Source organism: Adhaeribacter swui (genome assembly GCF_014217805.1).
In the GTDB taxonomy this organism is placed as follows: domain Bacteria; phylum Bacteroidota; class Bacteroidia; order Cytophagales; family Hymenobacteraceae; genus Adhaeribacter; species Adhaeribacter swui.
The window spans coordinates 4959743-5017413 of sequence record NZ_CP055156.1 but is presented as its reverse complement, the minus strand read 5'-3'; the positions used below and the strand labels follow the sequence as shown (position 1 = coordinate 5017413).

The following is a 57671-nucleotide window of genomic DNA, read 5'->3' as shown; positions in this document are numbered from 1 at the left end:
TTTAGTGGTAAGTGGCTGTGCCGAAGATAAAAACGGCGACCGCTTAATTTTTTCGATTGAAGATGATATGCGTTTAGGTGCCCAGGTGTCGCAAGAGGTAGATTCTACTTACCGGGCTAAAGGTCAGTTACTCGATCCGGCCAATCCGGCTAACAAAGCCGCCTACGATCATTTAAACCGCATTGTAAACCGTATTTTAAGTTCCGGCAAGGTTAGCTACCGCGATGAGTTTGTCTGGGATACCAAAATTATTAAAGACGACAATGTACTAAATGCATTTGCCACGCCCGGCGGGCATATTTACGTTTTTTCCGGATTAATTAAATACCTGGATAACGAAGACCAGTTTGCCGGCGTGCTGGGCCACGAAATAGCCCATGCCGATCAGCGCCACTCTACCAAGCAATTACAACGGCAGTATGGTTTATCTATACTTTTATCAGTCGCTTTAGGTAATAATCCGGGCACTTTAACCCAAATTGCTACCAGTTTAGCCACTCTTAAATTCGACCGCAACGCCGAAACCGAAGCCGATAAATATTCGGTGGTTTATTTAGGTGGTACCAATTATTACGCGTGCAATGGAGCCGCTGGTTTTTTTGAAAAAATCTTAAAAGAAGAACAACAAGGGCGTACGCCGGAGTTTTTGAGCACGCACCCCGACCCAGGTAACCGGGTACAAGCAATTAATAACAAAGCGGCGGCTGATGGCTGTAAAACGCAACTTTCTGGCGCCACCACTTACCAGGATTTTAAAAATAGCCTGCGGTAAGCAACATAACCCCTTTTACTAGTCATGCGTAAATCCTGAGATAGCTTATTCTCAGGATTTTTTTATACCCATGTCAGACTGGAAAACAACTTTTGTAAATTACCTGGGGCAGGTAGAAGAAAAATTTGATGATCTTACCTACCGCCTCCGGAAAAGGCTGAATTACTTTAACCCAATCCAGATTGTGCCTTACCGCAGCTACGGCACCCCCAATCGCCTATATATTAAAGGCCGTGTGCTAGAAAATAAAGGCATTGCTCAAGCCGGTGATAAAGACACGATCTTAAATAACCTCTTGAATATGTACAAGCGGTTCGAGAGCGACGAAGTAATGGATGCCCGCTTGCAAGTAAAGTTTCAAGGCCAGACGCACGAAATTATTTCGGACCGCGAAGGTTATTTTGTTATTAATCTGGAGCCACCCACTCCGTTGCCCTTAGATAATGTTTGGCACGAGATTGAAGTGGAATTAGTAGAAGCGCAAATACCCTATACTCCCGGAATTAAGGCTACCGCTGAAGTACTAGTGCCCCCACCGGATGCCGAATATGGAATAATTAGTGACATTGATGATACGATTATTCATACCAGTGCGTACAGCGCATTGAGTATGTCGCGCGTGGTTTTTTTAAATAATGCACGCACACGCTTGCCTTTTGCTGGGGTTTCGGAGTTTTACCGGTCGTTGCAGTTGGGCCGCAACGGCAAGCGCAATAATCCTTTTTTTTACGTTTCCAGCAGCCCTTGGAATTTATACGACTTGCTCAAAGATTTCCTGGATTTAAACCAAATACCAGCCGGCCCTTTGTTGCTCCGCGACTTTGGCTTAATGCAAAATAAGTTTATGGGAGGTAGCCACATGGGCCACAAGTTTAAAGAGATTCAAAATATATTGCTTACCTATCCGGAGTTAAACTTTGTATTAATCGGCGACAGCGGCCAGGAAGATGCCAATATTTACCGCGAAGTAGTAAAACAATTTCCGACGCGCATACTGGCTATTTACATCCGCGATGTGCAGTTGCCCGACCGGGAAAAAATGGCCGTAGCGGTTTCGGAAGAACTAAAAGGCCACAGCGTACCCATGTTGGTAGTGGATAACTCGGTAGAAGCTGCTGAACATGCTGCTCAACTCGGTTTAATTTATCAGGAAGCCTTACCCGAGATAGAACACGAAAAAGACAAAGATAAAGGCCTGAAACCTGGCAAAGAAACTGCTGATTTGTTCGGTAGTTGATTGGTTGAAAAGTTGGAAGATTGGAAAGTTGAAAGGTTGAAAGTTGTAAGACTATAGCGATGTACTAATGCATCGTATACCTTAATATTAACTGAGATTTAAGAGAATTATCACATAACAATTTAAGAAAATTTAAAAAAATCAACTTTCCAACCTTCTAACCTTTCAACTTTCCAACCTTTCAACCTTCTAACCAAAAAACTATATCGCCCCTTGCATTAGTAGCTTAACACTGGTGGTGCCGCCCATTTGGCGCATGTTGCGTAGTATTACCCGCCGCTTTTTTAAAGTAAAAGCCGACGGATTTTTTACAGAAAAACGGATGGGGTTGGGCAACACCGAGGCAATTAAAGCCGCTTGCGAAGCCGTTAAGTTTTTGGCCGAAGTATTAAAATATTTTTGGGCCGCCGCTTCTACCCCAAATACCTGATCGCCGGTTTCAGCAATATTAATGTACACTTCCATTATCCGGTGCTTGCTCCAGAAAATTTCAATCAACATGGTAAAGTAAGCTTCCACCAACTTCCGGATGTAGCTGCGGCCGTGCCATAAAAAAACATTTTTCGCTACTTGCTGACTAATGGTACTGCCGCCCACAATTTTCTTGCTTTTCTGGTTTTTCTGAAAAGCCCCTTTCATAGCTTTATAGTCAAAGCCGTCGTGAGTCATAAATAACTGATCTTCGGCTGCCATAATGGCTAAAGGCACGTTTGGGGCTACGTCTTCCAGGTTTACAAAATTGTAGCGAATACGCGGGTTAGCTTTTTTTGCCTGGGCGGCTTTGGCGCGCCGCTCAATCATGTGCAGGGTAACGGGCGGCGTAAACCATTTGTATACCAAAACCCACAAAATGCTTAATGCAAATAAAATCAGGATTAGCTTGAAAACTAAATCGCGAAAAATTTTAAAATTTAAGGCCATTACTCAAAATTACAAAGTCTATTTTATCCTTGTTACTTATAGCTGCAACTTGTTTTCTGTTTAACAAAATAAATTAAGCTTAACTTTTAAAAGCAAAATTAGTTAAAACTAAAACAGCACACTCCCTTATCCCTATTATGACACAATTTCTACCTTTGTTTCCTTTAAATATAGTAGTATATCCCGGCGAAAAGTTAAACCTGCACATTTTTGAACCGCGTTATAAACAACTCGTACACGATTGTTTTGATGCGGGTAAACCCTTTGGCATTCCGCCATTTCTTAAAAAAGGTGTAAGCGAGATTGGCACCGAATTAATTATTAGCGCCATTGATAAAACTTATCCGGGAGGCGAAATGGATATTAAATGTAAAGGAGGCAACTTGTTCCGGATAGTAAATTTTTATCGGGCAATGCCCGGTAAACTATACGCCGGCGGCGAAATAGAATATTTAACCGACGTAGACGATGAAGACCCGATTCTTAAAATTCAGATTAAAGAAAAGATACAGCACCTGTACGAAATTTTAGGTTTGGCAACTTTATACCTGAATTTACCGGATAATTTTAAAATTTATGACATAGCGCACCAATTGGGGTTATCTGTGGAACAAGAATTTTTGTTACTGCAACGCCGACGCGAAAGCGAACGGCAAGCTATTGTTCTGGCGCATTTAATTGCTATTCTGCCGGTTGTGGAAGAAACCGAGCGCTTAAAAGATCGGGTTAAGTTAAACGGACATTTTAAAAACTTAACTCCACCCAATTTTTAAATTTTTAGGCTATGCCGTTTAAAGTTTAACCTACGCACATGCACCCACCTGAATATTGGCTACCAGCTTTACTACTGATTGTTTTAACATTAGGCATTTACACTTGGTACCGCGAACGTAAATTGCGCTACAAACCTTATTATAAAGTTAAAAACAATACAAACAGCACCGAATCCTATCCGCAGGTAAAACCCAAACATAGTATTTGCCTGGTAGGCGATACTGGCAATATAACCGATCCGGTGCATGATCCGGTAGCTAATTTGATAAATACCTGGCTAAACGAAAACGCTACCAACGGTACTTTAATCTTTTTAGGCGATAACGTTTACCCGATTGGTTTGCCGCCGGTGGGCCATAAAACCCGGGCTATTGCCGAAAAACGATTAAAAGCGCAGTTAGATTTAGTGCGGGAATATACCGGGCAAGTTTTTTTTATCAGTGGTAATCACGATTGGAACAAAGGCCGGAGTAATGGTTTAGAGTACGTGCTCCGCCAGGAAGAATACATCACTAAATATTTAAACCGGCCCCATTGTTATTTGCCATCCGGAGGCTGCCCGGGTCCGGTGGTGCGGCATTTATCCGAAGGGGTAATGCTAATTTTTATAAATACGCAATGGTGGGTGCAAAAAGGAATCCGGCCAATTGGTAAAACCTATAATTGCAGCACCGAATCCGAAGCTGATTTTTTCCGGCAGTTAGAAGATCTTTTGCAATTATACCCCCACAAACAAATTGTTATTGCGGCACATCATCCTTTGTACAGTAATGCCATGCACGGGGGAAAATTTACATTAAAGCAACATGTTTTTCCGTTAACGGCAGCCCATAAAAAGTTTTACGTACCCTTGCCATTAGCCGGATCTATTTACCCGGTTTACCGCAAATTGTACGGTCCGGAAGAAGATATGTCGAACCCGCGGTACCGACGGTTGCGCAAAAGGCTGCTCCGGCTATTCCATCAGCATAAAAATATTGTTTACGCCTCAGGCCACGACCATAACCTGCAGTATTTTGCCATTAAAAACAACCATTATTTAGTAAGCGGCTCGGGTTCTAAAACAGCATTCGTACAAAGCGGCGGCAGGGCTACTTTTGTTCACGAAAATAAAGGCTTTTTTGTGCTGGATTATTTCGAGCCAGATAATATTTGGTTGAGTGCCCTGGAACCGGCGCCAGCTAATGCCGCAGATAAGTACATTATTGCTTTCCGGAGAAAAATAAATGCTATATAATGGTTTATTCGGCTGGCACTACTACCCGCAAGCTTTTAGGAAGTTGTTTGATGGTAATTTTTTTACCTAGCTCCACTACTTCCCCATCAATCTGGGCCAGCGTATCGGTGTAGTTGTAAATGGTGGCTTCGCGGCACGATAAAATACGGGTGAACTCTGAATTTTCCGGCGTTTCGGCGTACAAGTTGTACATGATTTTAAAGGCGGCCATTTTGGGGAAGGACTCAATCAAACAAATTTCAAATATGCCATCGTCGATTACGCCATTAGGATTTATTTTTACGTTGCTGCCAAATGCGTTCGAATTGGTAATGGTAATCATAAAAGCTGCTCCTTCAAAAACTTCCTGGTCGGTTTCTACACGATATTCGTGACATTCGTAATCTAAATATTCCTGTAGCGCAATAAAGGCATAGGTTTGTGGTCCGCGGCTTTCGGCCTCGCTGTACCGGGCTACTACTAAGGCATTAAAACCTAAATCGCTGATATGAAAACATGGATGGCCGTTTAACTCTAAGGTATCAATAGCTTTAATGGCGTGGTTTGTAATTAAAGTTAAAGCTTCTTCTATGGTTTGCGGAATACCTAAATCCTTAGATAAACCATTACCTGAACCAACCGGAATAATTCCCAGAGGTACATCTGAATTTTTAACTACCCGGGCCGTTAAACTTACGGTACCATCTCCGCCCGCCGCAAATACAGCATCGGGTCCATATTCCGATAATAAATTTTTTAATTTTTTAAAATCGTCTTCGCCGGAAGTTTTATAAATTTTAAATTCTAGTTGGTGGCTACGGCCATATTGCGCAATAGCGTCTTCTAAATCACTTTTATCTACATCGCCCGAAATAGGATTAATAACAAACAATAGCTTTTTAAAGCGCGAGTTGGCCGCCATATAAGTTAAGTATAAGAAGTATTTAGTGCTATGTACGATTTAAATGCGAATCGGGTATTATTAAAAAGCAAGCAAGAAATCAGACGAAAGTTTTAAGAAATTAACTGGTAAACTTAAACTAAAGTTTTAGCTTGAAGTTGAACAACTTATCATTAAAACGTTAATATTTAAAATTTAAATTTATTTTTTGTTACAGGCGTTTTATTTAAGTATTTGTTAGAGGCTTGGTACTATCAAAAGAAAATAAAACAGCGCAGATATCCAAATGGCATTTGTTGGGCTCGTAACATATCCCCCGATTTTAAGTTTTTTAAAAATTTTCTTTTTCCAGAGGTATTTAGTGGGCAATAAAAAAGGAGTTACTCTAGAGTAACTCCTTTTTGCTGAATGTTAAGTTCTAAATTCTACTCTACAATTAACTTTGTTTGCGTTTGGCCAGAATTAGCTCTGCCTTGTAAAATATACAAACCTTTATTTAAGGGTTTAAAGGTTGCTAACTGGGTAGAAGCCGTACCACGATCATCTGCAACAGCCGATTTAACCTCTACTGTTTGGCCGGTTTGGCTAAATAAAGTAAAGGTAATTTCTTCCTGCGGATTTAAGTTAGTAGCTTCTACCGATACTTTGTCGCCGCTGGTAGGGTTTGGATATACGATAAGTTGCAGACTAGTATTTTCCTGAATTTCCTGCATCGGGTTTCCTTCAATGGTTACCGAAGAACTGGTGGACGACGCTGATTGTGCTCTAAAGATTTCTACGCCGCATAGAGCTACCCGATTGGCAGTAGGATTAAATTTTAAACTTAAGTAGCCATCGCTCACGTTTACGGCAAAATCTTTTACTAAAGCCGACCGGTAACCAACTTCTTTATGAATATCGAAATTAGATAACCGGGTTTGTCCTTCAATGGCAATGTTAAATACCCGGGCTCCATCTGCAGAAAAATAATTTTCGGCAAAATGTAAGCGTACGTAATAAGAGCCCTTCGCTAGCGGAATTTCTTCGCGGGTTTCGGCCAAGTTGGTGGCGGCAGATAAATACGTTTGATATAAAACATCCTGATCCGTAGCGGCAATTGGGCCTGGCTGAACCTGACTATCTAATTTAATAGAGCCTTTCCGGTAATTTTTATCTGCTTCCCAAACTTTACCCGCAATAGTTACGTTGGCATCGGCCGCCCCTTTCACGCGTTTTACCACGTTAATGGCAGTGCCTGATACGTTGCCAATGCCGTAAAGCGGCACCCGGAACGGAGAGCCAGCACCATTGTGATACACCAGCAAAGCCGCATTTTTAATACCTTGGCTAGAAGGTTTAAAATTAACTTTAAAGCTGGTGCTGCCTTGGGCTGCAAGCGTAGTAGATAACGATCCAATAGTAAATTCCCCTTTGTTAGGGCCGGTAAGCGCTACACTGGAGATTTTAATGCTGGTACCCCCAGATTTTGCCTGATTTTTTAAACTAACCGATAGAGTTTTGCTGCCACCATTATTTACTCCCCCAAAATCTAAAGAAGAAGGTGTAGCCGCTAACTCCGAAGCATTTAGTCCGGCATCGGGTTTTATATTGGTTACGTAATATAAATTATCCTGGTAGTCGTAATTGGTAGCTTCGGTACCCAGATAATCGTTGGCTATAATGTAGGTATTAGGTACAATAACACCGCTCGAGTTTTTTACTTTCCAAATCCGGAGCCCAATTCGGCTTTCAAAGTTTTTAGAACGGTCGGAGTTTGCCGTTCCTACTTTAAACCCAAAAGAGCCCGATGGACTAAAAGAACCTTTGGCTAACTCCGTAGTGGAATATCTTTTTCTGGGCAACAAAGATTGGCCATCCAAAGGGTTATGGGTAAACAAAGTAGTAGTACTATTAGATCCTTTAGGATACCATTTAAAAGACTCGATAGAAGCGCAGCAGCCATGATAAGCAGCTATTTGCAGTACGGTTACTGGCTTGCTTGCATCTGCCCGGGAAAAAGTAGCAGATATAATTTCGTCCGAATTCGGAACCACGGCCGTTCCATCATTGGTACCATCATTGTGACCAAAACCAACTACCGATTTAAAGTTAAAAGCATTAATAATTTCTTGGGCATAAGGTTCGCGGTTACCTTCACCCGCTCTTTGGTATAAACCGTGTAGCTGCACCACTTTCGACGGTGTTACTTTATCGTTGGAGGCGATGGTAAGAGTATGATGAACTACTTTTACCCGTTTGTCGAGGCTTACAGCAACAAATTGTACCGTTACATCAATATAACTACCGGCTGCGATAGAGATAGGCAATGCTTTAGGCGGTGTTACTTTCCAGGCAGCGGTATTCGATAAAGTTAATTTACTAACAGTAAGGCTGCTCGTTCCTTTGTTGCTGATGCGTAACTTTATTTTATCGTGGTTTTCGTTGTAAGGTGTATAGGTGCCATCTGTGTTGGTTCGGCGCCAGGGGTACTGAATCCGGGAAAAAACCAGCTCATCGTTCGCTGGAAAGTTATCGGGATTTTGAACCGCAATGGTTTGTGCCTGCGCCGCATTACTGCTTAGCAGTTCCGTAAGCACCGCCGCCCCAATTACCAGAGAGGTAATTAGTTTTGATTTGATTAGTGAAATTAAAGTATAATTCTTTTTCATGTAGTATAATTATAACAGGTTAGTAGTTTGTATTATCACGGGATTGCCATTTCGAGAAACTAGAAATCGGCAGTGGTGGAGTGTTTCATAGATTATGCAGAAAGCTAAGTAGATAGCCTTAACCAATATCTTTATTAAAACTTTCAAGAAACTATAATCGGATAATTGTTAAGAGAAATAAATCCTAAGAACAAGTGAAGTGATCTTGAAAGTATGCAGATGTATGTTTTGTAATATGTTAGTTATAAGGTATTTACAATATTTAGTGAAATTATTAAATTAAATCTTAAAGAATTTATGAATTTTACGTATAACAATTGAATTATGCAAACATTGAATTGAAAAATTTCTTAAATTATATATTAAAAAAATTTTACTCAACTTAAGTACAACAGCATGAAATTATTTAGATGATAATTTATTTTCAAAACTATCTATTAGATTTAAAAAAAGGTTGTCTTAAAAAGACTATGATTACTGGCTAGGGTGCTTACATATTATATTCTTACTGGTATTATTCTAAGATGTAAGACGTTGTTTTTTTTAGATGGGTTGCCTTTGATACCGGCTTTTTTAAATTTTAAAATTACTGCGGCAAAATGATTGGTATATTCCATTACGCTACTTGGCATAAAAGTATTTCTGCTGATTGATAATAGCTGCCTTTTCAACACAAAAATCAGGTAAAAAGCTAAATCACTGAACAGCAGACGATCCTTATAAACTCGCTGTGATTAGTTTATGTCGGAAAATTTTTTAATTTTTAAAGTAAGTAATTAACTAAAATGTGGTTATGCTTAGTAGTTTAAATTAAAAGTTTATGCTGTAGTTAACTTGATCTTAAGTAGTAAAAACCGGGAGATTAAATAAAAGTATCGCTTTATAAGGCCAATGCTTTCCCAACTAACCTTTGCGTTTCTGGTGGCATGTTCAGGTTTAATGCCATTTCTTGGCCTCGCGGGGTCATTTTACGCCAGGTTTTCTGAATAACATCCACTACTTTATCTTCGTTGTGCTGTTGGGCAAAATCTAGAAAATAGTTTTCTAAAAATACCAGGCAAATCACATCTTCCAGCAATTGCACCTCTTCGTCTATTTTTAATTGTCTTTTTAAAATTAAAAACTGTACGCGTTCAATCGTGTTTACATCGTAGCCTGTTTCCTGCAATACTTCCCCCGCTAAATCAGCGTGAAACTTGCGAAGGCTGTTGCGCCATTTGTTGTAACCGGCTAAATCCATGGGATAATTACTGCGTGGAATAGTCCAGCGACGCAGGTGTTGGCTACGCACCGCCAATTGCAATGGCTCAGAAGGTTGGGGCTCTACTTTAAAAAGCCATTCGGTCATGCGCATGGCGTATACCAGTTCTTTCGGATACATTTTTCCTTTATATTCTTCGGTGTGCGGGTCTTCGCTGTTTAAAGCATCGAACCGCGCAATAGCCGCATTAAATCGCTCCTGGTCTTGTACCATTACCATTTTATTTAAATTTTTGACTTGCCTAAAGGTAATTATTTTGGGTTAATAACTGTTAGGAGGTTTTACAAACCCCGGTATACATTCGGATTATGTTTGTAAATTTGTGATTCATGTTACGCAACACTCCTACTCTACTTACCAGCAAATTAATTCTGGGCGTTGACCCGGGTACCAATGTAATGGGGTACAGCATTATTGAGGTAAGTGGCTCTAAAGTTAAAGTTTTAGAATACGACGCCCTTTCTTTTAAAAAAGCGCCTAACCATGCGGTTAAATTAAAACGCATTTTTGATAATACGCTTTTACTGATTGAAAAATACCTGCCCGACGAAATGGCCATTGAAGCGCAATTTTACTCTACCAACGTACAAAGTATGTTAAAACTCGGTCGGGCGCAAGGTGTAGCCATTGCAGCCGCTTTATCGCGCGACATACCTTACGTTGAATATGCCCCGAAACGCATCAAACAATCGATTACGGGCAACGGTAATGCTTCTAAAGAACAAGTGGCTACCATGCTGGGTCAAATTTTAAAATTACCCACCGATACGCCTAAATTGTTTGACGCCACCGATGCCTTAGCAGTTGCCATGTGCCACCACTACCAGAAAGGCATAAACACCCAGGCAGGTACTAAATCCTGGAAAAGCTTTATCACCGATAATCCGGGTCGGGTAAAATAAAATTTTTTAAAAATTTTATTTTTGGCATTTCTGTTTTTAGCGGTAAAAGAGTAAAAAGATATTAGGGAGAAGACATTAGACTCTAGACACTAGATGTTAGACACTAGACTTTAGTTCTAACAAAAAGCCTTTCTTAGTTAATAAAATGGCAGTAATTCAGAAAGTAATATTGATGCATCAAACCTGCTCTTTTACTTACTACTTACCACCTAATACTTACTACCTAATACTTAATACATCACGCTCTTACCGGAATTAAAAAAGGCTTACCACTTTATAGTAGTAAGCCTTTTTTATAGGGCTGCTTTTCCGTTAAATATTTGTCCTGATTTTTTCTGCGATAGCTTCAAACTCTTCTTTGGGTAATTTTAGTTTGGGGTTAGCAAAATTCATATCATCCATGGTGTTAATAGGAATTAAATGGATATGCGCGTGGGGTACTTCGAACCCAATAACGGCTACTCCTACCCGGGTTGCACCAGTAGCTTTTTCTATTGCCAGAGCTACTTTTTTGGCAAACAAGTTTAAATCGGCAAGCAAAGTATCTTCTAAGGCAAAAAGGTAATCGGTTTGTTGTTTGGGAACTACCAAGGTGTGTCCTTTTTGCAAGGGGCTGATATCCAGAAACGCCAAAAAGCGATCATCTTCGGCTACTTTGTAGGCCGGAATATCCCCTTTAATTATTTTCGTGAAAATACTTTCCATTGCCATTACCGCGATATATCTAATATTTCGAAACGGATTTTACCGGCAGGTATGGTTATTTCGGCCACCTCTCCTACCGATTTACCCAATAAACCTTTGCCAATGGGTGATTTAACGGATATTTTACCTTGTGCCAGGTTGGCTTCTTCTTCCGAAACTAGCACGTAATCCATCACCATGTTATTGTTCAAATTCTTAATTTTTACTTTAGATAAAATCAAGGCTTTGCTTACATCCAAATTCGAATCATCAATTAAGCGGGCATTGCCCACTACTTCTTCGAGCTTCGAAATTTTTAATTCTAAATGCCCTTGTGCATCTTTAGCGGCGTCATATTCCGCATTCTCACTTAAATCGCCTTTATCGCGGGCTTCGGCTAGTTGCCGGGCTACTTCAGCTCTTCCCTTCGTTTTCAGCTCTGCTAATTCATCTTTTAACTTTTGCAAGCCTTCGGCGGTGTAATACGATATAGATCCCATAATTTTACTTTTATCAGAGATAATTAAAACAAAAAGAACGGCCAATGCCTGACCGTTCTTCCCGCAAGTTAGTATTTTTTTTAATATTTCTGCCAAAGGTGCGGCTAAGATTTTCATCCACAAACCAGCGCTTCGGCTTCTTGCTCCGGCTTATCATGGGCACCCATTGAGGCTTAATCAAGTTCTTTTGTTTTTCTTAATTCGGGCAAAATATCTTTGATTTTTGCGGTAAGTACCTGGTTAATTTTAACGTACGACTCGTGCGTCCAGCCGGCAATGTGCGGCGACAAAACCACGTTAGGCGCTTTAATCAGATATTCAAAATAAGACTTTTGCTCTTCGGTTAAAGTGTTTAATTTTTCGTTTTCCAGCACATCTAAAGCAGCTCCTTTTACTTTGCCCGCTTGTAAAGCCCGAACCAAACCTTTTAACTCCAGTATTTCGCCTCGCGATGAATTTAAAACCCAAATGTTTTTCCGGAAACCATTAAAAAAGGTCTCGTGGGCTAAATACCGGTTAGCGGCGGTGTAAGGTATATGAAAACTGAGTACATCGGCCTCGTTTTTAATCTGCTCCAGGGAAACCAAATAAGCATTATCGTCCGGTATAATAGAGTGGTCAAGGTCATAGGCCAACACCTGGCAATCGAACCCTTGTAAGCGTTTGGCAAACGAACGGCCCATGTTGCCGTAGCCAATAATGCCAATGGTTTTACCCATAATTTCTTCGCCCCGGTTAGCTTCGCGGTGCCACTCGTAACGGCGTACTTCGGCATCGGCGGTAACAATGTGCCGGAAAAGCGCCAGTAACAAACCTACTGTATGCTCTCCCACGGCATCCCGGTTACCTTCGGGGGCGTTTAGCAGTTTTATGTTGTGTTTTTGCAAGGCAGCTTCGTCTACGTTGTCGACGCCGGCGCCGGCCCGGGCAATAAAGCGCAAACGGTTGCTTCCGGTAAGTAAATCTTCGGTAATTTTTAATTTACTCCGCACAATTAATCCATCGTATTCTGCCAGCAAATCTTTTATCTCGGCTGCTTTAATATCGGGCTGGTAGTTTACCGTAAACCCAATTTCTTCCAGCATCGGAATAATGGTTAAATGCATTTGATCGACAATCAGACAGGTTAAGTTTTCTGACGACATTGTTAAATTTTTAAATTTTCTACAGCTAGTAAAGTCTTTCCAGAGCTAATTTTTTAAAAAAGCGATATTATAAAAGAAGAAAATGGGCTACCAAGAAATAAACCGCTAACCCAAGCAAGTCGTTAGCCGTGGTGATAAACGGACCGGCGGCTACGGCCGGGTTAATACCAAATTTATCCAGCAACATGGGCGTAACCGTACCCATTACCGACGATAGTACCACTACGCTAAATAAAGCCACCGATACAACTACGGCCAGTTGCAGGTTTTCATCTAGTATTACATTAAAGCTTAAAACTAAACCCGAAATTACCAGGGCATTAATTAAAGCAACCAAAATTACCTTTAAAATACGTTGCGTAAAATTATCCAGAATAAGGGAGTTGTTTGCCAACGTTTGAATAATTAAGGAGGACGATTGAATACCCACGTTGCCGCCTGTGGCCGTGATGAGTGGCGTAAACATGGCCATAGCAGGCAACAGCGATATTTCGGCTTCGAAAACTTTAATTAACCGGGCTCCCATTAAACCGCCAATCATGGCAATGAGCAGCCACGGTAAACGGGCCCGGGATAAGCGAAAAATGCTATCGTCTTCTTCAATGTTTTCGGTAATACCAGTCATTAATTGCCGGGTGGTTTCGGCTTGCTCCTGTATTACATCCAGCACATCGTCGATGGTTATGCGGCCCAGCAATTTATTTTTAGCATCCACCACCGGAATAGAATCCAGATCATACCGCTGCATAATCTCCACAACGTCCGTATCTTTTTTGTACGATTCAATGCTAATTACATCCGGATCGTATAATTGAGTTATGGGCGTATCATCCGTAGCCAAAATTAAGGTTTTAAGCCCTAAACGGCCCAGGAGCTTGTCTTTATCATCAACTACGTACACGCCATATACTTTTTCTACGGTTTCGGCTTGCCGCCGTATTTCGTCGATGCACTGCCCTACTTGCCAGTTAATGTTTACTTTAATTAACTCTTTGGCCATTAAGCCCCCGGCGCTGTCTTCTTCGTAATGCAGCAGGTCAATAATGTCGGCGGCTTTTTCTTCGTTGTCGAGCAGCGAAATTACTTCTTCCCGCACCTGCACCTTTTGCTCGTTCAATACGTCCACCGCATCATCCGATTCCATCAGGTTTACGTACCGGGCAATTTCTTCGCTAGTGAAATTTTTTAAAAAATCATTCCGGATTTCCGCATCTAAACTGCTTAAAATTTCGGAGCCAACTTCCGGGTCCAGCAAATCCAGCACATACTTAGATTGTTGGGCATCTAACTCATACAGTACCGTAGTAATATCGGCCGGATACATGTCTTCCAGGCTGGCTAAAACCAGGGCGGCATTGTCTTGCTCGATGGCAGCTTCAATTTCTTCTACAAAGGCTTTGGTTATTTCCAGCGGCATACACTATTATACTACTAAGAGGCGTGAGCTTCTACCATTTGCGTTAAATAAATAAAATCAGCTACCGATAATTGTTCCGCCCGTTTATCAAAAATAGGTTGTTTGGTTATTTCTTCGGGTAAGTTGTAGGGGCGTAAACAATTGCGTAAGGTTTTCCGGCGGGTACCAAAACTTTGCTTTACTACTTCAAAAAACTTTTTCTCGCTGCAAGGCAAATTTTCGACCTGGTTGCGCACCAACGTTATTACACCGGATAAAACCTGCGGGGGCGGATCAAACACTTCTCTACCCACAGTAAATTTATATTCAATTGTATAAAAGGCTTGCAGCAACACACTTAAAATGCCGTAAACTTTAGACCCGGGGCCCGCCGCAATGCGTTCGGCTACTTCTTTTTGCAGCATACAAACCACTTCTATTACCTGCTGCCTGTTTTCTAAAATTTTAAAAAAAATCTGACTGGAGATGTTATAGGGAAAGTTACCGATAATAGAATAGGCCCCCGAAAACAAATTTGCCGGATTAATCCGTAAAAAATCAGCTTCGATAATCCGGTCTGTTAATTCCGGAAAACTTTCTTTTAAATAAGCTATGGATTCCCGGTCAATATCAATTAGGGTGATAGTAAATTCTGGCCGTTGTATTAGGTAATTCGTTAATACTCCCATGCCGGGGCCTATTTCCAGCACTTGCTTGGGCGTGGTTGCCGGGCTCAGTTGGTTTACAATCCGTGCGGCAATGTTTTCGTCGGTTAAAAAATGCTGGCCGAGGTGTTTTTTAGGATTTACTTTTTTCACGAGATTGTAGTAAGCCGGTTTTATTTACCAGTAGTTAATGCGTTAGCTGAATTTAAAAAGCAACAAATTTTAGGGTAATGCGTCGCAGTTCCTGAAACTTTTAAACTTTTAGTATATTGCGCGCCAAAGATACGATAGAACCATGCCGACACAACTGAAATACGATACCAAGTTACCAAAAGATAACAATTTGGTGTTGATCGTTAACGCTGCTGCTGATTTGCCTTCGGCCGATTTTAGTGCGGAGGAACTAGATTTTTTAAAAAATCAGGTGGAGGCTAAACAAAAACTGATTGTTATAAACCGGTATACTTATCGTATTTACGTAGTGGTTACGGTTCCCAAGCCGGCATTCTCGGCGTATCACGAAGAATTACGGAAGGCCGGTTTTCATTTACAAAAGCTGGTGCAAACCGATAAAGTGCCGGAAATTTACCTCCACGACCTGACCGGTTCTAAAGCGTCTTTGTACTTAGCCGAAGGCTTATTTTTAAGTAATTACCAGTTTGATAAATATAAAACCGATAAAAGTAACGCATGCGCGTTGCAAACCATTATTATAACCGATAGCGCTATTGCCGAAGCGGAAGTAAACGAATACAACAACTTACTTTCGGGCGTTTATTTAACCCGCGATTTAGTAAACGAACCGCACAACTACCAATCGGCGGAGCAATTTGCCGAAACCATTACGGCCGTAGGCGAACATGCTGGTTTTGCAACAGAAGTGCTGGATATGCTAAAAATTCAAGCTTTAAAAATGGGAGGATTATTAGCGGTTAACCAAGGCAGCCTCGATCCGCCTACTTTTTCTATTCTGGAATACAAACCCGATAATGCGCATAATACCAAACCATATATTTTAGTGGGTAAAGGCGTGGTTTACGATACCGGCGGTTTAAGTTTGAAGCCCACTCCCCAATCCATGGACATGATGAAATGCGACATGGCTGGTGCTGCCGGAGTTATTGGTATTTTTTACGCTTTAGCTAAAAATAAAATCCCCGTTCACGTTATTGGCTTAATACCCGCTACCGATAACCGGCCCGGCGGCCGGGCCTTTGCTCCCGGCGACGTAATAACCATGTACAGCGGCACTACCGTGGAAGTACTAAACACCGATGCCGAAGGTCGGTTGATATTAGCGGATGCGCTACATTTTGCTAAGAAATACGATCCGGAATTAGTGATTGATATGGCTACTTTAACCGGGGCGGCCGCCCGCGCTATTGGCCGCGAAGGAATTGTAATGATAAGTAATGCTCCGGAAGAAATCAGGCAAAAATTTAAAAAATCCGGCGAAAACACGTACGAGCGCCTGGTGGAGTTTCCGTTGTGGGAAGAATACGCCGAACATTTAAAATCTGATATTGCCGATTTAAAAAATCTGGGTGGACCGGAAGCCGGTGCTATTACGGCGGGTAAGTTTTTAGAGCATTTTACTTCTTTCCCCTGGATTCATCTGGATATTGCCGGTACGGCTTTTCTTACTTCGCCGGATAATTACCGCGGTAAAAACGGCACTGGCTCTACGGTGCGGCTGATCTATCAATTTTTAACAGAACAAGTAAAAGAGGCTAGTAAATAAAACTACGCTTGGTTGACAAGTACGCTCAACCATAAACCTGGTACCACCTACCTGAACATGGACAAACCCAAATTAAAAATAGGCATTACCCTTGGCGATTATAACGGAATAGGTCCGGAAGTGATCGTTAAAACTTTGGCTGACAACCGGATTTTAAATTTTTGCACACCTATTATTTACGGCGCTGGATCGCTCATAAACAAAACTCGTAAGTTATTGCACGTCGAAAATTTTTCTTTTCAGCAAGTGCGCCAGGTCTCCGAAATTGATAATAACCGGGTAAATGTGCTAAACTGCTGGGAGGAAGAATACGAACTAACTCTAGGCAAACCGACGGCGCAATCCGGCCGGGCGGCTTTGCAATCTATCCAAGCGGCCTGCGCCGATTTAAAAGCCGGCTTGATTGATGGAATTGTAACGGCTCCCATTGATAAAGATAATATACAATCCGAAGAATTTAAATTTCCGGGCCACACTGAGTTTTTTACTTCTTACTTTGAAGCCGCCGAAAGCCTGATGTTTTTAGTAAGCGGCAATTTACGGGTAGCTACGGCAACCGGTCACTTGCCCGTAAAAGACGTGGCAGGTAAAATTACAACGGAGCTTTTGCTGCAAAAATTAACCATATTACTTAACTCCCTGCAACAGGATTTCGGCATTCAAAAGCCGCGAATAGCCGTACTGGGCTTAAATCCGCACGCCGGCGAAAATGGCTTACTGGGCACCGAAGAACAGGAAGTCATTATTCCGGCCATCCGTACCTTAAAAGAACGCGGGCATCTGCTCTTCGGACCTTTTCCGGCCGATGGTTTTTTTGGCACCCGCCAGTACCAGCAGGTAGATGCTACGTTGGCCATGTACCACGATCAGGGATTGATTCCGTTTAAAACCTTAGCCTTTGATAGCGGCGTAAATTTTACGGCGGGTTTACCCGTTGTTCGTACCTCACCCGACCATGGTACGGCTTACAATATTGCCGGCACAAACAAAGCCTCCGAAACCTCTTTCCGGGAAGCATTATTTCTGGCCATTGATATTATCCGGAAAAGAAGATTATCGTAAGCAAGGGAATCTATTTTAATTTTTTTAATTAGAGATTAAATTACTAATTTTGCGCTTTGCAAAAAAATGGGTAGCCGTGAGAAAGATAACCGAGTTTGATATTCAGATTGCCACCCTTAGCAATAAGGTACACGAATATGATTTTGTGCTGGATAATGCGTTTTTCGAATTATTCGACCAAAACCTGTTAAATGGGGGGCTTTTGCGGGCGCATGTTATTCTGGATAAAACAGATTTGCTCTTGCAATTTGAATTTAAAATTACCGGCCATGTTAATGTAACTTGCGACCGGAGTTTAGATGAATTTGACTATCCGATTAACATTGATGAATTACTATTAGTACGATACGGTGCCGTAGAAACTGAATTAGACGATAATGTTTTGCAGATTTTACCAGGTACCCAATCGATAAACATTGCGCAGCACTTATTTGATTACGTAGGTTTAGCAATACCAATTAAGAAACTGCATCCTCGTTTTTATGAGGTAGACGAAGATCCGGATGCTGAAAACATTCTGATTTATACCAGCGGTAGCGCCAATACCCCTGCCGACGATGATGACCAGGACGATGATGGTGCCGGGGATCCACGGTGGGATATTTTAAAAAAGTTAAAGTAAAGAATTTCATAATAATCTAAAAAACCAGTACAGTTAATTAAAAAATGGCACATCCTAAACGAAAGATTTCGAAAACCAGAAGAGATAAGAGAAGAACGCATTATAAATTAACCCCAAGCACCCACATGGAATGCTCCAACTGTGGTTCGCCGGTATTGTACCACCGGGTTTGTTCAGAGTGTGGATATTACCGGGGTAAGCAAGCTATCGAGAAAGAAGTAGCGGCCTAACGTATGAGAATAGCCCTCGACGCTATGGGCGGTGATTTTGCTCCTGATGCTATTGTACAAGGAGCAATTTTGGCTTCCCACAATTTGCCGGAAGATGCCGAGATAGTTTTGATTGGTCAGGAAGAAGTAGTGCGGGAATGCTTGCAAAAGCATGGTTCTACTTCTTCCCGCATTTCCATTGTTGCTGCGAGTCAGGTAATTCACATGGGGGAGCATCCTACCAAAGCACTTACTCAAAAACCAGATTCTAGTATTTCAAAAGGGTATCAATTGTTAAAATTAAAAGATGTTGATGCTTTTTGCAGTGCCGGCAATACCGGAGCTATGCTGGTCGGCGCTATGTTTAGTGTAAAGGCGGTAGAGGGAGTTTTAAGACCTGCTATTGTTGGCTTTGTGCCTAAACTAAATGGCAGTACGGGTATTTTCCTGGATGTGGGAGCAAACGCCGAATGCAAACCAGAAGTACTGGAGCAATTTGGCGAGCTGGGTTCTGTATACGCGATTAACGTACTGGAAATTGAAAATCCCAAAGTAGGTTTAATGAACCTGGGGGAAGAAGAAGGCAAAGGCACGGTAATATTACAAGCCGCCCACCAACTGCTTAAAAACAACAAAAGTTTAAATTTTATTGGTAACATCGAAGGTCGGGATTTATTTAACGACAAGGCCGATGTTATTGTTTGTGATGGATATATTGGCAACGTTATTTTAAAACTATCCGAATCCATCTACGATATTTTATTAAGTAAAAACATTGCCGATCCCTACTTTGATAAGTTTAATTACGAAGCAGTGGGTGGCAGCCCAATTTTAGGTATTAACGGCAATGCAATTATTGGGCATGGTGTTTCCAGCCCAACCGCAACCTGCAATATGTTGCATCTGGCCTACCAAATGGCTAAATCTGGCATTACGGAGCAAATACAAAAAACCTTTAGTGCCTGATTGCCCATTAAGAACCAAGAACTCTGACTATGAGCAAAATATCTGCTGCTATTACTGGCGTAAGCGGCTACGTACCGGATTATATCCTTACCAACCAAGAGTTGGAAACCATGGTCGAGACAAACGATGAATGGATCGTTACCCGCACCGGTATTAAAGAAAGAAGAATTTTAAAAAAAGAAGGCGAAGGAACCTCCTATATTGTAAACCAGGCAGTACGGGATCTTTTGCAAAAAACCAATACCCGCCCCGAAGAAGTAGAGTTAATTATTGTTGCTACTACTACCCCCGACATGGTATTTCCGGCTACCGCTAACCTGGTGGCCAACGCAACCGGCCTTGTAAATGCTTTTGGCTACGATTTGCAGGCCGCGTGTTCCGGTTTCTTGTTTGCCCTTTCCACGGGGGCTAAATTCATTGAATCAGGAAGGTATAAAAAGATAATTATTGCTGGCGCCGACAAAATGTCGTCGATTATCAATTACGAAGACCGTACTACCTGCATTATTTTTGGCGATGGTGGCGGTGCCGTAATGCTGGAACCTAACACAGAAGGCCTCGGCATTATCGACGAAGTTTTAAAATCGGATGGTTCCGGCGCTCCTTACCTGCACATGAAAGCGGGCGGCAGCCGCCAGCCAGCTACCCACGAAACCGTAGCCAACAAAGAACATTACGCCTACCAGGAAGGAACTACCGTTTTTAAATTTGCCGTGAAAGGTATGGCCGATGTTGCCGCCGAAGTAATGGAACGTAATCAGTTAACGGGTGATGATGTGGCCTGGCTCGTTCCGCACCAAGCTAACAAACGCATTATTGATGCCACCTCTAGCCGCATGAACATTGGCAGTGATAAAGTAATGATGAATATTGATCGTTACGGCAATACAACCAGTGGCACCTTACCGCTTTGCCTGTGGGATTACGAAAAACAATTAAAGAAAGGGGATAATATCATTCTGGCAGCATTTGGCGGCGGCTTTACCTGGGGATCCATTTATTTGAAATGGGCCTACGATCCCCAATAATTTTTAAAAATTTAAAATTTAGCTTTAATCATTTGAATGTAAATTGAAAGTCTTACTTTTCTAGTTACAAAGACTTTTAATCGTTAATAAAATTATAACATGGCTACTACTGCTGATTTCAAAAACGGGCTTTGTCTGGAATACAACGGTGATTTATATGTAATTACCGAATTTCAGCACGTGAAACCGGGTAAAGGTCCGGCTTTTGTACGGACTAAGCTAAAAAATATTAAAACCGGTAAGGTAATCGATAACACGTTTAATGCCGGTGTAAAGGTAACTACCGCCCGCGTAGAACAACGGCCCCATCAGTTTTTGTACAAAGATGATATGGGCTATACCTTTATGGATACCAATACCTTTGAACAGGTAATTTTGCAGGAAAAAATGGTTCCTTTTGCTGATTTACTAAAAGATGGTCAGGAAGTAACTATTTTGTTTCATGCTGAAACAGAAACCCCGCTTACCTGTGAAATACCGCCGTTTGTAGAATTAATGATTACCTACACCGAACCAGGTATTAAAGGCGACACCGCTACAAACGCTTCTAAAGCGGCCATTGTAGAAACCGGTGCAACTATTCAGGTTCCGCTTTTTATCAACCAAGACGAATTGATAAAAGTAGACACCCGTACTTACACTTATGCAGAACGAGTTAAATAAACTATGAAAGCGAAAGAACTTCAGGAACTGATTGACTTTATTGCAAAGTCGGGTTTAAACAAAGTAGACATTGAAACCGAAGAATTTAAAATTTCGGTAAAACGGGATCCGGATTCACCTAAAGTGCATTACGTTTCGGAACCTCCCCGGCCAGCAACACCAACTGCCGCTGCTCCTGCTCCCGCAGTTCCGGTAGCAACGACGGCTGCAACGGCCCCGTCGGCAAGCCCGGCAGCTAGTTCCGAAAGCAACTATCTTACTATAAAATCGCCCATGATCGGTACTTTTTACCGTTCATCCAGCCCGGAATCGCCTTCTTTTGTAAATGTGGGCGACGAAATTAGCAAGGGCGATGTTATTTGTATCATCGAGGCCATGAAGTTATTTAATGAAATTGAAGCTGAATTTGGCGGTAAAGTAGTTAAAGTACTCGTGGATAATGCCTCGCCGGTAGAATACGATCAACCTTTATTCCTGATTGATCCATCTTAAAAATTAATTATGAATGAAGAATTAAGAATTAGGGTAGCTTCGTCTTCCTAGTTTTTAATTCTTTTTTGCTTTAAACTACCTTCATTTAAAATTTTAAAGTAATCGTATAGGTGTATTTAATGTACGAGAAAAACTTAAATTTTTAAAAATTGAGGTGTAAAGGTTAATTACTAATTCATAATTTCTAATTTAAAATTAATAGAACTGTGTTTAAGAAAATTCTGGTTGCCAATCGAGGCGAAATAGCGCTGCGGGTTATTCGTACCTGTAAGGAGATGGGTATTAAAACAGTGGCGGTATACTCCACCGCCGATAAAGAAAGCCTACATGTGCGATTTGCGGATGAAGCCGTGTGTATTGGTCCCCCTTCTAGTGCCTTATCTTATTTAAATATACCCAGTATTATTTCGGCGGCCGAAATTACCAATGCCGATGCCATTCACCCGGGTTACGGGTTTTTATCAGAAAACGCGGAGTTTTCCCGCATTTGCCAGGAAAACGGCATTAAATTTATTGGCGCTACGCCCAGTATGATTAACGCCATGGGTGACAAGTCATCGGCCAAAACTACCATGAAAAAAGCGGGCGTACCCACCATTCCGGGTTCCGATGGTTTGTTAAAGTCGGTAGAAGAAGGCATTAAACTGGCTCATAAAATTAAGTATCCGGTTATTATCAAAGCTACCGCTGGTGGTGGTGGTCGCGGTATGCGCATCATCAACAGCGACGAAGAGTTTGAAAAAGCCTGGACCAGCGCCCGCACCGAAGCCAAAGCCGCTTTTGGGGACGATGGCATGTACCTGGAAAAATTTGTGGAAGAACCCCGGCACATCGAAATTCAGTTGGTAGGTGATCAATACGGGAAAGTTTGCCACTTATCCGAGCGGGATTGCTCTATCCAGCGCCGTCACCAAAAACTAATCGAAGAAACGCCTTCGCCATTCATTGACGATAATCTAAGAGATGCCATGGGGAAAGCCGCGATTGCGGGTGCCTCGGCTATTAGCTACGAAGGCGTGGGTACCATTGAATTTTTGGTAGACAAGCACAAAAACTTTTACTTCATGGAGATGAACACCCGGATTCAGGTGGAGCACCCTATTACCGAAGAAGTAATTAATTTTGACTTAATTAAAGAACAAATAAAGGTGGCCGCCGGCGTTCCGATATCGGGTAAAAATTATTTCCCGCAAATGCACGCCATTGAGTGCCGCATTAACGCCGAAGATCCGGCAAATGGCTTCCGGCCAGCTCCCGGTAAAATCACCACCTTACATATTCCGGGTGGGCATGGTGTTCGGGTTGATACGCACGTTTATGCTGGTTATACTATTCCGCCAAACTACGACTCTATGATTGCTAAACTTATCGTAACGGCGCAAACCCGCGAAGAAGCTATTGTTAAAATGAAGCGGGCCTTGAGTGAGTTTGTAGTGGAAGGCGTAAAAACCACTATTCCGTTTCATTTAAAAATGATGGACGACGAAAACTTTAAATCCGGGAATTTTACTACCAAATACCTGGATACCTATGACTTCAGCGTGTTGGCCGAATAGGACAAACAAAACCCAAAACAAAAAGCCTGGCCATTTAGGCCGGGCTTTTTATTTTTCTATGGCTGATAAAATATTTATTTTTTAAAAATTTGCTCTTCTTCCGCCACTAAGTCTTCCAGTTCATTATACCACTCTTGGCCATATTTACGAATTAACGGCTCTTTTAAAAATTGATAAACCCGCACCCCTAAATCCTGACCAAAGCTACAAGCGGCATTGCAAATTTGCCATTTATCGTAGTTTAAAGCTTCAAACCCATCGTATTTGGTAATCCGGATGGGGTACAAATGGCACGAAATGGGCTTGCGCCAGTTAATTTTACCATCCAGGTAGGCTTGCTCTATGCCGCATTTTAAAGTTAGGTTCTCGTCGTAAATGGCGTAAGCGCATTCGCGGTTGCCAATGGTGGTAGTAGAAAAATCACCTTCCCAATCTTTAATGTACAACCCTTGTTCCGCAATGGCTTGCTGGCCTTCCGGCGAAAGGTAAGGTTTAATAATATCGTAATTTTCCTGTAAAATCGCTAGTTCATCATCCTCTAGCGGAGCACCTAAATCGCCTTCTACGCAGCAGGCACCTTTGCATTTTTCGAGGTTACAAACAAAAAATTTATCTTTTAAATCGTCGCTCACGACGGTATGTTGCAGCACTATCATAAGTAAGGTATATCTCAAACTACAAAATTAGCCGGTTTTTAGTTCGGGCACAAACCGGAGCTATTTTACATCCGAAAAACCCGGCCACATTTTGTGGATTACTATTAACAAAGATTTTATATTATTGAGCCATAAACATTTCTATTTAACCTGTATGGCAACTTTAAACATCGAAGCGCTGCGTTATCCCATTGGTAAATTTGTTCCTAAACCGGATCTATCGCCAGACGACCTAAAAGAATATATTACCGAAATCAGCCATTTGCCCGCTCTGTTGCGCAAGGCCGTAAAAGATTTAGGGGAAGCTGAATTGGAAACCCCTTACCGCCCTGGCGGCTGGACCATTCGCCAAACGGTGAACCACGTAGCCGATAGTCACATTAATAGCTACACCCGTTTTCGATTAGCCCTTACGGAAGACAAACCCGTAATAAAACCCTACGAAGAACAACTCTGGGCCGAGTTAGAAGATGGCAAACACGCACCCGTAGATATTTCTTTATTGCTGTTGGAAGCCTTGCATCTGCGTTGGGTTATGCTTCTAGAGTCGTTAACCCCCGACCAATGGCAACGCAGCTTTGTGCATCCGCAATCCGGCGAAACTACTTTGGCCACCGCTGTTGGGATATATGCCTGGCATGGCAAGCACCACGTAGCGCACATTACTGAATTAAGAAAAAGAAATTTCGACCGCTAGAAAATCCGGAATTTCAAAAATTTAAATTTTTGAAATTCCAGCATCATCCAAGCTCCCCATTATAACTTATACCGGGGATCCGGGCTGGCGTATTGGTCCGTGAATTCACCTTGTAAAAATTTATAGTGCGCGGCTATGGCAATCATAGCGGCATTATCAGTGCAGTATTGGAAATCCGGAATGTATACCTGCCAATTATATTTAGTAGCAGCTTCTGTAAGTGCTTTTCGTAAACCCGAATTAGCCGAAACGCCACCAGCAATGGCAATCTGGCGAATACCCGTTTCTTTGGCGGCCAATATTAATTTATTCAGTAAAGTTTTAATTAAAGCATTTTGAATGCTGGCGCAAATATCCGGTAAGTTTTCGGCAATAAAATTGGGGTTTTTCGTTGTATTTTCCCGGAGGAAATACAAGATAGAGGTTTTAATGCCGCTAAAAGAATAATCGTAACCGGGCATACTCACAATGGGAAAGGTAAAACGATCCGGGTTACCTGTAGCAGCGGTTCGGTCAAGTAATGGACCACCCGGATAAGGTAATCCCAGTAATTTCGCGGATTTGTCGAAAGCTTCGCCCACGGCATCATCGGTGGTTTGGCCTAAAACCTGCATCTGCAAATAATCTTTTACCAATACAATTTGGGTATGGCCGCCACTTACGGTTAAACATAAAAAAGGAAACTGCGGCTTTGGTTCATCGATAAAATGCGCTAGAATATGCGCTTGCATGTGGTTTACTTCGATTAATGTCAACTGTAAACCCAGGGCAAAAGCTTTGGCAAAAGAACTGCCTACTAGCAAGGCACCTAACAATCCCGGGCCGCGGGTAAAGGCTACCGCATCTAAGTCGTTTTTTGTTATCTTTGCCGTAAGTAAGGCTTGCGTTACCACCGGAACAATATTTTGCTGATGGGCCCTTGAGGCTAATTCCGGAACCACGCCGCCGTATTGTTTATGAACCTCCTGGGTAGCTACGATGTTGGCTAATACCTTGCCTCCGCTAATAACCGCGGCGGAAGTATCGTCGCAGGATGACTCTATTGCTAAAATTGTTGGACTCATAGTTAATTGGAAAATAATAAAATAAAATGGGCTGGTATTTTAAAAACTACTCTCCGGATAGTTTTCGGCCTGTTTTTATTTATTCTTCTATTGTTTACGGGCTTAGTTATTGCCCTACGTCAGCCTGCCATTCAAACCCGGGTGGTACAAAAAGCCTCTGCCCTGCTTTCTGATAAAATTGGCCACCAGGTAACGATCGGGCGGGTTGCTATTCGTTTTTTTAACAAAGTTATACTGGAAAAAGTAAAAGTTCTTGATCAGAAGCAAGAAGAATTATTTTACATCGGCGAAGCCGAAGCCAGTTTAAGCGGTTTTTCGCCCCGCAATTACCGGCAGCTTACCATTAATGAGTTAAAACTCACAGATCCGCACGCCGCTTTTATCCGGTATCAGGATGCCGATTCCATGAATTTAAGCGTTTTTATCGCGGCTATTAAACGGTTGGTGAAAAAAGATACCACCACTACCACCAAAGGTACGTTCGATTTTAAAATCAATAACCTAATTGTGCAGAACGGCCATTTTCGTTACGAAAACCAAAAACGAAAACCAACCACTTTTGGTATGGATTACCAGCACCTGGATATTGACAGCATTAACGTAAAATTATCCGAAATTGCTTTTCTGGGCGATACCATTCAGGTACGGTTAACGGATTTACAGGCCCACGAGCATAGATCCAATGCCAAACTGAAGAACCTGGATGCCCGCATGGTGTATGCGCCCACTTTCTGGGAATTTGCCGACCTGGATTTGCGCTTAAACAGCAGCAATTTACGCCATTATGTGCGGTTTGATTATAAACGGTTCTGGAATTTTACTTCTTTCAACGACAGTGTGCAGGTTACAGCCACACTAGATTCTTCGGCCGTCTTCTCAGACGACATAGCCATTTTTGCGCCCGAGTTAAAAGATTGGAACGAGAAAATTTTAATTTCGGGCGAGGCAAAAGGCAAAGTACGGCGGTTTAATGCAAAACACATTGATCTGTATTACGGCGAAAAAACGCATTTGGTGGGGAGTTTAAGCGCCGATGGTTTGCCAAGCTACAAAGAAACCTTTGCTGATTTAAAACTAAAACCTTCGGTTATTAACGCCAAAGATTTAAAAAAATTTATACCTGCTGAAAACCGGGCCATGCTGGAACGATTAGGTACGGTAAAACTACAAGGCGATTTTTTAGGTTTTTACTCCGACTTTGTGGCACATGGTTCTTTTGCTACCGCTTTAGGCAAAGTGGTATCGGATATAAATTTAAAAATTAATAAAAATCCGGATTTATCTACCTACACCGGCGATTTAAAAACCGATCGGTTTGCGTTGGGTACTTTTCTGGGCGATACCCGTACGCTGCAAGCTGTTACCATGAACGGGCGGGTAAAAGGTACCGGGTTTAATTTGCAAAACGCCCGCTTAAACCTGGATGCTACCATTCAGTCGGTGGGTATTATGGGTTATAATTACCGTAACATTACTACAGATGCCACCCTCAGCCGGCAATTGGTTGCCGGAAAGCTAAAGATTAACGATCCTAATTTAATCTTAACGGCGGATGGCACTGTAAACTTAAGTGAGCCGCAACCTGCTTTTGATTTAACAGCCAACATTAACCGGGCAGATTTGCAGACTTTAAAATTGGCCAACCGCCGGTTTATTTTACAAACCGATGCCGATTTAAATTTTACCGGCATTAACCTGGATGACGTATTAGGTCAGGCTACTTTTAAAAAAACTACTTTAACGTACGGCCAAGAAATCATTGATTTTGATTCAGTTGCGGTCTTATCAGCCATTAATCAAGTTGGGCGTACCATTCAGGCCAGCAGTAATATTGCGGATTTTACGGCCTCCGGAAATTTTCAAATTTCGCGGCTGATTGCGGATTTAACCACGTTTGTGCGCGAAGATGTTCTTAGTTTTAAAAGTAATAAAGCCGCTACCGAAACGTATTATCAAAACAAAAAACCGTACGAAGGGCCGGATTATAATTTAAACATGAACCTCCGGTTTAAACAAGGCAACTCCTTTTTAAAAGCTTATCTTCCGGATTTATACATTGCCCCAAACACTTTATTTACGGGCAACTTCCGGCAAGGCCGAAATTCTATTTTCACGCTATATAGCCACGTAGACACTTTAATTTACGGCAAATATCGCTTCTACAACAACGAACTAGAATTTGATAACTCTAAATTAAGAACCAGTACCTACGTTTTAGCCAGTTTAGTTTTTACTTCGCGCAACCAACAATTTGCGAACGCTGCACCCTCCGAAAACTTATTCGTGGAAGGCATTTGGAACGACAGTACCATTAATTTTGCCGCTAATATTGCTCAAACAGGTAGCACAAATAAAGCCGCAGTAGCCGGTAACATTGGTTTTCTGCCGGATAAAGTACAGGTAGAATTTAATCAATCGAACATCACTGTTCTGGGTAAGCAATGGAACATCCGGCCGGGTAACAGCATCGTAATTGGGGGAGCCGGCAAAGAGATCGATATCAATAACCTGGAGCTTTATTTTGGTAACCAAAGCATCAATCTGGGTGGTAACGTTTCCCGATATCCGGAAAAAGAATTAATACTGGACGTTAAAAATTTTCAACTGCAAAATCTGGTACCTCTTATAAACCAGGAAATTTCGGGGGTATTAAACGCCCGGGCTTCGGCTGCCAGTTTATTCAATAAACCTATTGTTCTCAGTAAATTAAAAGTAGATTCGCTAAAGCTGGATACCATTTACATCGGCGAAATTGCCGGTTCCACGGATTGGGATAAAAATGAAGATAAGGTGAAGGTTGATTTGGGCGTATTCCGGAATAATATGCGCGTGGTTTCTGTTTCCGGAGATTATAACCCCCAATCCGAAAACAATCCTTTAAACTTATTGGCCGTAATGGACGAAGCCCCCATTAAACTGGTGGAGCCACTGCTTAAAACGCTTTTCTCTGATTTATCGGGCATTATGGAAGGCCGGGTACAGATAAATGGCGATTTGGATGCACCCATTCTGATTGGTTCAGCTTTTGTTACCAACGGCCGGTTCCGGGTGAATTACCTAAATACCTATTATACTTTTAGCGACCGGATTTACTTCTCTGATAAAGATATTGCTTTTCAAAATATTCGCGTTCGGGATATGTTTAACAATGCTGCTACCATTGTCGGCAGCATTCAGCACCAAGGTTTCCGGAACATGAACCTGGATTTAAAAGGGGATTTCCGGCGGTTTATGGTTTTAAATACGACCCGGGCGCAAAATTCTTTGTACTATGGTACGGCCATTGCCAGCGGAACGGCCAGTTTAACCGGTACTCCTTCTAATTTATTTATCACGGTTAATGCCCGCAGCGACTCCGGTACCAAAATGTCTATCCCGCTGGATGGCCAGCAAGAAGCCCGGCAACAAAGCTACATTCAGTTTGTAAATCATAAAAAAGCCGATTCAGTTGCCACAGGTCCTACTGATAATATACCTGAAGTTAATTTGGCCGGCATCAATTTAAAGTTTGATCTGGGCATAACCGACGACGCTGAACTGGAGATTATTTTTGACGAAGAAACCGGTGATATTGTGCGGGGCTCGGGCAATGGCCGCATTAATTTAAATATAGATACCCGCGGCGAGTTTACCATGGATGGCCAGGTAGAAATAGTGCGGGGCTATTATAATTTTACGCTGTACAACATTATCCGGAAAGGCTTTAATATTCGGCCGGGCGGCACCATTACCTGGAACGGCGATCCATATGCGGGTATTATGGACTTAACTGCTACCTATACCCAGCGTATTGCGTTGCCGGCCAGTATTACCCAGCAAAACCAAAGCAATATCCGGTATCCCGTAACCGCCGTGATGGATTTGGATGGTAAATTACTTTCACCGGAAATTAAGCTTAACCTGGAGTTTGAAGATACCCCGTCGGCCTTAGAAACGCAAATAAATGCCTACTTGGCCGATATCCGCAATAACCAAGACGAGCTGAACCGCCAGGTTTTTAATTTACTCATCTTAAAACGTTTATCCGATCCGGCCAATGCTACCCAGACAAATGTAGGCGCCCAGGTAGATAATGCGCTCGGGTTAACCAGCAGTTTAAGTCAGGCTTTATCTAACCAGTTAGGTAATTTAATTTCGCAACTCGATAGTAATTTAGAAATTGATATTGGCTTGGATGGTTTCAGTAACGAGCAATTAAACGATTTACAACTGCGGCTGAGTTACTCGTTTTTTAAAGGCCTTTTGCGGTTAAGTCACGAAGGAGGCTTGCCGGGTAGCAATTTAAATAATGATCCATCTAGCCCTAACTATAATCCAACCGGCTCGGAAGTTCCTGGTTCGTGGCGGGCTGATATATATTTGCGCGAGGACGGCAAGCTGCGGCTTAAGTTAGAGTACAACATTATTCCGTATGCCTATACCACTACTTTCGGCCAAAATACCGTGAGCAGTTTACGGGGCAGTATTTTACACACCGAAAGGTTCGACACTTTTGCGGAATTATTTGCCCGCCGCAAAATGCGTCGCCGAATGCGGAAACCACCCGAAAAAATTATTATTGATTCTGACGAACGCGTTGGACTTTAAAATTTTAAAAAATTAAAAATTTGCAGTTCGGGCTTACTTACCTGCTGCATTTAGTTGCATACTTATCAAATAAATTAAAGCTGCCCATCCTCTTATCATACCAATTTGGCGCCTGAAATTTTAAATTTTTAAAAAATCTGTTAGTGCAAAAAGGACGAATAGCTACTAACTGGTAAATGATAATTGATAACTCTGGTTTTTATTCTTAATTTTGCCGGGCAAAAGAGTATATGGCCAGACAACCCAATAAACCCACCCGTAAAAAAAAGCTAGGTAGCTACCCGCATGCCATGGTTATTTTTACTATTACCCTGGCTTTGTTCGTTATTGGCTTGTTCAGCACTTTGCTCATTCACGCGGGTAAATTATCCGATGTAGTAAAGCAGAGCATTGAGGTGCAGGTTTACCTGGATTTTGATTTAACCCAAACTCAACTGGCCCGCATGAAAAATGTTCTTTCCCAGAAAGAATACATCGCCTACTTAAACCAGGAGCCGCAAGTGCGATTTTTTTCGAAAGAAGAAGGCGCGAAAGAATTTATTCAGGAAAGTGGCGAAGACTTTATGGCTTTTCTGGGCGATAACCCTTTGCGCGACGCCTACATTTTAAACATTAACCCGGATTTTGCGGATTCTGAACATCTGAAAAAAATTAAAGCAGAATTAGAAGAGATTGATGGGGTATACGAAGTGCAGTATGTAGCCAGCTTAATCGATTCTATAAATCAAAATTTAAAAAAAATCAGCATTATCCTGCTAAGTTTCGCGGCTATTCTGGTATTCGTAGTTATTATTTTGATTAATAATACCATAAAGCTCGCCATGTTTTCGCAACGTTTTTTAATCCGGAGCATGCAGTTAGTGGGCGCTACTTCTGGTTTTATTCAGAAACCGTTCATGAACCGGGCTATTTTTCAGGGTTTAATCAGCGGATTACTGGCTTCGGGTATGTTGTTAGGTTTGCTAACCTACGCTTATTACCAGATCAACGAATTGTATTTACTCCGCGACGAAACCAAATTAATTATTCTGGCCGGGATATTGGTGTTACTGGGAATGGTAATCGGCTTTATCAGCTCTTACAGGGCTGTCCGGAAATACATGCGTTTATCTCTGGATGAACTTTATTAAGCAATAACAGCTAGTAAAAGTTAGAACCTAACCTATTAAGTTTTAATCAGTAATAGCAGTTTATCTAAATAGATTTTTAAAAATTTAAAATATCCAAACCAAACGACTAGCGTCTAAAATCTAGCGCCTAACTTATGGAAAACAAAAATCAGTTTGCTTTTGGCCGCCGAAACTATTTGTTGATGATCGTGGGCTTAGTTGTGCTTGCCATTGGTTTTATTATTATGACCTTGGATAAAGAACCTTACGGAGAAGGTTTTCTGGGCATTACCTTAGGTCCCATTATTTTAGTTATCGGGTTTGTCATTGAATTTTTCGCTATTCTGGTGAAAGATCGCAAGTAAGTATAAATGAGTTTCTGGCACGCAATCATTCTGGCTATTGTAGAAGGCCTCACTGAATTTCTACCTGTATCTTCCACCGGGCACATGATCATCGCCTCGAGTTTAATGGGCATCAACACCTCGGAATTTACTAAAATGTTTACCGTTAATATTCAGTTCGGCGCCATATTGTCGGTGTTGGTATTGTACTGGAAACGGTTTTTTCAGTCCATTGATTTCTACAAAAAGTTACTTCTCGCCTTTTTACCAGCCGTAGTAATTGGCTTTTTACTTAACGATGTAATCGATGCCATGCTGGAAAGCGTGGTTACGGTAGCGGTATCGTTGGTATTGGGCGGTATTGTGTTGTTATTTGTAGATAAATGGTTTAACAACGATCCCACGCATAGTACTCCCTCGGCGAAACAAGCTTTTATAATTGGTATAGCTCAGTGTATTGCCATGATTCCGGGTGTATCCCGGTCGGCAGCGTCTATAATTGGGGGTTTGGCGCAAGGTATTTCGCGAAAAGCCGCTGCTGAATTTTCTTTTTTTCTGGCTATTCCTACCATGCTGGCTGCTGCCAGTTATAAATTTATCACCGACTTTCTGCACCTGGATATCAAAGACGATATTCTCAAAATGAATACGCCTAAAATTCAAGCTAGCCTTAATCAATTATCCGCGCACGATATTCAAGTGCTTTTATTGGGCAACTTGGTAGCTTTTGTAGTTGCTATGTTGGCCATTAAATTTTTTATCAATTTTTTAACGAAGTACGGCTTCCGGGTTTTTGGGATTTACCGCATTATTTTAGGAGCCTTGCTTTTATTGCTGTTATTATTTGGCGTGGATTTAAGTGTGTAGCATGAAGGAATACGATTTTGAAGCTGGCGAAATTTTATTAATTAATAAACCCTTGCACTGGACCTCGTTTGATGTGGTAAAGAAAGTGCGTAATCAGCTCAGAATTAAAAAAATTGGTCATGCGGGTACCTTAGATCCTTTAGCATCGGGGCTGTTGATTTTATGTACCGGCAAATTCACCAAGAAAATTGAAGAAATTCAAAGTCAGGAAAAAGAATACACCGGGCATTTTACCATTGGGCAAACCACTCCTTCCTTCGACCTGGAAACAGCCGTAGACCAAACTTGCGATTACCAGCATATTACAGAAGAAGCTATCCGAACCACTGCCGCCTCATTCGTGGGGCAAATAGACCAGGTTCCCCCGCTTTTTTCGGCAGTAAAAATTAACGGCGAAAGAGCCTATACTTTAGCCCGCCGGGGCGAAGAAGCCGAAATAAAAGCAAAATCTATTCATATTAAAGCGTTTGAAATTACCGCAATAGAACTGCCCGTCGTCCATTTTCGGGTTGTTTGTTCCAAGGGTACTTACATTCGTAGTTTGGCTCGCGATTTTGGGGTGAAATTGGGCTGCGGGGCACACCTCTCCCAATTAGTTCGTACCCGAATCGGAGAATTTCACCTGGACCAGGCGCTTACCTTAGAAGACATCCAGAACATCCGCCAGCACAGACAAGAGCAACATGCAGGTAATTCGTAGTCTTTCTGATTTTCCGGAATTAAGCCAGGCAGTAGTAACCAGCGGAACTTTTGACGGGGTACATTTGGGCCACCAAAAAATACTGCATCGGTTAATACAAATTACCCAGGATGTTAACGGGCAAAGTGTAGTCATCACTTTTTGGCCACATCCGCGCTTGGTTTTACAGCCCGAAATTCAAAACCTGCATTTACTTTCTACCATCGAAGAACGGATAGCCGAACTGAGCGCTTTTAACATCGATTATTTACTTATTATTCCGTTTACCCGGCAGTTTGCGAACTTAGACTCCGAGCAGTTTATCTCCGAAATTCTCATTAAAACCATTCGTACCAAAAAACTAGTTATTGGCTACGACCACCGCTTTGGCCGCAACCGGACAGGTAGTTTTGAGTACCTACGCCAGCACGCGCCCGAATTAGGTTTTGAGGTAGAAGAAATTCCGCGCCAGGACATTGAAAATGTTGCGGTAAGCTCTACTAAAATCCGGACGGCTCTGGAAAATGGCGAAATTAAAACGGCTAACGCGTACTTAGGGCGAAGTTATTCTTTAACCGGAACAGTAGTTCGGGGTAAACAGTTGGGCCGTACTTTAGGGTATCCTACCGCCAACCTCAGCATCAGCAATTCGCATAAATTAATTCCGAAACTGGGGATTTACGTGGTTCAGGTAAAAATCAAAGACCAGCTATTTGGGGGGATGCTCAGTATTGGCATTAATCCTACCGTGGGGGGCACCACCCGCACCGTAGAGGTAAATATTTTTAATTTTTCAGGTGATTTATACAATCAGGAAATTACCCTGTTGTTTATGGACCGCATCCGGGACGAAGAAAAATTTAAAAATCTGGAAGAACTAATCGCGCAAATGCATCAGGATAAAATAACCGCCTTAGCTGTTCTGGAGCAAATAGCTTAACTTGCTTAATCACTTCTTTTTTAAAAATTTCCCAATCAACCCGGTGCCTGGTTTGCCAGTATAACAATACATCCAAAGAAGTTTTGCTTCGCGTAAAATAATGGTGAATTGTTAATGCATTAAAAGCTTTTTTGGATTAGCATTTAGTTTGTCTATTTTAAATTATCAGGCAAATGTATGATTAACAAAGAAGTAGCTAACGTGCAAATAGCCTTAGCGGATGTTTTTGATGGCGCCACCATTATGCTCGGCGGATTTGGCCTGTGCGGCATTCCGGAAAACTGCATTGGCGAGCTGCTGCGCCAAAATTTTAAAAATTTAACGTGTATTTCCAACAACGCCGGCGTAGATGATTTTGGCTTGGGCTTACTTTTAAAAAACAAGCAAATAAAAAAAATGATCGCGAGCTACGTGGGCGAAAACGCCGAATTTGAAAAACAGCTCCTCAGCGGTGAATTAGAAGTAGAATTAATTCCGCAAGGCACGTTAGCCGAGCGCATCCGGGCGGGTGGTGCCGGCATACCGGCTTTTTATACCCCAGCCGGTTACGGCACAGAAATAGCTCAAGGCAAAGAAATCCGGGAGTTCAACGGCAAAATGTATTTGCTGGAATACGGCTTACGCGCCGACTTTGCTTTAGTAAAAGCCTGGAAAGGCGATACAGCCGGAAATTTAATATATAAAGGCACGGCCCGCAATTTTAATCCCCTAATGGCTACAGCCGGAAAAGTAACTATTGCGGAAGTAGAAGAACTGGTGCCCGCCGGAGAACTCGACCCCAACTACATCCATACGCCCGGCATTTTTGTACAACGAATTTTTAAAGGAATGACTTACGAAAAACGAATTGAACAACGTACCGTAAGAACTTAATTGACTAGTTTAAAATCGTTGTTATGGAAATAGCCAAAGATAAACAACCCAGTAAGTTTACTGTTTTCTTCGAAAATTTTGCCGGAAAAATAACTTTAGTATCTGGTAAGCCTATTTCCTTTTTAGTCTCATTAGCTTTTGTATTAGTCTGGGGAATTACAGGCCCTTTGTTTAATTTTTCAGATACGTGGCAATTAGTAATAAATACGGTTACCAGCATTGTTACTTTTTTAATGGTATTCCTGATTCAGCACGCGCAAAACAAAGACTCACAGGCCATTCAGTTAAAATTAAACGAAGTTGTAGCGGCATTAAAAGGAGCCAGCAACCGGTTAATTAACATCGAAGATTTAAGCGACGAAGAATTAAAAGTTTTAAAATCGTACTACGACCAATTGGCAGATATTGCGGAAAAAGAAGAAAGCATTGTGGAAGCTCACTCCATGGAAGACGCCCGGGAAAATCAGGAAGCTAAAGAACGAGCCGACCATAAACCACAGTAGTTTAGTAGTTCGGATAAATTTTTAAAATTTTAATAAATAGTAAACCTTCATTTTTCATCCGAATATTTTAATATCAGATAACGAACAACCAGTAACAAATCATGGCACTGGATAAACACGGCATAGCTAAACGAATAGCGCAAGAGCTACAAGACGGCTTTTACGTGAATCTGGGCATTGGCATTCCTACGTTGGTGGCCAACTACATCCCGGCCGGCATAAACGTGGAGTTGCAATCCGAAAATGGTTTACTGGGCATGGGGCCTTTTCCTTACGAATTTGAAGTAGACGCAGATTTAATAAATGCCGGCAAACAAACCGTTACCACCTTACCAGGCTCTTCCCTTTTTAGTTCCGCCGATAGCTTTGCCATGATCCGGGGCGAGCACATTGATTTAACCATTCTGGGAGCCATGGAAGTATCGGAACGCGGCGATATTGCCAACTGGAAAATCCCGGGTAAAATGGTGAAAGGCATGGGCGGCGCTATGGACCTGGTAGCTTCGGCGAAAAATATTATTGTAGCCATGCAACACACCAGCCGCGATGGGCAATCTAAACTATTACCCGAATGTACCTTGCCCCTCACGGGTTTACATTGCGTAAAAAAAGTGGTTACCGACTTAGCCGTTTTGGATATAAGCTCCGATGGATTTTTATTGCGCGAGCGGGCGCCGGGAGTTACTATAGCGCAAATTCAACAAGCTACGGCGGGCAAATTGATAGTGCCGGATTACGTTCCGGAAATTAAAATATAACTACTTTTGTTATCAATAGTTATTACATACAACTTACCACGCTGGGCTGATTTTTTAAATTTTAGCCTTACTGACATAAATTATGACTGATAAAAGCAAACCCTCCGATAGAACAAAAGAAACCGAACATAAATTAACTCTGCGCCAACTGCGGCTCGCCGATTATAAATCCATAAAAGCCATTATGGATACCGTGTATTCTAATTTGGGCGGGTCCTGGACCAAAGAAGAATTTGCGGCTTTGTTAAAAGCTTTCCCCGAAGGTCAGATTTGTATTACCGATAAAGGCAAAGTAGTAGCGGGCGCGCTCAGTATTATTGTAAAATATTCCGATTATGGCGATAAACACACCTACGAGCAAATTGTGGGCAAAGGCAAATTCGACACCCACAACCCCGATGGCGACACGCTGTATGGCGTAGATGTTTTTGTAGACCCGGATTACCGCAACTTACGTTTAGGCCGCCGCTTATACGACGCCCGGAAAGAAATGTGCGAAAACCTGAACATGCGTGGCATTATTGCGGGTGGTCGAATACCAGGTTACATGGAACACGCCGATAAAATGTCGCCGCGCAAATATATTGATATGGTGCGGAACAAAGAAATTTACGATCCGATTTTAACCTTCCAGCTTAGTAACGATTTTCACGTGCGCAAAATATTAAAAGGCTACATGCCCAGCGATATTGAGTCCAAAGCTTACGCTACTTTGCTCGAATGGATTAACGTGTACTACGAAGAGCGCGAAGAACTGATTGGCGGCCAGAAAACCGTAGTCCGGATTGGGATTGTGCAATGGCAAATGCGTAACTTAACTTCGCTGGAAGATTTATTGCAGCAAATTGAGTTTTATGTAGATACTGTAAGTTCGTATAAAGCCGATATTATCATGTTTCCGGAGTTTTTCAATGCTCCGCTAATGGCGCTTTCCAACGATCCGCACCCGTCGGCGGCTATCCGTAGTTTAGCCGATTACACCGACGAAGTACGCGAAAAGCTCATCAGTATGGCTTTATCGTATAACATTAACATTATTGCCGGCAGTATGCCCGAATACAATAATAAGCAGCTTCACAATGTAAGCTACTTATGCCGGCGCGATGGTACCTACGACAAACAATACAAATTGCACGTTACTCCCGACGAAGCTGCTTACTGGGGTTTACGGGGCGGTAATAAATTATCTATTTTTGATACCGACATTGGAAAAATTGGCATTTTAATTTGCTACGACGTAGAGTTCCCGGAACTGGCGCGTATGTTATCCGACATGGACATGAAAATTTTGTTTGTGCCTTACTGGACCGACACTAAAAACGCCTACTTGCGGGTACGGCGGTGCGCCCAGGCCCGTGCCATTGAAAACGAGTGTTATGTAGCCATTACGGGTAGCGTAGGAAACTTGCCGCGCGTCGAAAACATGGATATTCAGTACTCGCAATCGGCGGTGTTTTCGCCTTCTGATTTTGCGTTTCCGCACGATGCTGTAGTAGCCGAAGCCACGCCAAACACTGAAATGACTTTAATCGCCGACTTAGATCTGGATTTGCTGAAGGATTTAAATACCGGTGGCAGCGTGCGTAATTTACGCGACCGTCGCAAAGATTTGTACAACGTGAACTGGATTTTAGATTAATCCTAAATCCTAGATTTTCGTGAAGTAACAGATATTTCCGATTTTTTAAAAAGGTAAATTTTTAAAATCTCAAGAAGTTGATTTTATTAAAATCAACTTCTTGAGATTTTTACTTAGTATTAATCAGGTGCCGGAGTTTTTAAAGCAAGATTTTGTGAGTCAATTAAGTTACAAGCTCAAAGTCTAACATCTACTATTTTGATACTTGTGTGTCTTGATGTATAATCCGCGAAATCCGTTTAATCTGCTTGAATCTGTGATTTAAAATATGCTTACCTTTGCGCCAGAATACCTAAACAACCATGAGCAAAGAAAAGCCAAGCCTGCCGAAAGGTACCCGTGATTTTGGTCCGGAAGTGGTAGGAAAGCGGAATTACATTTTTAATACCATCAAAAAAACTTTTCAGAAGTTTGGTTTTCAGCCGCTGGAAACTCCAACCATGGAAAACCTTTCGGTACTTACCGGCAAGTACGGCGACGAAGGAGATCAGTTAATTTTTAAAATTTTAAATTCCGGCGATTACCTGGCTAAAACTACTGCTTCGGATTTAGAGCAAGGCAGTAAACATGTACTCCGCAAGATTTCCGAAAAAGCCTTGCGCTACGATTTAACCGTACCGTTTGCCCGTTACGTGGTCATGAACCGCAACGAAATAACTTTTCCGTTTAAACGCTACCAAATTCAACCGGTTTGGCGCGCCGACCGGCCGCAGCGGGGCCGTTACCGCGAGTTTTACCAGTGCGATGCCGATGTAGTGGGTACCAAATCTTTGCTCTGCGAAGCCGAAATTGTGCTGATGATTGATGAGGTGCTCACCAGTTTAGGTATATCGGATTTTACCATTAAAATCAACCACCGCAAAATCCTGAGCGGTTTATTTGAAACATTAAGAGCCCAAGGATCAGAGACTGATTTATTTGTGGCCATTGATAAACTGGATAAAATTGGACAGGAAGGCGTAAGCAAAGAACTACAGGAAAAAGGCTATACGCCCAAAATGGTTGACAGACTATTTACGCTGCTTTCAATTGAAGGCTCGTTTGAAGAAAAATTACATAATTTAGAAGTTGCGTATAAACAAGCTATCGGTGAACCTCGAGATAATATTGAGTTAGACGAGACAGGAAATTATAATGGAAAAACCAAGGTTGGATTTTTGCGAGCATTAGACAATTTTGTAGGTTTTGAGCAGGTTAAGCAAGTTCAGGATTTTTTAAAAAATTTAAATTTTAAAAATTTCAACCGCTTAGAATTTGATCCTACTCTGGCTCGTGGCCTCTCCTACTATACCGGCTGCATTTTTGAAGTTAAAGTAAATAACGTAAAAATGGGCAGCATTTCCGGTGGTGGCCGCTACGATAACCTGACTGGCATGTTTGGTTTACCAGATGTGTCGGGGGTTGGCATTTCGTTTGGCGTAGACCGGATTTACGATGTAATGGAAGAGCTGCAGTTATTTCCGGAGTCGGCGCAAAACAGTACGCAGGTATTAATTGCCAATTTCGATCGCCAATCCGAAACTTTTGCTTTACCCATTTTGCAACAACTGCGAACCGCCGGAATCTCTACGGAGCTTTACCCGGATCAGGTGAAACTGGGCAAGCAAATGACTTATGCCGACCAGAAAAAAATACCGTTTGTTTTGCTGATTGGTTCCAAAGAAATAGAAACCGGGCATTTAAAATTAAAAAATATGCGAACCGGCGAACAAGAAAGCCTGACTTTAGAAGAAATTATTAACCGGCTAGCAGCATGAGTAGCGAGGATGTGGTTTGGTTACAACTGGATAAACCGTTAACGGTGGAGGCTATTCAACAAATTCTGGGGCAGCTTACCACGCTCAGGTACCAGCCAAATGAGTCGCATTTTGGTAATCTAGAAAATGCAGCCAGCAAAAAAGAGTTTATTTCTTTCGCCGAAATCACGGATTATGCTTTAGGGTTCGGAACCGAAGTGCCCGCGGAAATAACCCGGGTTATGCTCCTGCTTTTAGCTGATTTTACCGCCAAACATCCGGTAAGTAATGGGGCAGCCATTATTAACCGGATTTTAGAATTTTACCAGTTCGATGTTTTTCCGCAGGTATTTACGCGAGGCTTGTTTGCTTCGCCTACGGCGCACGCCCTTTTACCAATATTTAGCCAAAGTAAAGTGTATTACCAGGGTTATCTTTTAAATGCCGCGGATGTGCACGATATTTTTAGTTGGCAACCTGTAATCTGGCCAGCAGATTTTCCAGCTTCTGTACAACATATTTCTTACCTGGACTTGGCCGTTCTGGTTTATACTTTTATTCAGTTTAAGCAAATACGGCAGTACACCCAAACGCTTTTCGCCGGCAACGATTATTTTTTATCTGCTGAAGAATTTTTTGAGGAGCAAACCAACAATCTGGCCACCCAAATACAAGCCGCAATAGCGCTTCCGGAAGAACATACCACATACGTTAGTGGCCTGGGTATGCAGTTAAATAAATTGCTGGCAAAATTTGGGGAACATATCAGCGACTATTTTGCAGAACAAGGTTCATCATCTCCAGATTATTTAATTATTAAAGAAAATTTTAAAATAAATTTAAACTTACTTCCAGGCCTGCTAAAGCCATTAACCCAAAAGAACTTAGTTTTAATTGAAGAAAATTCCCAACCGACGTTAAACAGTTCCTTTGTTTTTGGTAGCGCCCCCCTGATGCAGACCTATGCGATTTTAAAAAATCTGGAACAAACGGTGGCTTTAGCCACTTTGCTGCAGCTAAAACCTTCGCAAAAAAAGCCGGAATCGGAAAATTTTAAAAATAGCAGTTTGGCAAACACATACCTAAACCAGGTTATTTCCGTTTTAAAAGAAGCAAATTTTGCCGACATCATCCGGCAAACGGTTACGTTTATGTATGCTACTTGTAAAACCTATAATCTTGTTGCGTAACTTTTTAATTCTACTATTTATACCGTTTTTGTTTTTTAGTGCCAAAGTATGGGCTCAAACCAGCACCTGCACTGAAAAATTTAAAGCCTACAACGTTTCTGGTGTAGAGGTAAATACTTTTTGCGTAGGCGAAACCATTCGTTTTAAATCGTGCGCCCAGAACGCTCAACCAGATAAAGAGTATTATGATACCGATAAAGCTAATGGTTTAACTTTTCCGGATACCATTAAAAGTGTTACTTACGTTAATCCTGGCACGTACACCGTAACGCAATTAATAAATACCGGTTTGCCCGGCAATAACCAGTTCGAACGAACTTTTAAAGTTCTGGCTACTCCCCTGCCTCAAATACAAACTTTAGTCTGCGCCCAAAATAAAATAAATTTAAAAATTACCGATTCCAACTACGATGTTTACCACATTGCGTTTGGCAACGGCGTAGAACGCCGCGTATTACCCGGTAAGGACACTGTCATAACGTATAATAATCCGGGCACTTATACCATTACCATCCGGGCGGCCTACCGTACGGCTACTTGCACCGTAAGCAACCAGGTAACAATACAAACTTTACCCGAAATAAAAGCGCCGGAACTCCTTAGCCTGGAAATGTTAAATGCCGATAACCAAACGGGCAGTATAGACCTGCAAACCGCGAACATTTTACCGGAATACAGCTACGTAGTTGAAAGTGCTCCTGTGGGCAGTTCTAATTTTTCGGAAGTACAAAAGTTAAATGCCGTTCCGGGTTCGGGAGTAATTCGCCTGTCTGATATTAATACTCTGACCATGTACCAGTACCGGTTGCGGGTTACCGATGCTTGTGGAACAGCCACGGGCGTTTATTCCAATACCTTAATCAATTTACCCCTAACTTTAACCACAGCGCAAAACGCATTACGCCTTAGCTGGCCGACTTATTCGTTACTAAACGAAATTTTAAATTTTCAGATTTACCGGGGTACTACTTTACTGGCAACCTTGCCCCGTACGGCTACTTCTTACACCGATGCTGCCGTAACTTGTGGCCGGCAGTATTGTTACCGGGTGGTAGCCCAATTACAGAATAACCGGTATTCGCGTTCCAACGAGTCTTGCGGCACAAATAACACAACCAGCACTCCACCCCAAGGTTTGGCTTTTGCTTCTTTTAATCAGAAAAACCAGGCAGTTTTGCAATTGCAAATTCCGGCCACAGCCACTTTTCAGGAAGTTGCCTGGCAGAAAAAAGTAAATAACGGGGCATTTAGTAATTTAGCCTCGGCAAAGCAACTTTCAATAGTCGATTCTTCGGTTTTTAGCGCTACCAACCAAATTTGTTACCAAGCCACCTACACCGATTCTTGCGGCCAAACCTCTATGGTAAGTACTATTACCTGCCCGGTTATACTTACCGGATTATTTAATACCGCCGAAAACAAAGTTAGTTTAAACTGGTCGGGTTATGTTGGCTTTACCGATACCCCCCGCTACACCCTGGAAGTTATAGACGATGCCACCGGACAAATTCTTAAAAATGTAAACCTAGGCAATACTCGCGCTTACACCGATAACAACCTGAGCACCACCAGCCAATTAATCGGTTACCGCATTAAAGTTACTTCGGCCAATTCGCCGGTAATTAGTTATTCTAATAAATTTGTAATGGCACAAAACTTTTCTGCTTATATTCCCACCGCCTTTTCGCCCAATAACGATGGTTTAAACGATATATTTGAGGTAAAAGGCCGGTTTATTCAAGCAGTTAAACTTAAAATTTATAATCGCTGGGGGCAGGTTATATTCGAAAGTAAAAGTCCGAACGAAGGCTGGAACGGTAAAATTAATGGGCAGGACGCGCCCGTAGGTACGTATATTTATACCTTGGTGGCGCAGGATTTGAACGGCAACACCATCCAGCGAAAAGGCTCGGTAACTTTAGTAAAATAAGCTGTTAATTAAACTTAGGCGCCTAAATTAAGTTTAATTAAAAATGTAGTTATAGCATAATTTATCTGCTTTACAGCTTTTAAAAAGCTAATAATTTCATTTATTTTAAAAAATCCCCATAAAGCAGTAGCATTCCCACATCGTTTTAAAGGCTTCCGTTATGGCAAAAAGAATAGCACTGATTTATTTACTGATAGGTTTGAGTTGGATAACAATCAGCGGCTGGTCTCTTCAGGAAATTAGCAAGTTGCAAAATTTACCAACCGAACAAATTTTTTGGGTAGAAAGATGGAAAGGTTACTTTTTTGTTATTGTAACAACCCTAATTTTTTACGTTTTTCTTCATCGTGTTTTTGCCGGAAAACAAAAGAATGACCAGCAGTTCCGGCGCATGTTTGATGACAACCCGAACCCGATGTGGGTTTATGATAAAGAATCGTTGCGCTTTGTGGCAGTTAACCAGGCCATGATTGTAGAATATGGCTATACCCGCGAAGAATTATTGCAGATGACAATTAAGCAAATTCGTCCGGTTACCAGCTTGCCCGCCCTGGAAAACCGTTTGCAAGAAGATATTCCTGCTTATTCCAAAAGCGGTATCTGGTGCCATCAAAAAAAAGATGGAGCGCTTTTTTACGTTCGCATATATTCCAACGCAACCGAATACAATGGCCGCCCGTGCCGGCTGGTAATGGCTTTTGATATCACGCCCATTATTCAGGCCGAACAGGAAAACCGGGTTTTAACCAACCGGTTGGCTAAAAAAGAACGCTATTTACGCTCGCTCATTAACTCGCAAACAACGTTTCTTATCCGCATTAACACCCAAGGAGAATATACCTTTGTTAATCAAGCTTTCCGGAAAGAGCTGGATTACCAAACCGAAAGTCTGGATGGCCAGCTATTTACGCAACACATACGTCACCAGGACAAAGAAAATATTCAGGATTTAATTACGCAGTGTTTGCAGAAGCCGGGAAAAGTTATTCCTATAATGGTGCCGATGCTGGCTAAACAAACCAAAACCATAATGGTAGAATGGGAATTTGTAGCCATTAAAGCCGATAATAATAAGATTACCGAACTTCAGGGCATGGGCCGCGATGTAACCGAAGAAATAGAATCGCAATCCAAAATAATTGAATACACGCAGCGCATTAATGATATTCTGGAAAGTATCACCGATGGATTTTTTGCCGTAGATAAAAATTGGGATTTTACTTACGTAAATACAGAATTTGAGCATTTATTACACAGTAAACGAGAAAACATTTTAGGAAATTCGTTGTGGGGGCAATTTCCGGATTGGGTTTCGCTGCAATTTTTTAGCGAATTGCAGAAGGCCATGCACGATCAGGTAAAAGTACACTTCGAAGAATATTATTCCGGTGCTCAGGCTTGGTTCCAGGTTGTTGCCTATCCTACGCACGATGGCCTGGCGGTTTTTTTCCACGATATTACCCGCGAAAAAATGGCTCAGGAAAAAGCTTTTGAAGATGCCCAAAACTTAAATGCCCTGATTAACAATCCAAGCGTAATGATATGGTCGGTGGATAGAAATTACCGCCTAATTACCGCAAATCAGCCTTTTCTGGATCAAACTTTTAATAACACAGGAGTACGACCTCAACCAGGCGACAGGGTTTTGTACCCGGAACTTGCCTCCGGATTAATAAATAAATGGATCGATTTTTACCAACGGGCCTTTAACGGCGAAGTATTTACGGTAGATGATAAAGAGTTTACCACCAGCAACGAAGTCAAGTATTACCAGATCAGCTTTAATCCGATTAAAGACCGCGATGGTAATATTATTGGAACCGGCTGTTTTTCGCGGGATATTACCGAAAATAAACTGCACCAGATTAAAATTCAGGAGCAAAACGACAAATTAAAAGAAATAGCCTGGATTCAGTCGCATAAAGTGCGGGTGCCAGTTGCCAATATTTTAGGGCTTATCAATGCTTTTAATTACAAAGATTTAACTGATCCGTTTAACCTGGAAGTGTTGGCCAACCTAAACGTAGTTACCAACGACCTGGACTTAATAATTAGGGAAATAGTAGATAAAACCAACGAAATTGAAGACAGCAGCACCCGTTATTCTAACATGCGCTTAATGTTAGGCGACCGGATTGATATTCATCCACCAATGAACAATTAACCACAGTATACGGGAATACTTCAGCTGTTTACTTGAACGGGCTCCTGACTTATATTGCTTAATTTTGTACCTTTGATTTAAAATATTTTTAAAAATTTAAAATATTACCCGCGCTATGTTTGATATGTTTTCGATGATGGGCAAGATGAAAGAGGTTCAGGCCAAAATGAAAGAAGCCCAGGATAATCTTCAGTTTATTACCGTAACCGCCGAATCGGGCGCTGGCATGGTTAAAGCTAAAGCCAATGGTTTACGCAAACTTATTTCCCTCGAAATCGATTCGTCGTTATTAAACCAGGACGATAAAGAAATGCTTTCGGATTTAATAGTGGCAGCGGTAAACAAAGCCATGGACGAAGCCAGCGATAAAGCCCGCGACGAAATGAAACGCCAAACCGAAGGCTTATTACCCAACATACCCGGATTAGATTTAAGCAGCCTTGGATTATAAGCCGGTTCCTACTGTTGCTATTGTTATTTTAAACTGGAATGGCCAAAAGTTCTTAGCCCAGTTCCTGCCTTCGGTAATTAAGTATTCTGATGGTTGTGCTATTTACGTAGTTGATAACCAATCTACTGATAATTCATTACTATTTTTAAAAGAACATTTCCCGGAGATTAAGTTGATTGTGCACCCGCAAAATCTGGGTTTTTGCGCGGGCTATAACGAAGCGCTCCGGCAAATAAAAGTCGATTATTACGTTCTTCTAAACTCCGATGTTGAAGTTACCTCGGGTTGGGTTACTCCTGTTATTAGTTTAATGGAAGCTCAACCTGCTATTGCGGCTTGTCAACCCAAAATAAAATCTTACTACCAGCCTACCTTTTTTGAATACGCCGGAGCCGGCGGCGGTTTACTCGATCGCTACGGCTATCCGTTTTGCCGGGGCCGCTTATTTCAAACTTTAGAAGAAGACCATAATCAATACAACGATGTAGTTCCGGTTTTTTGGGCCAGCGGGGCTTGCTTGTTTGTACGTGCCACGGCCTATCAGCAAACCGACGGATTAGAAACCGCTTTTTTTGCCCACATGGAAGAAATAGATTTGTGCTGGCGCTTACAAAACATTGGCTACCAAGTTATGTATTGCGGACAAAGCACGGTGTTTCATGTGGGGGGCGGCACTTTGCCCGCCACTAATCCGCGTAAAACGTTTTTAAATTTCAGGAATGGCCTGGCCTTGTTGTATAAAAATTTAGGTTCTTCTAATTTTTATCTGATTCTGATGGCGCGGTTGCTCCTGGATTGGATTGCCGCTCTTAAATTTTTGCTGGGCGGCCAACCCGCCGATTTTAGGGCAGTACTGAAAGCGCACTGGGCTGTTTGGCAAAATCGGAAATATTGGCAACAGAAAAGAGCGGAACAAAAACAAACAAAAGCAAAAAACTTATCGGGCTATTATAAAGGCAGTATTGTGTGGGATTACTTTGTGCGGCAAAAAAGAAGTTATCCGGAATTAGAAAAGAATAAATTTTAAAAATAAGTACAACAACAAGTTTACCCGCAGATTTTTAAAAATTTAAAAATCCCAGACGGTGCTTTTTTGCCGGCGCAGACATTTTTGAATATTTAACCAAAAGGCCAGCATTAAATAAATAAGTACGGGTGAGCCAAAAGTAAGGAACGATAAATAAATAAACGACATTCGGATACTGCTGGTAGCAAAACCTAATTTTTCGCCCAAAGCGGTACAAACGCCAAATGCCTGCGATTCGATAAAATATTGTAATCGTTTCATGAGCTACTAAAAATTTTTATTGTTTTAGAAATTGCCGCTGTTAAATTTTTACTCTCAAAACAATTATACTTTATACGCTACTTTATAGTTAATTATTTTAGTTATGCCGCGTAAAATTTCGTAAACATTTTTTAACGCAGAGGCATTACTACTTTGTTTTTACTAAGCGTGCTAAACAAGGTTGCGTTTTAGTTTAAGCGTATCATTTTTAAGTTATTGTGCTTTTTTAAAATTTTAAAAAATTTGTTGGTAGCGCCTTAAAATATAATACAAATAATACTTACAGGTTAAACTCTAAGGTGGTAATAAAATAATTAGAATAAAGTATTATGCTGCTTTTAACTGTTGCAGGAAACTAACAAAATTTAAATAGAATGAACTAATTATATTACACTTCCACAAAAAATCAATCCGGATACTGAAAGTATATCAGAAAATATGTAGTTTTGGTAGTTAAAAATCCAAGTCATAAAATAGTTTAGTTTTAAACTTAATCTGGCTTCTAAATTATTTTTTAAATTTTACGCTTTCATAGCTGGTATAAATCAAATTATAAATGCGAACAATTCAGTTTAGAGAGGCTTTACGGGAAGCCATGTCCGAAGAAATGCGACGAGATCCCAGTATTTTTTTAATGGGGGAAGAAGTAGCCGAATACAATGGTGCCTATAAAGTAAGTCAAGGCATGCTGGATGAATTTGGGCCGGAACGCATTATTGATACTCCTATTGCCGAGTTAGGCTTTGCGGGTATTGGTATTGGAGCTGCCATGAACGGCTTACGGCCAATCGTGGAATTTATGACTTTTAACTTCTCGTTGGTAGCTATTGACCAGGTTATAAATTCAGCGGCCAAAATGATGTCGATGTCAGGTGGCCAGTACCGGGTGCCGATTGTTTTCCGCGGACCAACCGGTAGCGCTGGTATGTTGTCGTCGCAGCACTCGCAAAATTTTGAAAACTGGTACGCTAACTGCCCTGGTTTAAAAGTAGTGGTACCAAGCAACCCCGCCGATGCCAAAGGACTTTTAAAATCTGCCATCCGCGACGAAGATCCGGTTATTTTTATGGAATCGGAGCAGATGTACGGCGATAAAGGCGAAGTTCCTGAAGAAGAATATATTATTCCTATTGGCGTAGCCGACGTAAAACGCCCCGGTACCGACGTAACTTTGGTATCTTTCGGTAAAATGATGAAAGTAGTTTTGGCTGCAGCCGAAGAACTGCAAAAAGAAAATATTTCGGCCGAGGTAATTGATTTACGTACGGTTCGCCCAATCGATTATAAAACTATTACTGAGTCGGTTAAAAAAACCAATCGGTTAGTAGTAATTGAAGAAGCCTGGCCATTGGCCTCTATTTCTTCTGAAATTGCTTTTAACGTGCAGCACAATGCCTTTGATTACCTGGATGCACCGGTTAAACGGGTTACTTGCCGCGATGTGCCTTTGCCTTATGCGCCTACCCTTATCGAAGCGTCTTTGCCTAATATCGAGCGTACCGTTAAAGCCGTGCAATCGGTTATGTACCGGAAAGTTTCTTAGTTTAGAAAAATAGATTTTTTAAAAAAGCCGAAATTTTAAAATTTCGGCTTTTTTATTTGGTATAAAATTAAAATGCGTTTTCCTCGCCCTTAAACATGTTGTAAATGGTAAGCATGATAATTTTTATATCCAGCAAAAAAGTCCAGTTCTCGATGTAGAACAAATCAATTTTAATGCGGTTTTTCATCTGGTGCGGCTCCGAGGTTTCTCCACGGTAGCCTTTTACCTGGGCTAAACCGGTTACCCCGGGTTTAATTAAATGCCGCGCCATATAGCGACCAATTAACCGGCGGTAGTTTTCGTTTAATTTTACCGGGTGTGGCCTGGGGCCTACCACCGACATATCGCCCAATAAAACATTAAAAAATTGGGGCAACTCATCTAAATTAGATCTTCTTAAAAATTTACCCAGGTTCGTAACCCGGTTATCATCTTTAGTAGCTTGTTTGGTGTCGGCTTCTTCGTTTACCCGCATGCTTCTAAATTTATAGCAAACAAAAGGTTCATTATCGCGGCCATTTCTTAATTGCTTAAAAAGAATAGGGCCTTTAGAATCTAACTTTATTAATAAACCAATCAGCGGAATTAACCAAGAAAGAATAAATACGATTATCAGTAAGGAGAAAACAATATCAAAAGCTCTTTTTACCACCATGTTAAACGAATCATCCAGGGGAATGGGCCGGAGATTCATGATCGGGATCAGATCATAAAAATCAACTTCTAATTTGCGCGACTGGATTAAATTGGCCTCCGGAATAAACTTTAACCGGATTAAATTATCTTCGGCAAAATCTATAATTTTAGTTACCTGGTTACTGGTAAGTTCGTAAGCCGAACAATAAATCTCATCGATGGCATGGCGCTGCACGTAATCTTCCAGTTCTTCAATTCTGCCTAAAAACTTGCTCGAGTTCTTTGCGTTATCATCAAAATACCCGTAAAACCGGTAACCCGTATCGGGTCTGGATTCAAAGTATTTACGTAATTGGTTAGAGGCTCTGCCAAAACCCGCAATAACCACTTTTTTATAATTTCCTCCTTTAATGCGATGGTATTTAAGCAAATAAGTTAAACCTACCCGCCAGCAAACCATTAATATGGTAAGATAAATATAGGAGTAGGTAAGAAATTCGCGGGAAAAGAAATAAGGCTTGGTAATGTTTAAAGAGGCTTCTACCAACAGGATGTATAAAATTACCTGTTTTATTAAATTACTTACAATAGAAGTAATGCGGGTTACCCGCTTAATGTTATAGGAATTTAGAATAGAAGCTGAGGTAATCCAGGCGAGATTGCAGTAAAGTAAAAGGCTTAAAAACTGAGATTCTACAAAATTATCGAAACCTTTAAACCGGCTTAAATAGCCAGCCAGAGCGGCTAAGTTAAGTAAAATTAAATCTCCTAAAGAATTTATTACTTTAATGTACTTTTCGTTCTGACCTGCCATTAATGTTACGCACCGCTTATTTGCGAGGCAAATCTATTAAAATTATAGATTAGTATAAGAAATGATTTGGTTTAGCAAGAAATGAAATTTTTAAAATGAGTTTGGTATTTTAGGTTAACAAAATTTTGGATCGCCTGAATAAAAGCACTTTCATCAAACCTTAAGGCATTTTTTCGGATAAAATCGGAATTAAATTCTAAATAAATTTCTTCCATTTGCTTAATCGCTTGCAGCAGTGCTTCTACTTTTTGCTCTTGAAAGAAAATAGCCGTACTTTTTTCAATAGTATCTTGCAGGGGAATCATGGTGTTTAGTACCCCACCGGCTCCGTAGGCTATAACCGGTCGGCCCGAAGCGTTAGCTTCCAGTGGGGTTATCCCGAAATCTTCGTGCTGCGGAAAAATAAACGCCCGGCATTCTGCATAAAGCTGGCTTAACTTCGACCCAGATAAGCCACTTTTAAAAATAATGTTATTTTTAGCCTTACTTTTAAGCTCGCTTTCTTTGGTGCCAGTGCCTACAATTAGCAGTGGTAAGCCTGTTTGGTTAAAAGCATCAATGGCCAGATCAACCCGCTTGTAATATTCTAACCTGGTAACCATTAAATAGTAATTCTTCTGCCCCGCAGACACGTAAAACTGTTTACTATTTACGGGAGGGTATATTACTTCAATTTCTCCTTGTGCCTTGTATTTATCTTTTATCTTTTCGCTGGTTTCTTGGGTATTGGCAATAAAGTAATTCGTGCGCTGAGCAGCTTTAAAATCATAGTGTTGCAGTGCGGCAATAACAGAACGTAAAACTAATTTTTTTAATCCTTTAGCCTGCACAAACTCCGCATATGACTCCGGGTACCAGGCAAGCCTAAAAGGTTGATGGCAATAATTAATAACTAAGGCGCCCGGAGCTACTTTAACGTATTTGGCGCAATACGTAGAAGACATTAAAATTACATCGTAAGCAGTTGCATCTAACTGGCGCATGGCCATTAAACCCAACGGAAAAAATAATTTCTTCATTTTATTCTCGTCGGCTGCCAGCTTCTGAAACCAGGAAGTAATAACTACACTATTTTTAAAATCGGGATACGTTTGATCGGGTTGGTAAGCCAGCGTATAAATAGGCGCCTCCGGAAAAGCATCATGGAAACAACGAGCTACTTGTTCTGCCCCACCCCGTCGCATTAAATCATCATGCACAATGGCAATTTTCATCCTAGCAATAAGTTTTTAAGTAGTATTTGTTTTAGCATAAAGTATTGCTTTACAAATGCTTTGTGTTTTTTAAATCTAGAACTGGTTTATTTTATTTCGGAATAGCACCTGGGAGCAAATACCAGAACGGCGCTTAGATTTAGCCGTTTTTTAATTTGATGTTCAAAGAAAAATCAATTGGTTAACCTAAGTAAAATCTGGTTTCTAGCTGTTTTTCAACCGGATATTTTAAAAAACCATTATCCAGGTAAGGGCGTTCTTTTTTCCAATCCATAAAAATACCCCAGGCCATAGAAGGGAGCAGGTGTGCTAAAGGTTTAGCAATTAAACTTGGAAAAGGATAGAAATTACTGCCTCCAAAATGGGCGAGAGAATACCCACTATCGAAACCCGAATCCAGCAATTTTTTAAAATCTGATTTAGTGTAGCCACGTACGTGCGCAGTATTGTTCTGGATAATTGTAGGTTGTTCCCCCAATAACAATAAAAGCCGGTTATGAAAAGAAGCTAAATTTGGCAGCCCTACAATTAAATGACCGCCTTTTTTCAGCACCCGGGTTATTTCATGTAATATCCAGAAAACATCTTTCACGTGTTCTAAAACTTGATTTACAATGATTATATCTAAGGACTCGTTATCGAAAGGCAGCTTATCGCGTTCTATATCTAAGTTATAGACCGTTATCGCATTATCTTGTAAATTTTTAATATACGGAGGATAGTTTTCTACCGCGTATAATTCGGTTTTATTGTTTATTTCTCTTGCGAAGAGTAAGTCTTGCCCTCGCCCGGCACCAATATCCAAAATGGAGGTATTACTTTCAGCTTGTGATATAAATTTTTTAATTAAATGCCTACCGTAATTAAGTTGTTTATCAATCATTACTTCTGGTTAAGTTTCCTTAGAAATTAGATTTTTTAAATTTCAATGATTTATTTGCTTTTTAAAATTAAATACTTAAATAGTATATTACCAAGCATGCAACATAACGGGTGCGCCGGCCCTTTCCTCAATTCCCTTAAATTTTATATGATAATTAGGATGAATGTTTAATAAGAATTTTTGGATTTCTGATGCATGTGTGGCATTGTGGTAAGTAGTTATAGCTACTTTTGGTTTACATTGTTTAATGGTGTTAGTAGCTCCTCTAAGCATATCCAGCTCATATCCTTCTAAATCTGCTTTTAAATAATTAATTATAATGCCTTTATGATAAAATAAGTTGTCAATTGTTTGCACGGAAACTGGCACATTTCCAGTTTTATTAAGCGACGAAGAAATATCATTATTGTCAATAAAAGCAGTTCCTGGATGATCAGAAAGCGCAATTTGGAAGATTTCTACATTATTCAAATGAGTAAAAGATAACCTCATAGAAGCAACAAAGGCAGGCAGCGGCTCTATTGCATAAACTTTAAAACATCTTTTTGCCACCAAAAAACTAAACAGTCCTTCCGCTGCCCCACAATCAACTACTACATCAGTCGGACTAATGAGTGTTTCTGGTATTTCATAATAATGCCATTGTTCTTTATCTGTACTTTCAGTAATAACCTGGTATAAAGATCTTAATGCGATTGTAGCTGGATAGTAAAGGATTCCATCAACATTTTTTAGTTCTACCTTATAATATTCTCCTTCTTTGGTGATATTTTTAATATAGGGTTTAGCTTTTAGGTCACAGGTTTTTTCAAAAACCTTAGTTAATAGTTCAGTTAAAGAAATTCCATTTTTGTTAGTGAAAAACCAATGTTTTGCTAAGGCAATTCTTCTATTCATAATATTAGCCTTTTTCCTATCAATATTAGCTCACTATATTAGTACTATCTCTTTGTCCGGAATTAAAAAATAAAAGAGAATTAAAAAATGCATAGAAAAATATACCAATTTGCCTTTCCAGTATATTTTCGGTTAAAGAACAGAAGATAAATATTAAAATAAAAGCTATAAAAAGAAAGTTGTTTTTTTTATAAGCCATTACCCCAGGCACCAGAAGGCTACTTAAGAATAACAGCAATCCGAATATACCGGTATAAAGCGTTTCCTGAATAAATTGGTTATGAGCATTCATTCTGTTGTCATAAACCCAGGTATTTCGGTCTTTGTAGCAGTTTTGTAAATTTTTTTGCGCATTTCCGGCCCCTACCCCAGAAACCCATTGGTAGTTGGCTTTTAAAATTGTAAAGGCACAACCCCAATTAATGTACCTAACATTAATGCTCCCAACAATTAAAATATTATACTTTTCATAAGAAAATCCTTTACCCTGAATGATGTTTTGGGTATTAATAATCGCTGATTGCGTATACCTTTGTACTTTAGCATTTACGTGATACAACATCACAAAACTAACTATACAAGTTACTACCAGTATCATTAAGTATGTATAATATTTACGGTAAATCAATGCTAGTAAAACTAAAAAGGCGGCTGTAACAAAAAGTCCTACCAGGGCCATTTTAGCGTAAATAAATACAATAAAAAACAGCAAATAAGCGGCGCTTACTATTATTAATAAATTTAAAAAAATGTTAATTTTCTTATGTAATAAAAATAAAAGTGCCAGAATGCCGAACGCACAAAATAAACCAAAATAAGGCCTATGAATAATAACTTTAAATGCTAGATCTGTTAGTGCTTCTGGCGTTATTACAAAACTAGAAACACCTCTAAAGTAAGTAACTACAGAAGCGGCTATGGTGCTTATTACAAACGTAATTAGTACCGCATTTAAATTTTTCCTTTGAATTTTTGGAGATAAACCAATAACCAGCGGGAAAATTAACAAAGGGATTCTTTTTACCAGAACTTTCTCTACTACCGAAAAATCGCCGCCTTTTAAAAAATTTAAAAAACACAATAGGTAAACCGCCAGAAAAAGAATAATAACTTTTTTAAATTTTAGCTCCTTTAAACCTTCTTTGCTGTATAAAAACAACCAAGATATAAAAAGTAAAATAAGAGCAATATTGGTGAATTGAACGGAAAAGTAATTGGTAAAAGGTAATAGCGCTGCAATTAACAGAAGATTAACAAAATAGATGTTTTTGTAATTTTGTTTGTAATATTCTAACGACGCTATCACAGCATTACAAATTTATAATGTTTAACAGTGTTTCAGCGGTTTTATCCCAGTTGTGTTCTGCGGCTAGTTGTAAACCTTTCTCTATCATATGTTGGCGCAGTTCTACATTGTAAAGTAATTTCATCATTGTATTATTTAATTCCAAGGCATCATCAGGGTTAAAAAATAAAGCAGCATCTTTGTAAATTTCAGGTAAACTTGCTGCATTAGCAGCTATAACCGGGCAACCGCAAGCCATTGCTTCGAGGGGAGGTAAGCCAAATCCTTCGTACAAGGATGGAAAAACAAACAGTTTAGCTTGGGCATATAATATAGGCAAATCAGGCTGCGCCACAAACCCTGTAAATATTATATCAGGAAAAATATGTAATGCATCAATCAGGTTACTTATGTTATTATCTCCCGTAATAAACCCTTCTTTTTTACCAACTATTACCAGTTTATAATTTTTAAATTTTTCTTCTTTTTTTAACAAAGCAAAAGCTTTGATTAAAACTTGCAAATTCTTGTGCGGCTTTACATTACCTACATACAAAATATAATAATCGGGTAAGTTATATTTTATAAGTATTCTATTTTGTTCCATTTCTGAAAACAAATGAAATTGATTTTTATCTACACCTAGTGGTATGGTGTAAATATGCCGGGTAAAAGCCGGAAAATATTTTTGTATTTCTTTTTTAGAAAATTCGGAAACAGTAATGATCTTATCTGATAATTGTAAAGCAGAATAAATAACAAATTGCGCGTATATTCTTTTGATTAAACTTAAGGTATTACTTAACGCAATATGATTTACATCGTGAATAATAACAATGCGTTTATCAGCTTTAATAGGTAAAAGCGGCACATTGTAATGGGGCGAAAGAAAGTAATCGCATGGCGGCACTTTGTTTACCAATTTAAGTTGTTCGCCTATACTATATATGTCTGCTTCAAAAGGAATAATCTTGCACTCCAACGACCAATCAAAACTTTTTAATTCGGGCTCATTACCTAACAATATGATGCTGTATTGTTTTAAAATATAAGGGATGGTATTCTGACAAACGGTTCCTATACCAGAGGTATTTATTAAACGGGCATCAATTACGAACAGAGGTTTATCAGGCTTTGACATGTAGATTTTGAGAAAGATCGTCGGGGCTTGTTATAGCAAAGCCAATTAAAAACCAAATGTATAAAAAATACAATTGCACGCCCAAGCAACAAATTAGCAAAAATAAGACAATGCTTCTGTCAGCTAACAGCGAATATTTAGCGTATTTTCTATGAATAAGGAATACAATTGCTAAGAATAAACTTAACCCAATTATTCCATTTTCTACTAACAAAGTAATCAACCCGCCTAAACCCGGTAAATCCCAATCGTTTACTGGCGGAAGTATATCTAAGTACCGCGGATCGTTTCTGACTAAGGAATAATTGCCTAATCCTATTCCGAAAACCGGGTTATAATAAATCATGTTGGGCACAATATAAAAAGCTGCTGTTCTGCCCATTACAAAATTATTATCGTCTGCCCTATCTTTTAACAATACCGCCGTTTGCTGGTAAGTTTCGACGTAGTTATCTGCCACTTTAACGGCAGTGGCTAAAAATACCGGAACAATTATTAAAAAAATAATATACTTGGTAATAGATTTAGATCTAAATTTCAAATATATAATGTAAAAAAGCCAGCCTACCACCGCAATAATTCCCGCCTTTGATTTAGCCAATATAATTACCAGAATAAAAACGGATTTTAGAAAATAAGCTCTCTTATTAACGATGCTTGTTATGCAAAATAAAAAAGCGTAGAATAAACCCAATGGGCCGCCTTCTATAAAATAGGCCCTTAATCTAAGTATGGGTTCAGGCAAATAAGGGGCTGCATCATAAATTATAGTCGCATTATGATACGACAAAATTCCTAAATAATAAAGTATATAAAAAACAATAAGTATTAACGAGAAATAAGCGTTAACCCAAAGCAATTTTTCGGTGATGTATTTTTTAGTATAACCTTTTGCTTTAAAGTAGTTATAAGATTTATAAGTAATTAAAGCAAACGTAAAACAAGAAAGATATTCTATAAACCGCGATAGACTTATAAAATAAGGCCATCTTAAAATGCTTAAACTTTTGTAATCTAAATAAAATTCTTGTGTTAAGTTTTTAATAAAAGTAAGCAGTAATAAAATAGCAAAGTAAGTCAAAAAATAAAGCAAATAACGATTAATAGATTTTGCTTTTATAAGAAAATAAGGCAATACTAATAACGATATTAATTCATTAAATTTTATATTGGCTACTTTTAATTCAGTTATCTGAAAACACAAAAAACAGTAAATAGAAAATAAAAGCAATAAACCTTCACTCTTCTGTATAGTTAACCCTGCCCGGTATTTGGTTTTAATTTTTAAATTTTTAATTTTTTTTATTCTAATAATCACCTAGTTTTATACGTTAAAGCTGAGCTTCTAAAGAAATAATTGTTAATTCTGATTAGAGAAAATAGATTTAATAAAAATCCTGGTAATTAAAGGAATGCGTTTAAATTGTTTACGTTTTATCCGGTTTAAAATAATAGGAAAGTAGCTCAAGTAAACAAAAGGTAAATACTTGGAGTAATACCGTTTGGTAATTTTTAATTTGTTAGTGATGCTATAATAATCAGATAATTCACTTTTGTTGTTTATAGCGGTATTATTACTACCAATGGATGCGCCTTCTTTATGATAGACTACAGACTGAGGACACAAAGCAATAGTAAAACCTTTTTCTCTGCCTCGGATTAACCAGTCTACTTCTTCATAGTAAAGGAAATAATCTTCGGCCATTAAACCAACTTCTTTTATAAAGGTCTTCGGCAAAAACATGGAGGCGCCAACTACATAATGGCTTTGAGCGGGAGTAAAATGGTCGTATTGATCTTTGTCTTCTTCATTCATGCCGATGTGGCGGGAATTACCAGTTAAGGGATTATATTCTCCCATAATTGCCTGAATAGTTTTGGGCTTATGATAGTACAATAGTTTTGACCCTAACATCCCTAATGATCTATTACTTGCGCTTAAAAAGTTAAATTTTGTTACCAAAACATCAATCGAATCATTCGGAACTACAGTATCATTATTTAACAACCAAATAAAATCAGCGTTGTTAGCCAAAGCTAACTTTATTCCTAGGTTATTACCTCCCGCAAATCCTAAGTTTACTGCTGATTTTAATATAATAATTTTAAAATCAGCTATGTTTTTTTCAGTAGATGAATCATCCAGGATTTTAAGTTGTACTGGCTTAGAAACTAAGGGAAGAATCAAACTACTTAAAGCATTATCATCGGATACTTTAACTTCAATTTCTCCTTTAGCCCAATTAATTAATTTTTCTAAAGAATCATTGGTAGATTTATTATCTACAACAATAATATTAAAGTTACTATAATTTACCTTAAGTAAACTTTCCAGACATTCAATAGTATCTTTCCAACCATTATAATTTACTAATACTACTGAAACCTTCGATGTCATTTTGAAGACTTAATTAACTGTTTA

General features: G+C 40.4%; 53 protein-coding genes (2 of these 53 running past the window's edge). 32 read left to right on the top strand and 21 right to left on the bottom strand.

Annotated features, from left to right (window positions below; genetic code table 11):
• Both HUW51_RS20780 and HUW51_RS20775 read left to right on the top strand, forming a co-directional pair.
• Nucleotides 1–772, top strand: the 3' portion of a protein-coding gene (locus HUW51_RS20780) for a M48 family metalloprotease (protein ID WP_185271525.1). Its footprint begins 50 nt before the window's first position; the window shows 772 of its 822 coding nt (coding positions 51–822); its start codon lies beyond the left edge, outside the window; it ends in the stop codon at nt 770–772.
• A 70-nt stretch (nt 773–842) separates the two neighbouring features.
• Nucleotides 843–2009 (top strand): App1 family protein, encoded by a 1167-nt coding sequence (locus tag HUW51_RS20775; RefSeq protein ID WP_185271524.1) that lies wholly within the window; start codon nt 843–845, stop codon nt 2007–2009.
• A gap of 201 nt (nt 2010–2210) precedes the next feature.
• On the opposite strand, the gene mtgA is transcribed toward HUW51_RS20775, so the two are convergent.
• A complete protein-coding gene (gene mtgA / locus HUW51_RS20770; RefSeq protein WP_185271523.1) occupies nt 2211–2930 on the bottom strand; it encodes a monofunctional biosynthetic peptidoglycan transglycosylase in 720 nt (239 codons plus the stop codon).
• Nucleotides 2931–3067: 137 nt separating this feature from the next.
• Between mtgA and HUW51_RS20765 the strand changes: the two genes are divergently transcribed.
• Together HUW51_RS20765 and HUW51_RS20760 are read left to right on the top strand one after the other, a co-directional pair.
• A complete protein-coding gene (locus HUW51_RS20765) occupies nt 3068–3703 on the top strand; it encodes an LON peptidase substrate-binding domain-containing protein (protein ID WP_185271522.1) in 636 nt (211 codons plus the stop codon).
• A 38-nt stretch (nt 3704–3741) separates the two neighbouring features.
• Nucleotides 3742–4941 (top strand): metallophosphoesterase, encoded by a 1200-nt coding sequence (locus HUW51_RS20760; protein ID WP_185271521.1) that lies wholly within the window; start codon nt 3742–3744, stop codon nt 4939–4941.
• Between the two features lie 4 nt (nt 4942–4945).
• Here the strand turns inward: HUW51_RS20760 and HUW51_RS20755 are convergent, their stop codons facing one another.
• The 3 genes from HUW51_RS20755 to HUW51_RS20745 all read right to left on the bottom strand — a co-directional run bounded on the left by HUW51_RS20755 (nt 4946) and on the right by HUW51_RS20745 (nt 9949).
• Nucleotides 4946–5842, bottom strand: coding sequence for a diacylglycerol/lipid kinase family protein (locus HUW51_RS20755; RefSeq protein ID WP_185271520.1), 897 nt, complete (start codon nt 5840–5842; stop codon nt 4946–4948).
• Nucleotides 5843–6246: 404 nt separating this feature from the next.
• Complete coding sequence (locus HUW51_RS20750) at nt 6247–8469, bottom strand: malectin domain-containing carbohydrate-binding protein (RefSeq protein WP_185271519.1); 2223 nt, start codon at nt 8467–8469, stop codon at nt 6247–6249.
• Between the two features lie 880 nt (nt 8470–9349).
• Complete coding sequence (locus HUW51_RS20745; protein WP_228466797.1) at nt 9350–9949, bottom strand: DUF4202 domain-containing protein; 600 nt, start codon at nt 9947–9949, stop codon at nt 9350–9352.
• 110 nt (nt 9950–10059) lie between these two features.
• Between HUW51_RS20745 and ruvC the strand changes: the two genes are divergently transcribed.
• The gene (gene ruvC / locus HUW51_RS20740) at nt 10060–10632 is read left to right on the top strand and encodes a crossover junction endodeoxyribonuclease RuvC (RefSeq protein WP_185271518.1); all 573 of its coding nucleotides are present in this window, start codon (nt 10060–10062) and stop codon (nt 10630–10632) included.
• Between the two features lie 312 nt (nt 10633–10944).
• On the opposite strand, the gene HUW51_RS20735 is transcribed toward ruvC, so the two are convergent.
• The 5 genes from HUW51_RS20735 to rsmA all read right to left on the bottom strand — a co-directional run bounded on the left by HUW51_RS20735 (nt 10945) and on the right by rsmA (nt 15175).
• Nucleotides 10945–11337: an HIT family protein gene (locus HUW51_RS20735; RefSeq protein WP_185274616.1), complete on the bottom strand. Its 393-nt coding sequence runs from the start codon at nt 11335–11337 to the stop codon at nt 10945–10947.
• Nucleotides 11338–11342: 5 nt separating this feature from the next.
• The gene (greA, locus tag HUW51_RS20730) at nt 11343–11816 is read right to left on the bottom strand and encodes a transcription elongation factor GreA (protein WP_185271517.1); all 474 of its coding nucleotides are present in this window, start codon (nt 11814–11816) and stop codon (nt 11343–11345) included.
• Between the two features lie 173 nt (nt 11817–11989).
• Nucleotides 11990–12961 carry an NAD(P)-dependent oxidoreductase gene (locus HUW51_RS20725; protein WP_228466795.1) on the bottom strand — a complete coding sequence of 324 codons (972 nt, stop codon included), beginning with the start codon at nt 12959–12961 and terminating at the stop codon, nt 11990–11992.
• Nucleotides 12962–13028: 67 nt separating this feature from the next.
• The gene (gene mgtE / locus HUW51_RS20720; RefSeq protein ID WP_185271516.1) at nt 13029–14378 is read right to left on the bottom strand and encodes a magnesium transporter; all 1350 of its coding nucleotides are present in this window, start codon (nt 14376–14378) and stop codon (nt 13029–13031) included.
• A gap of 14 nt (nt 14379–14392) precedes the next feature.
• A complete protein-coding gene (gene rsmA / locus HUW51_RS20715; RefSeq protein WP_185271515.1) occupies nt 14393–15175 on the bottom strand; it encodes a 16S rRNA (adenine(1518)-N(6)/adenine(1519)-N(6))-dimethyltransferase RsmA in 783 nt (260 codons plus the stop codon).
• A 142-nt stretch (nt 15176–15317) separates the two neighbouring features.
• On the opposite strand from rsmA, the gene HUW51_RS20710 reads away from it, so the two are divergent.
• The 9 genes from HUW51_RS20710 to accC all read left to right on the top strand — a co-directional run bounded on the left by HUW51_RS20710 (nt 15318) and on the right by accC (nt 23361).
• Nucleotides 15318–16763: a leucyl aminopeptidase family protein gene (locus tag HUW51_RS20710; protein WP_185271514.1), complete on the top strand. Its 1446-nt coding sequence runs from the start codon at nt 15318–15320 to the stop codon at nt 16761–16763.
• A 57-nt stretch (nt 16764–16820) separates the two neighbouring features.
• Nucleotides 16821–17825, top strand: coding sequence for a 4-hydroxythreonine-4-phosphate dehydrogenase PdxA (pdxA, locus tag HUW51_RS20705; protein WP_185274614.1), 1005 nt, complete (start codon nt 16821–16823; stop codon nt 17823–17825).
• Nucleotides 17826–17901: 76 nt separating this feature from the next.
• The gene (locus HUW51_RS20700) at nt 17902–18447 is read left to right on the top strand and encodes a YceD family protein (protein WP_185271513.1); all 546 of its coding nucleotides are present in this window, start codon (nt 17902–17904) and stop codon (nt 18445–18447) included.
• Nucleotides 18448–18491: 44 nt separating this feature from the next.
• The gene (gene rpmF / locus HUW51_RS20695; protein WP_106928678.1) at nt 18492–18677 is read left to right on the top strand and encodes a 50S ribosomal protein L32; all 186 of its coding nucleotides are present in this window, start codon (nt 18492–18494) and stop codon (nt 18675–18677) included.
• A 3-nt stretch (nt 18678–18680) separates the two neighbouring features.
• Nucleotides 18681–19622, top strand: a complete 942-nt coding sequence (gene plsX / locus HUW51_RS20690) for a phosphate acyltransferase PlsX (RefSeq protein WP_185271512.1) — start codon at nt 18681–18683, stop codon at nt 19620–19622.
• A gap of 29 nt (nt 19623–19651) precedes the next feature.
• Nucleotides 19652–20650 (top strand): beta-ketoacyl-ACP synthase III, encoded by a 999-nt coding sequence (locus HUW51_RS20685; protein ID WP_185271511.1) that lies wholly within the window; start codon nt 19652–19654, stop codon nt 20648–20650.
• Nucleotides 20651–20749: 99 nt separating this feature from the next.
• Nucleotides 20750–21313 (top strand): elongation factor P, encoded by a 564-nt coding sequence (gene efp / locus HUW51_RS20680; protein WP_185271510.1) that lies wholly within the window; start codon nt 20750–20752, stop codon nt 21311–21313.
• A 3-nt stretch (nt 21314–21316) separates the two neighbouring features.
• Nucleotides 21317–21805 (top strand): acetyl-CoA carboxylase biotin carboxyl carrier protein, encoded by a 489-nt coding sequence (gene accB, locus HUW51_RS20675; protein WP_185271509.1) that lies wholly within the window; start codon nt 21317–21319, stop codon nt 21803–21805.
• A gap of 206 nt (nt 21806–22011) precedes the next feature.
• Nucleotides 22012–23361 carry an acetyl-CoA carboxylase biotin carboxylase subunit gene (gene accC, locus HUW51_RS20670; RefSeq protein ID WP_185271508.1) on the top strand — a complete coding sequence of 450 codons (1350 nt, stop codon included), beginning with the start codon at nt 22012–22014 and terminating at the stop codon, nt 23359–23361.
• A 74-nt stretch (nt 23362–23435) separates the two neighbouring features.
• On the opposite strand, the gene HUW51_RS20665 is transcribed toward accC, so the two are convergent.
• On the bottom strand, nt 23436–24017 hold the full coding sequence (locus HUW51_RS20665) for a DUF3109 family protein (protein ID WP_185271507.1): 582 nt from the start codon (nt 24015–24017) through the stop codon (nt 23436–23438).
• A 154-nt stretch (nt 24018–24171) separates the two neighbouring features.
• Here HUW51_RS20665 and HUW51_RS20660 point away from each other — a divergent pair, with 154 nt between their 5' ends.
• Complete coding sequence (locus HUW51_RS20660; protein ID WP_228466793.1) at nt 24172–24714, top strand: YfiT family bacillithiol transferase; 543 nt, start codon at nt 24172–24174, stop codon at nt 24712–24714.
• 59 nt (nt 24715–24773) lie between these two features.
• On the opposite strand, the gene tsaD is transcribed toward HUW51_RS20660, so the two are convergent.
• The gene (gene tsaD, locus HUW51_RS20655; protein WP_185271506.1) at nt 24774–25778 is read right to left on the bottom strand and encodes a tRNA (adenosine(37)-N6)-threonylcarbamoyltransferase complex transferase subunit TsaD; all 1005 of its coding nucleotides are present in this window, start codon (nt 25776–25778) and stop codon (nt 24774–24776) included.
• Nucleotides 25779–25784: 6 nt separating this feature from the next.
• Here tsaD and HUW51_RS20650 point away from each other — a divergent pair, with 6 nt between their 5' ends.
• The 16 genes from HUW51_RS20650 to HUW51_RS20575 all read left to right on the top strand — a co-directional run bounded on the left by HUW51_RS20650 (nt 25785) and on the right by HUW51_RS20575 (nt 46575).
• The gene (locus tag HUW51_RS20650; protein WP_185271505.1) at nt 25785–30365 is read left to right on the top strand and encodes a translocation/assembly module TamB domain-containing protein; all 4581 of its coding nucleotides are present in this window, start codon (nt 25785–25787) and stop codon (nt 30363–30365) included.
• Between the two features lie 230 nt (nt 30366–30595).
• On the top strand, nt 30596–31495 hold the full coding sequence (locus HUW51_RS20645) for a cell division protein FtsX (protein WP_185271504.1): 900 nt from the start codon (nt 30596–30598) through the stop codon (nt 31493–31495).
• Between the two features lie 134 nt (nt 31496–31629).
• Nucleotides 31630–31839: a DUF3098 domain-containing protein gene (locus tag HUW51_RS20640; RefSeq protein WP_185271503.1), complete on the top strand. Its 210-nt coding sequence runs from the start codon at nt 31630–31632 to the stop codon at nt 31837–31839.
• A 6-nt stretch (nt 31840–31845) separates the two neighbouring features.
• Nucleotides 31846–32685, top strand: a complete 840-nt coding sequence (locus HUW51_RS20635; RefSeq protein ID WP_185271502.1) for an undecaprenyl-diphosphate phosphatase — start codon at nt 31846–31848, stop codon at nt 32683–32685.
• A 1-nt stretch (nt 32686) separates the two neighbouring features.
• The gene (gene truB, locus HUW51_RS20630; RefSeq protein ID WP_185271501.1) at nt 32687–33385 is read left to right on the top strand and encodes a tRNA pseudouridine(55) synthase TruB; all 699 of its coding nucleotides are present in this window, start codon (nt 32687–32689) and stop codon (nt 33383–33385) included.
• Nucleotides 33369–34304 carry a bifunctional riboflavin kinase/FAD synthetase gene (locus HUW51_RS20625; RefSeq protein ID WP_185271500.1) on the top strand — a complete coding sequence of 312 codons (936 nt, stop codon included), beginning with the start codon at nt 33369–33371 and terminating at the stop codon, nt 34302–34304. The genes truB and HUW51_RS20625 overlap by 17 nt, the downstream gene beginning before the upstream one ends.
• Nucleotides 34305–34481: 177 nt before the next feature.
• Nucleotides 34482–35177, top strand: a complete 696-nt coding sequence (locus HUW51_RS20620) for a CoA transferase subunit A (protein ID WP_185271499.1) — start codon at nt 34482–34484, stop codon at nt 35175–35177.
• Between the two features lie 23 nt (nt 35178–35200).
• The gene (locus HUW51_RS20615; RefSeq protein ID WP_185271498.1) at nt 35201–35680 is read left to right on the top strand and encodes a low affinity iron permease family protein; all 480 of its coding nucleotides are present in this window, start codon (nt 35201–35203) and stop codon (nt 35678–35680) included.
• Nucleotides 35681–35781: 101 nt separating this feature from the next.
• A complete protein-coding gene (locus HUW51_RS20610) occupies nt 35782–36438 on the top strand; it encodes a CoA transferase subunit B (RefSeq protein WP_185271497.1) in 657 nt (218 codons plus the stop codon).
• A gap of 82 nt (nt 36439–36520) precedes the next feature.
• Nucleotides 36521–38077, top strand: a complete 1557-nt coding sequence (locus tag HUW51_RS20605; protein WP_185271496.1) for a carbon-nitrogen hydrolase family protein — start codon at nt 36521–36523, stop codon at nt 38075–38077.
• A 302-nt stretch (nt 38078–38379) separates the two neighbouring features.
• Entirely contained in the window at nt 38380–39834 is a 1455-nt protein-coding gene (gene hisS / locus HUW51_RS20600) for a histidine--tRNA ligase (RefSeq protein ID WP_185271495.1), read from the top strand.
• The gene (locus HUW51_RS20595; protein WP_185271494.1) at nt 39831–41003 is read left to right on the top strand and encodes an aromatic amino acid lyase; all 1173 of its coding nucleotides are present in this window, start codon (nt 39831–39833) and stop codon (nt 41001–41003) included. The genes hisS and HUW51_RS20595 overlap by 4 nt, the downstream gene beginning before the upstream one ends.
• Entirely contained in the window at nt 40969–42933 is a 1965-nt protein-coding gene (locus HUW51_RS20590) for a T9SS type B sorting domain-containing protein (protein ID WP_185271493.1), read from the top strand. The genes HUW51_RS20595 and HUW51_RS20590 overlap by 35 nt, the downstream gene beginning before the upstream one ends.
• Before the next feature lie 160 nt (nt 42934–43093).
• Complete coding sequence (locus HUW51_RS20585; protein ID WP_185271492.1) at nt 43094–45097, top strand: PAS domain-containing protein; 2004 nt, start codon at nt 43094–43096, stop codon at nt 45095–45097.
• A 115-nt stretch (nt 45098–45212) separates the two neighbouring features.
• Nucleotides 45213–45548 (top strand): YbaB/EbfC family nucleoid-associated protein, encoded by a 336-nt coding sequence (locus tag HUW51_RS20580; protein ID WP_185271491.1) that lies wholly within the window; start codon nt 45213–45215, stop codon nt 45546–45548.
• The gene (locus HUW51_RS20575; RefSeq protein WP_228466791.1) at nt 45538–46575 is read left to right on the top strand and encodes a glycosyltransferase family 2 protein; all 1038 of its coding nucleotides are present in this window, start codon (nt 45538–45540) and stop codon (nt 46573–46575) included. Before HUW51_RS20580 ends, HUW51_RS20575 begins: the two co-directional genes overlap by 11 nt.
• Nucleotides 46576–46617: 42 nt before the next feature.
• Here the strand turns inward: HUW51_RS20575 and HUW51_RS20570 are convergent, their stop codons facing one another.
• A complete protein-coding gene (locus HUW51_RS20570) occupies nt 46618–46836 on the bottom strand; it encodes a PspC domain-containing protein (RefSeq protein WP_106926151.1) in 219 nt (72 codons plus the stop codon).
• A 556-nt stretch (nt 46837–47392) separates the two neighbouring features.
• On the opposite strand from HUW51_RS20570, the gene HUW51_RS20565 reads away from it, so the two are divergent.
• The gene (locus HUW51_RS20565; RefSeq protein WP_185271490.1) at nt 47393–48379 is read left to right on the top strand and encodes a pyruvate dehydrogenase complex E1 component subunit beta; all 987 of its coding nucleotides are present in this window, start codon (nt 47393–47395) and stop codon (nt 48377–48379) included.
• Nucleotides 48380–48446: 67 nt separating this feature from the next.
• Here HUW51_RS20565 and HUW51_RS20560 read toward each other — a convergent pair whose 3' ends face one another.
• From HUW51_RS20560 to HUW51_RS20520, 9 genes are all read right to left on the bottom strand, one after another.
• Nucleotides 48447–49829, bottom strand: a complete 1383-nt coding sequence (locus HUW51_RS20560; protein ID WP_185271489.1) for an undecaprenyl-phosphate glucose phosphotransferase — start codon at nt 49827–49829, stop codon at nt 48447–48449.
• 71 nt (nt 49830–49900) lie between these two features.
• Nucleotides 49901–51043 (bottom strand): glycosyltransferase, encoded by a 1143-nt coding sequence (locus tag HUW51_RS20555; RefSeq protein ID WP_228466789.1) that lies wholly within the window; start codon nt 51041–51043, stop codon nt 49901–49903.
• 181 nt (nt 51044–51224) lie between these two features.
• Complete coding sequence (locus tag HUW51_RS20550) at nt 51225–51926, bottom strand: class I SAM-dependent methyltransferase (protein ID WP_185271488.1); 702 nt, start codon at nt 51924–51926, stop codon at nt 51225–51227.
• A gap of 87 nt (nt 51927–52013) precedes the next feature.
• A complete protein-coding gene (locus HUW51_RS20545; RefSeq protein ID WP_185271487.1) occupies nt 52014–52823 on the bottom strand; it encodes an FkbM family methyltransferase in 810 nt (269 codons plus the stop codon).
• Between the two features lie 25 nt (nt 52824–52848).
• Nucleotides 52849–53904 (bottom strand): O-antigen ligase family protein, encoded by a 1056-nt coding sequence (locus HUW51_RS20540; protein WP_185271486.1) that lies wholly within the window; start codon nt 53902–53904, stop codon nt 52849–52851.
• A gap of 229 nt (nt 53905–54133) precedes the next feature.
• Entirely contained in the window at nt 54134–54979 is an 846-nt protein-coding gene (locus HUW51_RS20535) for a glycosyltransferase family 4 protein (RefSeq protein WP_185271485.1), read from the bottom strand.
• Nucleotides 54980–55235: 256 nt separating this feature from the next.
• A complete protein-coding gene (locus HUW51_RS20530; protein WP_185271484.1) occupies nt 55236–56567 on the bottom strand; it encodes an O-antigen ligase family protein in 1332 nt (443 codons plus the stop codon).
• 42 nt (nt 56568–56609) lie between these two features.
• Entirely contained in the window at nt 56610–57647 is a 1038-nt protein-coding gene (locus HUW51_RS20525) for a glycosyltransferase family 2 protein (protein WP_185271483.1), read from the bottom strand.
• On the bottom strand, nt 57644–57671 hold the end of the coding sequence (locus HUW51_RS20520; protein WP_185271482.1) for a glycosyltransferase family 2 protein. 968 nt of this gene lie beyond the right edge of the window; 28 of the gene's 996 nt are visible here — the last part of the coding sequence; its start codon lies beyond the right edge, outside the window; it ends in the stop codon at nt 57644–57646. The genes HUW51_RS20525 and HUW51_RS20520 overlap by 4 nt, the downstream gene beginning before the upstream one ends.

Bases quoted from the DNA above. Each gene is read 5' to 3' on its own strand.
- HUW51_RS20610 (WP_185271497.1), top strand. From the start codon at position 35,782: ATGGCACTGGATAAACACGGCATAGCTAAACGAATAGCGCAAGAGCTA.
- HUW51_RS20645 (WP_185271504.1), top strand. From the start codon at position 30,596: ATGGCCAGACAACCCAATAAACCCACCCGTAAAAAAAAGCTAGGTAGC.
- HUW51_RS20550 (WP_185271488.1), bottom strand. From the start codon at position 51,926: ATGATTGATAAACAACTTAATTACGGTAGGCATTTAATTAAAAAATTT.
- tsaD (WP_185271506.1), bottom strand. From the start codon at position 25,778: ATGAGTCCAACAATTTTAGCAATAGAGTCATCCTGCGACGATACTTCC.
- ruvC (WP_185271518.1), top strand. From the start codon at position 10,060: ATGTTACGCAACACTCCTACTCTACTTACCAGCAAATTAATTCTGGGC.
- rpmF (WP_106928678.1), top strand. From the start codon at position 18,492: ATGGCACATCCTAAACGAAAGATTTCGAAAACCAGAAGAGATAAGAGA.
- HUW51_RS20615 (WP_185271498.1), top strand. From the start codon at position 35,201: ATGGAAATAGCCAAAGATAAACAACCCAGTAAGTTTACTGTTTTCTTC.
- HUW51_RS20750 (WP_185271519.1), bottom strand. From the start codon at position 8,469: ATGAAAAAGAATTATACTTTAATTTCACTAATCAAATCAAAACTAATT.
- HUW51_RS20765 (WP_185271522.1), top strand. From the start codon at position 3,068: ATGACACAATTTCTACCTTTGTTTCCTTTAAATATAGTAGTATATCCC.
- HUW51_RS20570 (WP_106926151.1), bottom strand. From the start codon at position 46,836: ATGAAACGATTACAATATTTTATCGAATCGCAGGCATTTGGCGTTTGT.
- HUW51_RS20545 (WP_185271487.1), bottom strand. From the start codon at position 52,823: ATGAATAGAAGAATTGCCTTAGCAAAACATTGGTTTTTCACTAACAAA.
- hisS (WP_185271495.1), top strand. From the start codon at position 38,380: ATGAGCAAAGAAAAGCCAAGCCTGCCGAAAGGTACCCGTGATTTTGGT.
- HUW51_RS20605 (WP_185271496.1), top strand. From the start codon at position 36,521: ATGACTGATAAAAGCAAACCCTCCGATAGAACAAAAGAAACCGAACAT.
- HUW51_RS20725 (WP_228466795.1), bottom strand. From the start codon at position 12,961: ATGTCGTCAGAAAACTTAACCTGTCTGATTGTCGATCAAATGCATTTA.
- HUW51_RS20590 (WP_185271493.1), top strand. From the start codon at position 40,969: ATGCTACTTGTAAAACCTATAATCTTGTTGCGTAACTTTTTAATTCTA.
- HUW51_RS20595 (WP_185271494.1), top strand. From the start codon at position 39,831: ATGAGTAGCGAGGATGTGGTTTGGTTACAACTGGATAAACCGTTAACG.
- HUW51_RS20635 (WP_185271502.1), top strand. From the start codon at position 31,846: ATGAGTTTCTGGCACGCAATCATTCTGGCTATTGTAGAAGGCCTCACT.
- HUW51_RS20625 (WP_185271500.1), top strand. From the start codon at position 33,369: ATGCAGGTAATTCGTAGTCTTTCTGATTTTCCGGAATTAAGCCAGGCA.
- HUW51_RS20580 (WP_185271491.1), top strand. From the start codon at position 45,213: ATGTTTGATATGTTTTCGATGATGGGCAAGATGAAAGAGGTTCAGGCC.
- HUW51_RS20565 (WP_185271490.1), top strand. From the start codon at position 47,393: ATGCGAACAATTCAGTTTAGAGAGGCTTTACGGGAAGCCATGTCCGAA.
- pdxA (WP_185274614.1), top strand. From the start codon at position 16,821: ATGGACAAACCCAAATTAAAAATAGGCATTACCCTTGGCGATTATAAC.
- HUW51_RS20660 (WP_228466793.1), top strand. From the start codon at position 24,172: ATGGCAACTTTAAACATCGAAGCGCTGCGTTATCCCATTGGTAAATTT.
- HUW51_RS20710 (WP_185271514.1), top strand. From the start codon at position 15,318: ATGCCGACACAACTGAAATACGATACCAAGTTACCAAAAGATAACAAT.
- plsX (WP_185271512.1), top strand. From the start codon at position 18,681: ATGAGAATAGCCCTCGACGCTATGGGCGGTGATTTTGCTCCTGATGCT.
- HUW51_RS20745 (WP_228466797.1), bottom strand. From the start codon at position 9,949: ATGGTAATGGTACAAGACCAGGAGCGATTTAATGCGGCTATTGCGCGG.
- HUW51_RS20585 (WP_185271492.1), top strand. From the start codon at position 43,094: ATGGCAAAAAGAATAGCACTGATTTATTTACTGATAGGTTTGAGTTGG.
- efp (WP_185271510.1), top strand. From the start codon at position 20,750: ATGGCTACTACTGCTGATTTCAAAAACGGGCTTTGTCTGGAATACAAC.
- HUW51_RS20560 (WP_185271489.1), bottom strand. From the start codon at position 49,829: ATGGCAGGTCAGAACGAAAAGTACATTAAAGTAATAAATTCTTTAGGA.
- mgtE (WP_185271516.1), bottom strand. From the start codon at position 14,378: ATGCCGCTGGAAATAACCAAAGCCTTTGTAGAAGAAATTGAAGCTGCC.
- greA (WP_185271517.1), bottom strand. From the start codon at position 11,816: ATGGGATCTATATCGTATTACACCGCCGAAGGCTTGCAAAAGTTAAAA.
- accB (WP_185271509.1), top strand. From the start codon at position 21,317: ATGAAAGCGAAAGAACTTCAGGAACTGATTGACTTTATTGCAAAGTCG.
- HUW51_RS20685 (WP_185271511.1), top strand. From the start codon at position 19,652: ATGAGCAAAATATCTGCTGCTATTACTGGCGTAAGCGGCTACGTACCG.
- HUW51_RS20525 (WP_185271483.1), bottom strand. From the start codon at position 57,647: ATGACATCGAAGGTTTCAGTAGTATTAGTAAATTATAATGGTTGGAAA.
- truB (WP_185271501.1), top strand. From the start codon at position 32,687: ATGAAGGAATACGATTTTGAAGCTGGCGAAATTTTATTAATTAATAAA.
- HUW51_RS20665 (WP_185271507.1), bottom strand. From the start codon at position 24,017: ATGATAGTGCTGCAACATACCGTCGTGAGCGACGATTTAAAAGATAAA.
- HUW51_RS20620 (WP_185271499.1), top strand. From the start codon at position 34,482: ATGATTAACAAAGAAGTAGCTAACGTGCAAATAGCCTTAGCGGATGTT.
- HUW51_RS20735 (WP_185274616.1), bottom strand. From the start codon at position 11,337: ATGGAAAGTATTTTCACGAAAATAATTAAAGGGGATATTCCGGCCTAC.
- HUW51_RS20775 (WP_185271524.1), top strand. From the start codon at position 843: ATGTCAGACTGGAAAACAACTTTTGTAAATTACCTGGGGCAGGTAGAA.
- mtgA (WP_185271523.1), bottom strand. From the start codon at position 2,930: ATGGCCTTAAATTTTAAAATTTTTCGCGATTTAGTTTTCAAGCTAATC.
- HUW51_RS20755 (WP_185271520.1), bottom strand. From the start codon at position 5,842: ATGGCGGCCAACTCGCGCTTTAAAAAGCTATTGTTTGTTATTAATCCT.
- HUW51_RS20555 (WP_228466789.1), bottom strand. From the start codon at position 51,043: ATGAAAATTGCCATTGTGCATGATGATTTAATGCGACGGGGTGGGGCA.
- HUW51_RS20640 (WP_185271503.1), top strand. From the start codon at position 31,630: ATGGAAAACAAAAATCAGTTTGCTTTTGGCCGCCGAAACTATTTGTTG.
- HUW51_RS20760 (WP_185271521.1), top strand. From the start codon at position 3,742: ATGCACCCACCTGAATATTGGCTACCAGCTTTACTACTGATTGTTTTA.